Source organism: Embleya sp. NPDC059213, assembly GCF_042754445.1.
GTDB lineage: Bacteria > Actinomycetota > Actinomycetes > Streptomycetales > Streptomycetaceae > Embleya.
Window position 1 is genome coordinate 1 of record NZ_JBHZAV010000065.1, and the last position, 51038, is coordinate 51038.

Annotated in this window: 54 protein-coding genes; 29 read left to right on the plus strand and 25 right to left on the minus strand. The window is 71.9% G+C overall.

The genetic code is table 11. From position 1 onward, the window contains the following. From ACFXMF_RS23650 to paaN, 5 genes are all read right to left on the minus strand, one after another. A partial coding sequence (locus ACFXMF_RS23650; protein ID WP_380020762.1) for an enoyl-CoA hydratase/isomerase family protein occupies positions 1–609 on the minus strand: 609 nt, incomplete at its 3' end. Continuing rightward, positions 600–1472, minus strand: a complete 873-nt coding sequence (locus ACFXMF_RS23655; RefSeq protein WP_360306672.1) for a 3-hydroxyacyl-CoA dehydrogenase family protein — start codon at positions 1470–1472, stop codon at positions 600–602. The genes ACFXMF_RS23655 and ACFXMF_RS23650, both read right to left, overlap by 10 nt. Beyond that, entirely contained in the window at positions 1469–2266 is a 798-nt protein-coding gene (locus ACFXMF_RS23660; RefSeq protein WP_379990013.1) for an enoyl-CoA hydratase/isomerase family protein, read from the minus strand. The genes ACFXMF_RS23655 and ACFXMF_RS23660 overlap by 4 nt, the downstream gene beginning before the upstream one ends. Further along, a complete protein-coding gene (locus ACFXMF_RS23665; RefSeq protein WP_360306666.1) occupies positions 2263–3474 on the minus strand; it encodes a thiolase family protein in 1212 nt (403 codons plus the stop codon). Before ACFXMF_RS23665 ends, ACFXMF_RS23660 begins: the two co-directional genes overlap by 4 nt. Further along, complete coding sequence (gene paaN, locus ACFXMF_RS23670; protein ID WP_360306663.1) at positions 3467–5179, minus strand: phenylacetic acid degradation protein PaaN; 1713 nt, start codon at positions 5177–5179, stop codon at positions 3467–3469. Before paaN ends, ACFXMF_RS23665 begins: the two co-directional genes overlap by 8 nt. A gap of 150 nt (positions 5180–5329) precedes the next feature. Here paaN and ACFXMF_RS23675 point away from each other — a divergent pair, with 150 nt between their 5' ends. Together ACFXMF_RS23675 and ACFXMF_RS23680 are read left to right on the plus strand one after the other, a co-directional pair. Next, on the plus strand, positions 5330–5488 hold the full coding sequence (locus tag ACFXMF_RS23675) for a hypothetical protein (RefSeq protein WP_360306660.1): 159 nt from the start codon (positions 5330–5332) through the stop codon (positions 5486–5488). 4 nt (positions 5489–5492) lie between these two features. Next, the gene (locus ACFXMF_RS23680; protein ID WP_379990015.1) at positions 5493–6116 is read left to right on the plus strand and encodes a TetR/AcrR family transcriptional regulator; all 624 of its coding nucleotides are present in this window, start codon (positions 5493–5495) and stop codon (positions 6114–6116) included. Positions 6117–6144: 28 nt separating this feature from the next. Here the strand turns inward: ACFXMF_RS23680 and ACFXMF_RS23685 are convergent, their stop codons facing one another. Further along, positions 6145–6645, minus strand: a complete 501-nt coding sequence (locus tag ACFXMF_RS23685; RefSeq protein ID WP_360306654.1) for an Lrp/AsnC family transcriptional regulator — start codon at positions 6643–6645, stop codon at positions 6145–6147. A 120-nt stretch (positions 6646–6765) separates the two neighbouring features. Between ACFXMF_RS23685 and pdhA the strand changes: the two genes are divergently transcribed. From pdhA to ACFXMF_RS23700, 3 genes are read left to right on the plus strand one after another with little or no spacing between them, the layout of a single operon-like run. Next, entirely contained in the window at positions 6766–7881 is a 1116-nt protein-coding gene (pdhA, locus tag ACFXMF_RS23690) for a pyruvate dehydrogenase (acetyl-transferring) E1 component subunit alpha (RefSeq protein ID WP_379990017.1), read from the plus strand. 1 nt (position 7882) lies between these two features. Then, positions 7883–8899 (plus strand): alpha-ketoacid dehydrogenase subunit beta, encoded by a 1017-nt coding sequence (locus ACFXMF_RS23695; RefSeq protein WP_360306651.1) that lies wholly within the window; start codon positions 7883–7885, stop codon positions 8897–8899. After that, complete coding sequence (locus tag ACFXMF_RS23700) at positions 8896–10248, plus strand: dihydrolipoamide acetyltransferase family protein (protein ID WP_379990018.1); 1353 nt, start codon at positions 8896–8898, stop codon at positions 10246–10248. Before ACFXMF_RS23695 ends, ACFXMF_RS23700 begins: the two co-directional genes overlap by 4 nt. A 52-nt stretch (positions 10249–10300) precedes the next feature. On the opposite strand, the gene ACFXMF_RS23705 is transcribed toward ACFXMF_RS23700, so the two are convergent. The 3 genes from ACFXMF_RS23705 to ACFXMF_RS23715 all read right to left on the minus strand — a co-directional run bounded on the left by ACFXMF_RS23705 (position 10301) and on the right by ACFXMF_RS23715 (position 14881). Then, complete coding sequence (locus ACFXMF_RS23705; RefSeq protein ID WP_360306645.1) at positions 10301–10888, minus strand: TetR/AcrR family transcriptional regulator; 588 nt, start codon at positions 10886–10888, stop codon at positions 10301–10303. A gap of 154 nt (positions 10889–11042) precedes the next feature. After that, a complete protein-coding gene (locus ACFXMF_RS23710; protein WP_379990019.1) occupies positions 11043–11750 on the minus strand; it encodes a CPBP family intramembrane glutamic endopeptidase in 708 nt (235 codons plus the stop codon). A gap of 392 nt (positions 11751–12142) precedes the next feature. Next, the gene (locus ACFXMF_RS23715) at positions 12143–14881 is read right to left on the minus strand and encodes a hypothetical protein (RefSeq protein ID WP_379990020.1); all 2739 of its coding nucleotides are present in this window, start codon (positions 14879–14881) and stop codon (positions 12143–12145) included. Between the two features lie 277 nt (positions 14882–15158). Here ACFXMF_RS23715 and ACFXMF_RS23720 point away from each other — a divergent pair, with 277 nt between their 5' ends. Continuing rightward, positions 15159–16223: a hypothetical protein gene (locus ACFXMF_RS23720; protein ID WP_360306636.1), complete on the plus strand. Its 1065-nt coding sequence runs from the start codon at positions 15159–15161 to the stop codon at positions 16221–16223. 33 nt (positions 16224–16256) lie between these two features. On the opposite strand, the gene ACFXMF_RS23725 is transcribed toward ACFXMF_RS23720, so the two are convergent. Together ACFXMF_RS23725 and ACFXMF_RS23730 are read right to left on the minus strand one after the other, a co-directional pair. Next, on the minus strand, positions 16257–16913 hold the full coding sequence (locus tag ACFXMF_RS23725) for a maleylpyruvate isomerase N-terminal domain-containing protein (RefSeq protein WP_379990021.1): 657 nt from the start codon (positions 16911–16913) through the stop codon (positions 16257–16259). 71 nt (positions 16914–16984) lie between these two features. Then, positions 16985–17206, minus strand: coding sequence for a hypothetical protein (locus tag ACFXMF_RS23730; RefSeq protein WP_360306630.1), 222 nt, complete (start codon positions 17204–17206; stop codon positions 16985–16987). A 122-nt stretch (positions 17207–17328) separates the two neighbouring features. Here ACFXMF_RS23730 and ACFXMF_RS23735 point away from each other — a divergent pair, with 122 nt between their 5' ends. The 9 genes from ACFXMF_RS23735 (at position 17329) to ACFXMF_RS23775 (ending at position 23723) form a co-directional block, all read left to right on the plus strand. Further along, the gene (locus tag ACFXMF_RS23735; protein ID WP_360306627.1) at positions 17329–18171 is read left to right on the plus strand and encodes a hypothetical protein; all 843 of its coding nucleotides are present in this window, start codon (positions 17329–17331) and stop codon (positions 18169–18171) included. Between the two features lie 95 nt (positions 18172–18266). Beyond that, on the plus strand, positions 18267–18659 hold the full coding sequence (gene gcvH, locus ACFXMF_RS23740) for a glycine cleavage system protein GcvH (protein WP_360306624.1): 393 nt from the start codon (positions 18267–18269) through the stop codon (positions 18657–18659). A gap of 153 nt (positions 18660–18812) precedes the next feature. Continuing rightward, positions 18813–18992, plus strand: coding sequence for a CopG family transcriptional regulator (locus tag ACFXMF_RS23745; RefSeq protein WP_360306621.1), 180 nt, complete (start codon positions 18813–18815; stop codon positions 18990–18992). Position 18993: 1 nt separating this feature from the next. Further along, positions 18994–19338: a VOC family protein gene (locus ACFXMF_RS23750; protein ID WP_360306618.1), complete on the plus strand. Its 345-nt coding sequence runs from the start codon at positions 18994–18996 to the stop codon at positions 19336–19338. Between the two features lie 35 nt (positions 19339–19373). Next, positions 19374–20231 (plus strand): class I SAM-dependent methyltransferase, encoded by an 858-nt coding sequence (locus ACFXMF_RS23755; RefSeq protein WP_379990022.1) that lies wholly within the window; start codon positions 19374–19376, stop codon positions 20229–20231. A 304-nt stretch (positions 20232–20535) separates the two neighbouring features. After that, the gene (locus tag ACFXMF_RS23760; protein WP_379990023.1) at positions 20536–20829 is read left to right on the plus strand and encodes a hypothetical protein; all 294 of its coding nucleotides are present in this window, start codon (positions 20536–20538) and stop codon (positions 20827–20829) included. Continuing rightward, positions 20811–22382 carry a LuxR C-terminal-related transcriptional regulator gene (locus ACFXMF_RS23765; RefSeq protein WP_380020765.1) on the plus strand — a complete coding sequence of 524 codons (1572 nt, stop codon included), beginning with the start codon at positions 20811–20813 and terminating at the stop codon, positions 22380–22382. Before ACFXMF_RS23760 ends, ACFXMF_RS23765 begins: the two co-directional genes overlap by 19 nt. A gap of 116 nt (positions 22383–22498) precedes the next feature. Continuing rightward, on the plus strand, positions 22499–23008 hold the full coding sequence (locus ACFXMF_RS23770) for a hypothetical protein (RefSeq protein ID WP_360306606.1): 510 nt from the start codon (positions 22499–22501) through the stop codon (positions 23006–23008). A gap of 64 nt (positions 23009–23072) precedes the next feature. Then, complete coding sequence (locus ACFXMF_RS23775; RefSeq protein ID WP_379990025.1) at positions 23073–23723, plus strand: DUF7003 family protein; 651 nt, start codon at positions 23073–23075, stop codon at positions 23721–23723. 97 nt (positions 23724–23820) lie between these two features. Here ACFXMF_RS23775 and ACFXMF_RS23780 read toward each other — a convergent pair whose 3' ends face one another. After that, positions 23821–24282: a VOC family protein gene (locus tag ACFXMF_RS23780; RefSeq protein ID WP_360306600.1), complete on the minus strand. Its 462-nt coding sequence runs from the start codon at positions 24280–24282 to the stop codon at positions 23821–23823. A gap of 119 nt (positions 24283–24401) precedes the next feature. Between ACFXMF_RS23780 and ACFXMF_RS23785 the strand changes: the two genes are divergently transcribed. The 3 genes from ACFXMF_RS23785 to ACFXMF_RS23795 are packed head-to-tail and all read left to right on the plus strand — an operon-like array spanning position 24402 to position 26299. Next, entirely contained in the window at positions 24402–25397 is a 996-nt protein-coding gene (locus ACFXMF_RS23785) for a helix-turn-helix transcriptional regulator (protein ID WP_379989148.1), read from the plus strand. 43 nt (positions 25398–25440) lie between these two features. Further along, positions 25441–25878, plus strand: a complete 438-nt coding sequence (locus ACFXMF_RS23790) for a helix-turn-helix transcriptional regulator (RefSeq protein WP_360306594.1) — start codon at positions 25441–25443, stop codon at positions 25876–25878. A 10-nt stretch (positions 25879–25888) separates the two neighbouring features. Then, on the plus strand, positions 25889–26299 hold the full coding sequence (locus ACFXMF_RS23795; protein ID WP_360306591.1) for a VOC family protein: 411 nt from the start codon (positions 25889–25891) through the stop codon (positions 26297–26299). Positions 26300–26423: 124 nt separating this feature from the next. Here ACFXMF_RS23795 and ACFXMF_RS23800 read toward each other — a convergent pair whose 3' ends face one another. Then, on the minus strand, positions 26424–26801 hold the full coding sequence (locus ACFXMF_RS23800) for a helix-turn-helix domain-containing protein (protein ID WP_360306588.1): 378 nt from the start codon (positions 26799–26801) through the stop codon (positions 26424–26426). Between the two features lie 144 nt (positions 26802–26945). On the opposite strand from ACFXMF_RS23800, the gene ACFXMF_RS23805 reads away from it, so the two are divergent. Further along, entirely contained in the window at positions 26946–27353 is a 408-nt protein-coding gene (locus ACFXMF_RS23805; RefSeq protein WP_360306585.1) for a RidA family protein, read from the plus strand. 28 nt (positions 27354–27381) lie between these two features. Here the strand turns inward: ACFXMF_RS23805 and gyrB are convergent, their stop codons facing one another. Then, a complete protein-coding gene (gene gyrB, locus ACFXMF_RS23810) occupies positions 27382–29433 on the minus strand; it encodes a DNA topoisomerase (ATP-hydrolyzing) subunit B (protein ID WP_379989145.1) in 2052 nt (683 codons plus the stop codon). A 629-nt stretch (positions 29434–30062) separates the two neighbouring features. On the opposite strand from gyrB, the gene ACFXMF_RS23815 reads away from it, so the two are divergent. From ACFXMF_RS23815 to ACFXMF_RS23825, 3 genes are all read left to right on the plus strand, one after another. Continuing rightward, entirely contained in the window at positions 30063–31010 is a 948-nt protein-coding gene (locus ACFXMF_RS23815; protein ID WP_379989144.1) for an RNA-binding protein, read from the plus strand. Positions 31011–31350: 340 nt separating this feature from the next. Beyond that, positions 31351–33678, plus strand: a complete 2328-nt coding sequence (gene pucD / locus ACFXMF_RS23820; RefSeq protein WP_379989143.1) for a xanthine dehydrogenase subunit D — start codon at positions 31351–31353, stop codon at positions 33676–33678. Positions 33679–33728: 50 nt separating this feature from the next. After that, positions 33729–34232: a nucleoside deaminase gene (locus ACFXMF_RS23825; protein ID WP_360306573.1), complete on the plus strand. Its 504-nt coding sequence runs from the start codon at positions 33729–33731 to the stop codon at positions 34230–34232. A 91-nt stretch (positions 34233–34323) separates the two neighbouring features. Here the strand turns inward: ACFXMF_RS23825 and ACFXMF_RS23830 are convergent, their stop codons facing one another. The 3 genes from ACFXMF_RS23830 to ACFXMF_RS23840 all read right to left on the minus strand — a co-directional run bounded on the left by ACFXMF_RS23830 (position 34324) and on the right by ACFXMF_RS23840 (position 36446). Next, on the minus strand, positions 34324–34470 hold the full coding sequence (locus tag ACFXMF_RS23830; RefSeq protein WP_360306570.1) for a hypothetical protein: 147 nt from the start codon (positions 34468–34470) through the stop codon (positions 34324–34326). A gap of 187 nt (positions 34471–34657) precedes the next feature. Then, a complete protein-coding gene (locus tag ACFXMF_RS23835; RefSeq protein ID WP_379989142.1) occupies positions 34658–35761 on the minus strand; it encodes a winged helix DNA-binding domain-containing protein in 1104 nt (367 codons plus the stop codon). Positions 35762–35867: 106 nt separating this feature from the next. Next, on the minus strand, positions 35868–36446 hold the full coding sequence (locus tag ACFXMF_RS23840) for a DinB family protein (RefSeq protein WP_379989141.1): 579 nt from the start codon (positions 36444–36446) through the stop codon (positions 35868–35870). A 106-nt stretch (positions 36447–36552) separates the two neighbouring features. Between ACFXMF_RS23840 and ACFXMF_RS23845 the strand changes: the two genes are divergently transcribed. Then, complete coding sequence (locus ACFXMF_RS23845) at positions 36553–37563, plus strand: helix-turn-helix transcriptional regulator (RefSeq protein WP_379989139.1); 1011 nt, start codon at positions 36553–36555, stop codon at positions 37561–37563. 113 nt (positions 37564–37676) lie between these two features. On the opposite strand, the gene ACFXMF_RS23850 is transcribed toward ACFXMF_RS23845, so the two are convergent. Further along, positions 37677–39287, minus strand: a complete 1611-nt coding sequence (locus ACFXMF_RS23850) for an IucA/IucC family protein (RefSeq protein ID WP_379989138.1) — start codon at positions 39285–39287, stop codon at positions 37677–37679. A 38-nt stretch (positions 39288–39325) separates the two neighbouring features. On the opposite strand from ACFXMF_RS23850, the gene ACFXMF_RS23855 reads away from it, so the two are divergent. After that, positions 39326–40813: an IucA/IucC family protein gene (locus ACFXMF_RS23855; RefSeq protein WP_379989137.1), complete on the plus strand. Its 1488-nt coding sequence runs from the start codon at positions 39326–39328 to the stop codon at positions 40811–40813. Here the strand turns inward: ACFXMF_RS23855 and nadE are convergent. Then, complete coding sequence (gene nadE, locus ACFXMF_RS23860) at positions 40810–41649, minus strand: ammonia-dependent NAD(+) synthetase (protein ID WP_360306555.1); 840 nt, start codon at positions 41647–41649, stop codon at positions 40810–40812. The two genes, ACFXMF_RS23855 and nadE, sit on opposite strands and share 4 nt — an antisense overlap. 58 nt (positions 41650–41707) lie before the next feature. Then, complete coding sequence (locus tag ACFXMF_RS23865) at positions 41708–41908, minus strand: hypothetical protein (RefSeq protein ID WP_360306552.1); 201 nt, start codon at positions 41906–41908, stop codon at positions 41708–41710. 327 nt (positions 41909–42235) lie between these two features. On the opposite strand from ACFXMF_RS23865, the gene ACFXMF_RS23870 reads away from it, so the two are divergent. Then, positions 42236–43087: an alpha/beta hydrolase gene (locus ACFXMF_RS23870; RefSeq protein ID WP_379989135.1), complete on the plus strand. Its 852-nt coding sequence runs from the start codon at positions 42236–42238 to the stop codon at positions 43085–43087. 58 nt (positions 43088–43145) lie between these two features. On the opposite strand, the gene ACFXMF_RS23875 is transcribed toward ACFXMF_RS23870, so the two are convergent. Together ACFXMF_RS23875 and ACFXMF_RS23880 are read right to left on the minus strand one after the other, a co-directional pair. Further along, positions 43146–43736 carry an HAD family phosphatase gene (locus ACFXMF_RS23875; RefSeq protein ID WP_360306546.1) on the minus strand — a complete coding sequence of 197 codons (591 nt, stop codon included), beginning with the start codon at positions 43734–43736 and terminating at the stop codon, positions 43146–43148. A 217-nt stretch (positions 43737–43953) separates the two neighbouring features. Then, positions 43954–44517, minus strand: a complete 564-nt coding sequence (locus tag ACFXMF_RS23880; RefSeq protein WP_379989132.1) for a TetR/AcrR family transcriptional regulator — start codon at positions 44515–44517, stop codon at positions 43954–43956. A gap of 122 nt (positions 44518–44639) precedes the next feature. Between ACFXMF_RS23880 and ACFXMF_RS23885 the strand changes: the two genes are divergently transcribed. Then, complete coding sequence (locus tag ACFXMF_RS23885) at positions 44640–45263, plus strand: DUF2867 domain-containing protein (RefSeq protein WP_360306540.1); 624 nt, start codon at positions 44640–44642, stop codon at positions 45261–45263. A 37-nt stretch (positions 45264–45300) separates the two neighbouring features. Here ACFXMF_RS23885 and ACFXMF_RS23890 read toward each other — a convergent pair whose 3' ends face one another. Both ACFXMF_RS23890 and ACFXMF_RS23895 read right to left on the minus strand, forming a co-directional pair. Further along, positions 45301–45597 carry a hypothetical protein gene (locus ACFXMF_RS23890; protein ID WP_379989131.1) on the minus strand — a complete coding sequence of 99 codons (297 nt, stop codon included), beginning with the start codon at positions 45595–45597 and terminating at the stop codon, positions 45301–45303. A 268-nt stretch (positions 45598–45865) separates the two neighbouring features. Beyond that, complete coding sequence (locus ACFXMF_RS23895) at positions 45866–46213, minus strand: DUF1330 domain-containing protein (protein WP_379989129.1); 348 nt, start codon at positions 46211–46213, stop codon at positions 45866–45868. 262 nt (positions 46214–46475) lie between these two features. Between ACFXMF_RS23895 and ACFXMF_RS23900 the strand changes: the two genes are divergently transcribed. Both ACFXMF_RS23900 and ACFXMF_RS23905 read left to right on the plus strand, forming a co-directional pair. After that, complete coding sequence (locus ACFXMF_RS23900) at positions 46476–47099, plus strand: glyoxalase (RefSeq protein WP_360306531.1); 624 nt, start codon at positions 46476–46478, stop codon at positions 47097–47099. Between the two features lie 190 nt (positions 47100–47289). Beyond that, on the plus strand, positions 47290–47931 hold the full coding sequence (locus ACFXMF_RS23905) for a TetR/AcrR family transcriptional regulator (RefSeq protein WP_379989127.1): 642 nt from the start codon (positions 47290–47292) through the stop codon (positions 47929–47931). A gap of 19 nt (positions 47932–47950) precedes the next feature. Here ACFXMF_RS23905 and ACFXMF_RS23910 read toward each other — a convergent pair whose 3' ends face one another. Beyond that, positions 47951–49189 carry an MFS transporter gene (locus tag ACFXMF_RS23910; RefSeq protein ID WP_379989125.1) on the minus strand — a complete coding sequence of 413 codons (1239 nt, stop codon included), beginning with the start codon at positions 49187–49189 and terminating at the stop codon, positions 47951–47953. A 433-nt stretch (positions 49190–49622) separates the two neighbouring features. Between ACFXMF_RS23910 and lanM the strand changes: the two genes are divergently transcribed. Further along, positions 49623–51038, plus strand: a 1416-nt coding sequence (gene lanM, locus ACFXMF_RS23915; protein ID WP_380020768.1) for a type 2 lanthipeptide synthetase LanM, incomplete at its 3' end; no start/stop codon positions are given.

Genomic DNA, 51038 nt, shown 5'->3' on the forward strand with positions numbered 1-51038 from the left:
GTCCGGCACCACCCGGTGCACGAGGCCGCATCGGCGGGCGTCCTCGGCCCCGACACGTTCGTCCAGGAGCATCAGGGCCGCCGCCCGCGAGGGGCCGACGGCGCGGACCAGCGCGCCGCTCACCCCGGTGTCGGCGGCCAGGCCGATCCCGGTGAACGCGGTGGAGAAACGGGCGCTTTCGGCCGCGACCCGCAGGTCGGCGCACAGTGCCAGGCCGAGCCCGGCGCCGACGCAGGCGCCCTCGACCGCGACGACCACCGGTTGGCGCACCGCGTGCAGGGCCTCCACCAGCGGGTTGTACTGCTCGCGCACGATCGCGAAGGCGGACTCGGGCTCGTGCTCCAGGGCGCGGGCGTGCTCCTTGAGGTCCTGGCCCACGCAGAAGTGCCGGCCCTGGGCGGCCAGCAGGACCGCCCGGACCTTCCCGCCGTCCTCGCCCACCCGGCGCACGGCCGCGAGCAGCGCGGCGCGCAGTGGCGCGTCGAGGGCGTTCCCGGCTGCGGGGCGCCGCAGTTCGAGCACGGCGACGTCACCGTCGAGGCGGTATCCGACGCGTTCCCCGTCCCCGGCGGAGCCCGGTCCGGCGGTGTCGGTCGTGGTCACGGCCATACGTAGAACCCCTGTCCGGTCTTGCGCCCCAGCTCGCCGCGGGCGACCTTGTCGCGCAGCAGTCGGGGCGGTGCGAAGCGCGCGCCGAGGGTGGCGTGCAAGTGTTCGGCGATGGCCAGGCGCACGTCCAGGCCGACCAGGTCGGTCAACCGCAGCGGACCCATCGGGTGTCGGTAGCCCAGCCGCATCGCGTCGTCGATGGCCTCGGGGGCGGCGACGCCGTCCTCGACCATCCGGATCGCCTCCAGGCCCAGCGCCAGGCCCAGTCGGCTGCTGGCGAAGCCGGGCGAGTCGTTGACCACGACGTCCTGCTTGCCGAGCGCGCGGGTCCAGTCCAGGGCGCGGGCGAGCACGTCGTCGGCGGTGTCCGGGGCGCGGACGAGTTCGACCAGCGCCGAGGCGGGCACCGGGTTGAAGAAGTGCATGCCCAGGAAGCGGCCGGGCCGGGTCAGCGCGGCGGCGAGGTCGGTAACGGACAACGAACTGGTGTTGGTGGCCAGCACGGTCGTGGCGCCGACGGTGCGTTCGACGGCGGCGAGCAGGCGGGCCTTGAGCGCGGCGTCCTCGGGCACGGCCTCCACGATCAGGTCGGCGTGCGCGGGCAGTTGCTCGATCGTGTCGACCGTGTGCACTCGCGCGAGCACCCGCTCGGCGGGTTCGCCGGCCGTGCCGTGTTCGGCGGCACGGGCCAGGCCGGCGGCGATCCGCTCGCGGGCCGCGGCGGCGGCCCGGGCGTCGCTCTCGGCGATGGTGACCGCGGAGCCGGCCGCCGCGAACGACTGGGCGATGCCGGCGCCCATGCGTCCACCGCCGATGACGCCGACCACCGCGGGCGGGGCCGGTGCGGCGGAAGTGGCGCTCATGTACGGCTCCTTGCGTCCAGGAAGCGGGTCATCCGCTCCTTCTTGTCCCGGCTCTCGAAGAGCACGGCCTGGGCCAGGTCGTCGGCGATCGGGTGGGCGCCGGGGGCGTCGACGACGAGTTTGGTCAGCCGCAGGGCCCCGGCCGAGGAACGGGCCATGCGGTCGAGCAGGGCATGTGCCCGGTCGAGCAGTTCGTCGGCCGGTACCACCTCCATGACCAGTCCCGCGGCCAGCGCCGCCCGCGCGTCGAGACGGTGGCCGGCGAGCAGGATCTGCTTGGCGATCGACTCCCCGACCAATTGCGGCAGACGCCAACAGGCGCCGGCGGCGGCGATGATGCCCAGGCCGGGTTCGGGGTTGCCGAAGACCGCGTCGGGGCCGGCGATGCGCAGGTCGCACGCGTAGGCCAGTTCGGCGCCGCCGCCCAGGGCCCAACCGTCGACGGCGGCGACGGTGGGCATCGGCAACCGGCGCACCCGTTCGAACAGGCGGCTGTTGATGCCCTGGAGGGCCTCGTCCCGGCCCCGGTCGAGCAGTTCGGCGATGTCCGCGCCGGCGGCGAAGACCCCGCCGTGGCCGGTGAGCAGGAGCAGCTTGGGATCGCGCTCCAACCGGTCGCACACCGCGTGCAGTTCGGTGATCATGCGGGCGTCGATGGCGTTGCGCTCGCGGGGGCGGTGCAGGGTGACCACGACGCGGTCCGTGTGCTCCTCGATCCGCAACGAGCTTGTGGCGTCGGCGGGTTCGCCCGCCGGGTCGAGCGCTGGGTCGGGTGTCGGTCGGGCGTTGCTCATACCCGCTCCACGAGCATCGCGACACCCTGGCCGACGCCCACGCACAGCGTGGCCAGACCGCGCCGGGCGTCCTCGCGTTCCAGGCGTCCGAGCAGGGTCAGCACGATACGGGCGCCGGAGCAGCCGAGCGGGTGGCCCAGCGCGATGGCCCCGCCGTCGGCGTTGACGATGTCCTCGTCCAGGCCCAGTCGGCCGATCACGGCCAGGGCCTGGGCGGCGAACGCCTCGTTGAGTTCGACGGCCCCCAGGTCGGCGCTCCGCCAGCCCGCGCGGCCCAGCGCCTTCTCGGTCGCGGGGACCGGCCCCAGGCCCATCAGGTGGGGCTGCACGCCGGCCGACGCGGCGCCGACGACCCGTGCCCGAGGGGTGAGGCCGTACCGCCGCACGGCCGCCTCGCTCGCCAGGACCAGCGCGGCGGCCCCGTCGGACAGCGGCGACGCGGAGCCGGCGGTGACGATGCCGCCCGCCCGGAAGCTCGTACGCAGCTTGCCGAGCTTGTCGAGCGTGGTGGTGGGACGTGGGCCCTCGTCGCGGGTGACCAGGGCGTCGCCGACCGGCACGGGCACGATCTCGCGGTCGAAGCGGCCCTTGTCCTGGGCGGCGACGGCGCGTTGGTGGCTGCGCAGGGCGAACGCGTCGGAGCGGTCCCGGGTGATCCCGTCGAGGGCGGCGACCTCCTCGGCGGTCTCGCCCATCGACAGCGTGGTCCGGCCGGCGTCGGTGGGCAACGCGCGATCGGCCGCGGTGAAGCGGGGGTTGGTGAAGCGCCAGCCCAGCGAGGTGTCGTGGATGGCGCCGGGTTTGGCCCAAGGGGTGCCGGGCTTGTCCATCACCCACGGCGCGCGGGTCATCGACTCGACCCCGCCGGCGACGACCAGGTCGGCCTCGCCGGCCCGGATCGTGTGCGCGGCGGAGGCGATCGCGGTCAGCCCCGAGGCGCACAGCCGGTTGACCGTGTAGCCGGGCACGGTGTGCGGAAGGCCGGCCAGGAGCACGGCCATCCGGGCCACGTCCCGGTTGTCCTCGCCGGCCTGGTTGGCGGCGCCGAGGATCACCTCGTCCACGGCCTCCGCGGGGATCCCGGCCCGGCGTACCGCCTCCCCGACCACGAGGGCGGCCAGATCGTCGGGGCGGACCGCGGCCAGGGCGCCGCCGTAGCGGCCCTGGGGCGTGCGGGCGCCGTCGACGAGGTAGACGGGCTCAGGCACCGACCGACTCCTTCGCGGCGGCGGGTCGGCGGGATTGCAGGGTGGCGAAACGGGCGGTGACGAACGCGGGGTCGGACAGGGTGGCGCTGGCGGCCGGGTTGGCGGCGCTGCCGTGGAAGTCGCTGAACGCGGCGGACTGGTTGACGAACACGCCGCCGGTGAGGTTCTCGGACAGGTGCACGCCCGCGTCCAGGGCGGCTTCGCGGGCCGCGGCGAGTACGAACTCGCTGGTCGAGTGCACGGCGGCGGTCAGCGCGCCGCGGCTGCCCACCGTCTCGCGCAGGATCCGCAGGCCGTGCTCGGTGGAGTCGGTGCCGATCACGAACGACACGGGGCCGAACCATTCGCGGGTGTAGGTGTCCTGGTCGGTGTCCGCGTCGAGCCGGGCCACCAGCGGCGTGCGCACGATCGCCTCGGGGTGATCGGGGTGCGCGACGACGGCGGAGGGGTGCGCGATGTGGTCGAGCGCTTCGGCCTGTTCGAGGGTGTGCCGCACCCCGTCGTTGACGATCGCGCCGAGGGTGTGCACGGCGCGGGCGGGGTCGCCGAGCAGGCGGTCCAGCGCGGCGCCGAGATCGGCGGCGAACTCGTCGGCGGTACGGGTGCCCTGGTCGGTGGCGAAGCCCTCGCGCGGGATGAGCAGGTTCTGCGGGGTGGTGCACATCTGGCCGCTGTACAACGACAACGAGAAGGCGAGGTTGCCCAACAGGCCCCGGTAGTCGTCGGTGGAGTCCAGCACGACGGTGTTCAGGCCGGCCTTCTCCGTGTAGACGGTGGCCTGGCGGGCGTTGGCCTCCAGCCAGTCGCCGAAGGCGGTCGAGCCGGTGAAGTCGACGATACGCACGTCCGGGTGCACGGCGAGGGTGGCCGCGCTGCGGCCCTCGGGCGCCTCGGCGGCGAGCAGCACCACGTCCGGCGGGAAGCCCGCCTCGGCGAGTACCTCGCGGGCGATCCGCACGGTGATCGCCAGCGGCAACACCGCGCCGGCGTGCGGCTTGACCACGACCGGGTTGCCGGTGACCAGGCTGGCGAACAGACCGGGGTAGCCGTTCCAGGTCGGGAAGGTGTTGCAGGCGATCAGCAGCGAGACGCCGCGACCGACCGGGGTGAACGTCTTGTCCAACTCCAGCGGGTCGCCCTTGCGCTGCGGCTTGCTCCAGCGGGCCGCGGCCGGGTGTCGCTTCTGCTCCGCCCAGGCGTAGGCGACCGCTTCCAGGCCCCGGTCCTGGGCGTGCGGGCCGCCGGCCTGGAAGGCCATCACGAACGGCTGCCCAGTGGTGTGGTGCACGGCGTGCGCGATCTCGAAGGTGGCCGCGTTCAGTCGGGCCAGGATCTCGGCGGCGACGCCCGCGCGGGTGTCCGGGTCGGCGGCGCGCCAGGGGCCGGCGGCGGCCTTGGCGGTGGCCACGGCCTGCTCCGGGTCGATGCGGGGATAGGAGATGCCCAGCGATCGGCCGTACGGCGAGACCTCGCCCACGACCACCCGGCCGTCGCCCGGGTGGTCGGGCAGGCCGAAGGGGCGGCCGAGTTGCTCGTTGAAGGCCGCCTCGCCCAGGGCCGGTGCCTGCTCGCCGTAGACCTTGGTGCTCGGCGACTCGGGGTATGGCGTCCAGTGATCGCGCTCCGCGGTGGCCTGCACGGCCTGCTCCAGCAGCGTGCGATGGCGCGCGAAGAAGTCGGGGCGCTCGGAGTTCACGTCGGGCATGCGATCCACCTCTTGACATGCAGCGGTGATGCTGGCTTACCTGGCCTGCCGCACATTACCGAATGTTCGGTCGGTTAACAAGGCGATGCCGGACCGCGGAATCCCGGTCCCCTGCACAACGTGCGAGGGAACGACGGCGAAGAGACCGCGATGACCGACGCGGCGGGGCGCGAGGCCGCGCGCGATCGTCCGTTCGTCCGGGCCGACGTGGGAATCGGCGTCGACGCCGACAGGCCGGAACGCTCGCTCGGCAACTGCGCCCCGCCGGGGATCCACGGCATTCGTGACCTGCGGTTCCTGACACAATGATCGAGTGAGTAGTACACCCGTGCACAGAAACGCCGGCCGTGTGGGCCGCCCCGGCTACGACCGCGATTCACTCCTCCAGGTGGCGGTGGCCGCGTTCAACGAGCGCGGCTACGACGGCACCGGCATGGAGGAGTTGGCCAAGCGGCTGGGGCTGAGCAAGTCCAGCATCTACCACCACGTCTCGAGCAAGGAGGAGCTGCTCGGCCTGGCCCTGGGACGCGCCCTGGACGCCCTGTTCGCGGTCCTGGACGAGCTCCCCGACCCCGACGCGACGGCCACCGCCCGGCTGGAGCACGTGGTGCACCGCAGCGTCGAGGTACTGGCCGCCGAACTGCCGTACGTCACCCTGCTGTTGCGAGTGCGCGGGAACAGCGCCGTCGAGCGGCACGCGTTGGACAAACGGCGCGAATTCGACCACCGCGTCGCCGAACTGGTGACCCGCGCCGCGGCCGAGGGCGGCGTGCGCGCCGACGTCGACCCGCACCTGACCAGCCGGCTGCTGTTCGGCACGGTCAATTCCCTGGTCGAGTGGTACCGCCCCGACGGCGGCCTGACCGTGTCCGCGCTGGCCGACGCCCTGACCGCGGTGCTGTTCGACGGGCTGCGCGCCGCGCCCGCGCGGAACTGACCCCGAAGCCGCCTCCCGGGGCGCGCGCTCACCCCTCCCAGACGACGCCGCGCCCCGGCACCTCCTCGAAGACCAGCCAGGTGCGGGTGGAGCGCACGTTGGGGATGCTCTGGATCTGCTCCAGCACCACCTCGCGCAGCGCGGTGTTGTCCGGCGTGCGCACCAGGGCCAGCACGTCGTAGTCGCCGCCGACCAGGGCCAGGTGCTCGATGTAGGGGATCTCGCGCAGTCGTTCGCCGACCGCGCGCCAGGCGTTCTGCTCGATGGTGATGGTGACGTACGCGGTGGTGCCCAGACCCACCCGTCGCGGGTCCACCCGAGCGGTGAACCCGGAGATCGTGCCGTCCTCGACCATCCGGCCGATCCGGGTGTAGGCGTTGGCGCGCGAGATGTGCACCCGCTCGGCGAGGGCGCGTACGGATATCCGTCCGTCCGCGACCAGTTCGGCGATGATCGCGCGGTCGGTGGCATCGGGCGCAGCGGCCAAACGTCCCGCCTCCGGGCCCTCCGACACTTCATCCTCGGACATATGGCTCCCTGGAGTGTCTGATCTCGACAGTTTATCGCACGATTACGGAAGGTCTTGAACAGATCTTCGCTCGGTTGGACCATTCACCTGTCAAACGTCCAACGAAAGCGAGCATCTTCGATGTCTCCGATATCCGCGACGGCCCTGCGTCGGGCGATGCAGAGATTCCTTCCCTCGCTTACCCCGGTGCGCTTCGTCGCCGAGGACGGTTCCGCCGTGCCGGCGCCCGCCGGGTACACCGCACCGGACGACGCACAACTGCGCGAGGGCTACCGCCGGATGGTGCTCGGGCGGCGGTTCGACACCCAGGCCACCGCGCTCACCAAGCAGGGCCGGCTCGCCGTGTACCCCTCCAGCCGCGGCCAGGACGCGTGCCAGATCGCCGGCGTGCTCGCGCTGCGCGAGGACGACTGGCTCTTCCCGACCTACCGCGACTCGGTGGCCCTGGTCTCCCGGGGTCTGGACCCGGTCGAGGTGTTGACGCTGCTGCGCGGGGACTGGCACTGCGGCTACGACCCGGTGGCCACCCGGGTCGCGCCGCAGTGCACCCCGCTGGCCACCCAGGTCCTGCACGCCACCGGCATGGCCGAGGCGATGCGACGCAAGGGCGAGGACCGGGTGGCGATGGCCTTCGTCGGCGACGGCGGCACCAGCGAGGGCGACTTCCACGAGGCGCTCAACTTCGCGGCGGTCTTCCGCGCGCCGGTGGTGTTCTTCGTACAGAACAACAAGTACGCGATCTCGGTGCCGCTCGCCCGGCAGAGCGCGGCACCCGCGCTGGCCTACAAGGGCGTCGGGTACGGCGTACGGTCCGAACAGGTCGACGGCAACGACCTGGTGGCGGTGCTCGCGGTGTTGTCCGAGGCGGTCGCCCACGCCCGGGCCGGCAACGGCCCGTTCCTGGTCGAGGCGCACACCTACCGCATGGACGCGCACACCAACGCCGACGACGCGACGCGCTACCGCGACGCGGACGAGGTGGAGGCGTGGCGGGCGGCCGACCCGCTGATCCGGCTGGAGGCCCATCTGCGCGGGCGCGGCCTGCTCACGGACGAGGACATCGCGGCCGACCAGGCCGCCGCCGAGGCGTTCGCGGCGGATCTGCGCACCCGGATGAACATCGACGCCGAACTCGACCCGCTCGAATTGTTCGACCACGTCTTCGCCGAACCCACCCCCCAACTGCGCGAGCAACGTGCCCTGCTCGCCGCCGAATCCACCGCCCAGGAGGTCTGAGATGGCGACCCTCACGATGGCCCAGGCGCTCAACACGGCCCTGCGCGACGCGCTGGCGGCGGACGAGCGGGTGCTGATGTTCGGCGAGGACGTCGGCCCGCTCGGCGGCGTCTTCCGCGTCACCGACGGCCTGACCCGCGAGTTCGGCGAGGAGCGCTGCTTCGACACCCCGCTCGCCGAGGCCGGCATCGTCGGACTGGCGGTGGGGATGGCCATGGGCGGCTTCCGGCCCGTGGTGGAGATGCAGTTCGACGCCTTCGCCTACCCCGCCTTCGAACAGATCGCCTCGCACGTCGCGAAGCTGCGCAACCGCACCCGCGGGCGGCTCGGCCTGCCGATGGTGATCCGGATCCCGTACGCGGGCGGCATCGGCGGCGTCGAACACCACTGCGATTCCAGCGAGGCGTACTACGCGCACACCCCCGGGTTGAAGGTGGTGACGCCGGCGACGCCCGAGGACGCCTACTGGCTGCTGCGCGACGCGATCGAGGATCCGGATCCGGTGGTGTTCCTGGAACCCAAGAAGTTGTACTGGGCGAAGGCGGAGGTCGACCTCGCCACGCGTGCGGCCCGGCCGTTCGGTCGCGCGGTCGTACGCCGGGCGGGCTCGGACGCGACGCTGGTGGCGTACGGCCCGTCGGTACCGGTGGCGTTGGAGGCCGCGGCCGCCGCGGCGCTGGAGGGGCGCAGCCTGGAGGTGGTGGACCTGCGCACGCTGGTGCCCTTCGACGACGAGACGGTGGCCGCGTCGGTGCGCCGCACGGGCCGCTGTGTGGTGGTCCAGGAAGCCCAGGGCTTCGCGGGGGTCGGCGCCGAGATCGCGGCCCGGGTCCAGGAGCGCTGTTTCCACTCGCTGGCCGCGCCGGTACTGCGGGTGGCCGGGTTCGACATCCCCTACCCGCCGCCGAAGTTGGAGCACGCGCACCTGCCGGGGGTGGATCGCATCCTGGACACGGTGGACCGGCTCCAGTTCGACGACACGCCCGACGTACGGCACCTGGTCCAGGGGGCGGCGTGAGCATCGACACGCTGCACGCGCAGGTCTTCCTCCTGCCGGACCTGGGCGAGGGTCTGACCGAGGCCGAGATCGTCGAGTGGAAGGTCGCCGTCGGCGACACGGTGGAGGTCGACCACATCGTGGTCGAGGTGGAGACCGCCAAGGCCGCCGTCGAGGTGCCCGTGCCGTACGCGGGCACCGTGCTGAGCCTGCACGCCGAGGCCGGCACCGCGCTCGCGGTGGGCCTGCCGCTGATCACCGTCGGCGCCGCGCCCACCCCGGCGGAGCCCGGTGCCGCCGACCGCTATCGCGAGGAGGAGCAGGCGGGCTCCGGCAACGTCCTGATCGGCTACGGCACCGGCCACGCGCCCGTTTCCCGGCGGCGCCGCCGGGGCTCGACACCGCCGGCCGCCGGCCGGACGCACCCGTCGCCGGCCGCGGTCGAGTCCGGGCCGCGCGCCGCCGACGCGGCAGTGCCGACGGCGGGCCCGGCCTGTGCGCGCCTGGTGATCTCTCCGCTGGTACGCCGGCTGGCCCGCGACCACGGCATCGACGTGGCCGCTCTGGCGCCCGGCCGAGCCGATGGCATCATCCGCCGCGTCGATGTGGAGCAGGCCATCGCCCGGGAGCGGCAGGCGGGTTCTTCGCCCGTCGCGAGCGAGCCGGTCGGCACCCCGGGCGAGCAGCGCATTCCGCTGCGCGGCATCCGTCGCGCGGTCGCGCACAAGCTCGCGCGCAGCCGGGCCGAGATCCCGGACGCGACGACCTGGGTGGACGTGGACGCCACCGCGCTGCTGGAAGCCAAGGACGTGCTCCAGGCCGCGCGACCACAGCAGCGGATCGGCCTGTTGGCGATCCTCACCCGGATCTGCGTCGCGGGCCTGCGGCGCTTCCCGGAGCTGAACTCCACCGTGGACACCGCCCGCGAGGAGATCGTGCGCTTCGCGCACGTGAACGTGGGCTTCGCCGCCCAGACCGACCGCGGCCTGGTGGTGCCCGTGGTGCGCGACGCGCACACCCTGACCACCACGCAACTCGCGGCCGAGCTGGGCCGGTTGACCGCACTGGCCCGCACCGGCGCGCTGCCGCCCGAGGCGCTGACCGGGGGCACGTTCACGCTCAACAACTACGGCGTGTTCGGCGTGGACGGCTCCACCCCGATCATCAACCATCCCGAGGCGGCGCTACTGGGGGTCGGCCGCATCATCGACAAGCCCTGGGTGGTCGACGGCGCACTCACCGTCCGCAAGGTCACCCAGCTCTCGCTGAGCTTCGACCACCGCGTGTGCGACGGCGGCGTGGCGGGCGGCTTCCTGCGCTACGTGGCGGACTGTGTCGAGCGGCCGGCGACGCTGCTGGCCGACCTGTAGGTCGCCGATGCCCCGGCGGCTACGTGGCGCCGGGGCATCGGGGCGACCCGATCTAGTGCAGGCGCAGCCCGGCGAGCAGGAGTTCGACCATGCGGCGGGCGTCGTAGCGCAGGTCCTTGTTCGCGCCGATGCAGAGGTTGCCGACGCCGACCATCAGTTCGAGGGCCTCGATGTCGGGGCGGATCTCGCCTGCCGCCGCGGCGGCGGCGAGCAGTTCGGCGCAGACCGGCATCAGGCGCTCGATGAAGTACGCGTGCAGGGTCGCGAATGCCGCGTTGTCGGATTGCAGCGCCTCGGCGAGACCGTGCTTGGTGACCAGGAAGTCCACGAACAGATCGATCCACCGGACCAGGGCGGTGTGCGCCGACTCGTTGTTCGCCAGCAGTTCGGGGCCCGCCTCGGCGCACGCCTCGACCTGATGCCGGTAGACGGCGACCACGAGGTCGGCCCGGGTCGGGAAGTGGCGATAGATCGTGGCGACGCCCACGCCGGCCCTGGTCGCGATGTCGCGCACGGGTGCGTCGACCCCGGAGGCCACGAAGGCCGCGGCGGCCGCTTCCAGCAGGGTCTGCTCGTTGCGCCGGGCGTCGGCACGCTTCCGGGGGGCCGGCGATCCCGATCCGCTGCCGCTGTCCGCCATCGCGTTGTCGCCTCCGTCGCTCGCTTGCCGATCGGAACACGGTTCCGTATCGTCGTTGACGGAACCATGCTCCGTTTGCCCCATGATGTCAGAGCAGGCGTTCCCCGTGACCGGGCGTCCCTCGCCCCTTCGCGTCCACGACGCCCGGCAACGGTCAGCGCAGGACGAGGGTGCCGATCACGACGAGCAACACGACACTTTGCGTCGAGTGGATCGCGATGCCCATCCAGGCGCTGCGGAATCGTCGGCTCGGGTAGGCGAACAGGGCGCCCGCCAGTACCGCGCCGGGCATCGACCACGGCTGGTGCAGGTGGTACAGGCCGGTGAGCAGCGCGTCGACCATCCGGTCGCGACGGCCGAACGCCCCGCGCATGCGTGGCAACAGCAGGCCGCGGAACAGCAGTTCCTCACCGAGGAAGCTGTTGAAGGTCATCATGACGACCACCAGGGCGAACAGCCCCCACGCACCGCTGAAGTGCTCCTGTCCCTCCGTCGACGCCAGGAAGGCGCCGAGGCTGCGGTCGGACGGCTCGGGCAGGCCGGTCGGGACGAGTTGTACGAGGAAGAACCCGAGCGCGAACACCGCGACCCACCACCACAGTCGACCGCCCCGCCGGCCCCGGTCGTCCGACGGGGCGCGCAACCACAGCGCATCGCGCAGCACGGACCAACGCAGGCTTCGCTGTTCGTGGGCGACCAGGCCCAGCACCAGGACCGCCTGCCAGACCAGGCCACCGGTAAGCGCCGCGATCAGCACGGTCGCGAACCGCCCCTCGGACGCATCGCCCCCGGCCACCACCGGGGTCACCACCCAGGCGAGCAGCGCCATCGGGACGGCCGCCGCCGCCCAGATCGCGAGCACCTTGGCGACGGAGTACTGCGGGAGTTCGGGCCCGCCGATTCGACCGGCGCGGCCACGTGGTGGGCGCGCGCCGTCGAATCGATGGAACTCGCTTCCGGGGTCGGCATGTTCGGGGTGGTACCGCGAGGGATTCTCATGTCCCCGAGCGTGGCCGCCGGCACCCCCGGGCGACCATCGGAGATGTCCCCCACCCGCCCCGGGGATATCGCCCGGGGTTGTCCCCGATCCCGCTCCGCGCGATCCACCGCCGCGGACCGCACTCCCTGCGCCCCCGCGCCGTCCGGACCAGGGTCGACGCGTCCCCGGCGAACCCGGTAGGCGCCACCGATACCCCTCCGGAGGTCGGGTCGCTCCCTCCGAAGAGGTAGGGGAGGCAAGGGGGGCGGCACTCGTCAGTTCGGCGGTTCGGTGATCCGTCGGCGGGTCGCCTCGGCCTGGGCCCGGATGTGGCGTTGCACCTGGGCCGGGATGCGCTTGGCGCCGAAGTGGCCGGCCATCCGGTCCAGCACGATGCCGGCCCGGGTGACGTCGCCCTCCTTGGCGTGCACGGTGGCCAGTCGACGCATCGCCGCGTTGAGGGTGATGTTGTCGAGGCCGTCGTCGCCCCGGGATGCCTCGATGGCGGCGGTCAGTTGGCTGATGCTCGCCTTGAAGTCGGGTCGGCGGACTTCGACGCGCCCGTTGCGCAGGTGTTGGAAGTGGCGCCCGGCGTTGGCTCCGCGGGCCAGGCGGGCGTAGGCGGCGAGCGGGTGTGTGCCGTACTTCTCCACGATCTCCGCCAACGCGTCGTTGCCCTCCCGCAGTTGCGGGGCGTCGGAGCCGAGCAGGGCGAGCAGCGTGCCCTGTTGGTCGCCGAGGAACAGGTCGCCGATCTCCTGTTCGGTGCGGGTGATCGGGTGTCGCACGCGGACGACGCGGGCGGCGGAGACGACCCGGGATCCGTCGGGGGCGTGGTAGAGGGCGGTGATCCGGTAGCGGCCGGGGTCCGGGAAGTACAGGCCGTCGCTGCCGTAGCCGAGGTAGGCCGTGTCGTACAGGGCGGGTTCGGACGCGGTCAGGGTCACCATCGGGGCGCCGGTGCCGTGGCCGGTGCACAGTCGGGCGATCGGCCGGAACAACCTGGTGCGGCCCTGCGGGTCGGTCACGAAGATCGCGAGGTGCTCGCTCTTGGGGGACAGTTCGGGGATGACGGTGACGTCGCCGCGGGTGCCGGTGCGGGAGAGTTTGAGCTCGGCCATCACCGGTTCGCCGTACTCGTACCCGGCCTTGCCGCCGAGTTCCAGACGCAGCCCGGATTCGTCGTCGATCGGCGCCGTCGCGGCCTCGGCGGCAGCGCCCAGGTCGATCGCCGAGTTGACCACGAAGTTGTCGCCGCCCGGGACGACGTGCCGATAGAAGCCGTGCCGCAGGTGGCGCAGTTCGTCGTCGGAGAACCGGAAGGCGAACGCGCCCCAGAACGCCTCCTCGCCGACCTCGCCCGACAAACTCCGGTAGTTCTGCGGGTAGTTCATCCAGGACAGGTCGCCGAAGCCGTTGTTCGGTCCGAGCGGGGCGGGCGGTTTCGCCAGGTCCTTCTGCCAGGCGTGCAGCAGGTTGAACGCGTGGCCGAGTTCGTGCACGTAGGTATGGAACTCGTGGTTGCGGCCGACGAGCCCGAAGTCGACAAGCGCGCGGTGGAAGACGGCCATGCCCTGACGCTGGGCACCGCTCTGGTCGAACATGATGCCGATGACGCCGTTCTTGGTGTGCCGGGTGGTCACGAACGTCCACAACTTCCATTGCGGGACCTCGCGTCGCAGGCTGAAGTTGGCGACCATCGCGGCGTGCAGCTCGGCCTCGGACCAGCGCAGGTCCGCGCCGGAGGTGTCGGCGGGGACATTGGTGGTGCCGGCCGTGCGCAGTGCGATGCCGGCCTCGGCATAGGCGCCGGCGACGGTGGCGACACGGTGCCGGTACCAGGCCGGCGCGGGGCCGGTCGAGGTGTCGTATCGGGTGAACGGGACGGTGCCGGCGATGTTGTCGGTCTCGACGTCCACGCTGCGGAAGGCGGTGGATTCGTACGCGGCCGACCACTGCTCCGTGTCGTCCCGGGCCGGCCCGCCCAGGATCAGGTCGGCGTTGCCCTGCGGTTGACCGGCGGCGCTGCGCGGGATCACCACCCGCAGGTCGGTGCGGGTGCCGGGCTTGGCGAATCCCAGCGAACCGGTCACGTCGATCTGCACCTGTTGCTCGGACATCAGGACCTCGACGCCCGACGCCCGGAAGGAGTCGCGGTAGGTCGTGGTGCCGCCGGTGACGGTGAACAGGTCGCCGCTGACCGCGCCGAGGGCCCGGTCGCCGTCGACGTCGATGCGCAGTTCGACCCGGCCGGTGCCGTTGAGACCCACGTAGCGGCCGCTGACCGGGCGGTAGCAGGTGGTGAACGGGGCCGGAAGCGCGGCGAGTCCGGGCAGCAGGGTGGTCAGGGGGCCGGTGTTCCGCACGCCGCCGGCCCAGTCGAGGAGGCAGCCGGTGTCACCCTTGATCAGCAGTGAGCGGAGGGTGCCGTCCTCGGCCGGAGGCAATACCAGGACGTGGTCAAGGTCGGCACGGAAGTCCGCGGGCAGTTGCGCCCAGCCGGCGCAGCGCTGCGGGTCCGGGCCCTCGGTGATCGGGCGTTCGTGTTCGACGCCGGTCACCGGGTGCAGGGTCAGGACGCGAGGTCCCTTGAAGAAGTGGGTACGCGGCGTTCCGTCGGCCGAGTCGGGCGCGAGCAGGATCGCGTCGATGCCCGAGCGGTAGCCGGCCGGAAGCCCGGTGCCCCAGTTGTCGTACCGCGTCCACGGCACGTCGCGGACGACGCCGCGCTCCCAGTCGTAGACCAGGACGGTGTCGCCGCGCAGGAACATGGTCTGCCGCGACCCGTCCGGGCCGTCGGGCAGTTGCAGCAGGCCGTCGGTGGCGAACCGATACGGCTCGGTCACGCCGTCGAGCCTGCCGCCCCCGGCGCCGGCCAGATCGCCCGCGTAGAGGAGGGCACTCTCGTTGATCACGGCGACCTTGTCGCCGCGCAGGAACAGCGCCTGCCAGGGTGCGGCGGGGTAGCCGATCGCACCCGCGAATCCGGTGATCTTTGGTCGAATGAACGCCATCTGCTCGCTCCGTCCGCCGGGGCTGAAGGTGCCAGCCGGGAGGCATCGGCACGGCCGGCCCACCTGCCTCGAATGTCCGCATGTGTACCGACGATTGCTCCCGAGGCGGAGTCTGGCACGTACGGCACGGGCATCGGGGCGATATCGGGAAACATATGACATTCCCGTCGACGGCACCGGGACGACGGCCGTCGGGTGACGCCCACGCCGTGCATCGATCCGTCGGGAAATATGCCCGGAGCCGCCGATGTCGGTGCGGTCTGGCACCGTTGGGCGCATGGCGCAACCGCTCAAGGACATGATCAACGCGGCCTCCGTCGCCGCCCTGGCCGACGGAGTCGTCGCCGCCCACGGCGGCTTCCCCCGCGACCGCTTCGTCGCCGACGCGCTCGCCGGGCTGGACGGGTTGGAGCTCAAGGCCCGCGTCGGCCACGTGGCTCGGGTCCTGCACACGACCCTCGACCTGCCCTTTCCGCAGGCCGCCGGGGTGTTGCGGGAGGCGACCGGGCATGCCCGCCTGGACATGTGGAGCGGCTGGCCCGCCACCGACTACGTCGCTGTCCAGGGCATCGAGCACCTCGACGAGGCGATGTCCACGCTCGCCGTGATCACCCCGTTCGCCACCGCCGAGTTCGCGGTGCGTCCCTATCTCGACCGCTACCCGGACGCCGCGCTGAAGATCGTCCTGGACTGGGCCGACGACGCCGACGAACACCTGCGCCGCCTCGCGTCCGAGGGCACCCGCCCGCGCCTGCCCTGGGGCGTCCGGGTGCGCGGGCTCATGTCCCCCGGCCCGACACTGCCCATCCTGGAGCGGCTGCGCGACGACCCGAGCGAATACGTGCGTCGTTCGGTCGCCAACCACGTCAACGACATCGCCAAGGACCATCCGGACACGGCGCTGGCGGTGTTGCGCCGTTGGCACGCCGAGGGCGGCGAGCACACCGACCGCGTCGTGCGCCACGCCGCACGCGGTCTCCTGCGGGCGGGGCATCCCGAGGCGCTCGGCCTCGTCGGTGCGACCCACGGGAGCGGCACCGTCGCATCGCTCACGGTCGCGGACACCGTCGCGACCGGCGACCGCATCCCGTTCACCGTCGTCGTCCGCGCCGACGGACCCGGGCCGCTGCTGCTGAAGTACGCGGTCCGCCGGGACGGTTCCCGCCGCGTGTTCCACCTGGCCGAGCGGGTCGCGCAAGCCGCCGGGGACACGTTCACCCTCGCCCGCTCCCACTCGTTCCGCCCGGTGACCACCCGCACCGAACCACCCGGCGCCCGCGAGTTGGAGATCGTCGTCAACGGCGAGGTCCGCGCGACGGCGGCGTTCACCCTGCTCCCCTGACCGCCCCGCACTCGGTCCCGTCGGCCCGGGCGATCAGCCCAGGAAGAGCGGGAGTTCGGCGGCCGATGCGCCCAGTTCGGCCCGCTCCGCAGCGGTTGCGGGCCGCCGTCCGGTGCCGATCAGCAGCGCGTCCCGGTCGGAGAAGGATGCGGGGAACGCGATCCCGGCGATCTTCTCCACCATCGCGCGCGTGCGGGCCAGTCCCTCCGCAGGGGGTTCGGCGGCATCCGGCAGGTGCGCGATCAGGTCGAGGTGGTGCAACGTCCATTCCAGGACATACGCGTCGAGGTAGTCGCCGGCGGTGAGGACCTGGTCCTGTGTACCGACCCGCAGGCCCCGGTCGACCAGGCCGGCGGCTCGGCCGGCGGCGGAACCGACGTCGTCCAGGTGGAACTTGAGCAGCCCCGGCTCCCGGTACGCGGCGGCCAGTCGCACGATCAACGCGTCCAACGGGTCTTCGCCGGTCGGCGGCGTCCGGGACACCGCCCAATAGGTCACCGCGTCGCGGGTCGGTTCCTCGTCGACCGGCGTCACCAGGGTGATGAGGACATCCTGCGCGTCGATGACCAGGTGGCACACCAGGTCCCGGACGAGCCAGCCGGCACAGCCGGACGGCCGGACGAAGTCCTCGTCGCCGAGCTCGGCAACCGCCGCGCGCAACGCCGTCCACGAACGCGAGAAGAGATCCACGCCCGCAAGCTAGCAGCGCCCCGCCCACCCCGGCGACCGAATTCCCGCCCCCGACAACCGAGTCCCGGACCCTACCGGTCCGCTCCCCCGTCGTCGTTCCAGCGGGGATCCTCCCGCCATTGCGCGTCACGCTCGCGCACCGTCTCCAGCGCGCGACCGGCTTCCTCCCGGCTCTCATAGGGCCCGAGCCGATCGGCGGCCCGGCACTCGGGGCCTTCCTCGACCGTCCCGTGCTTCAGGCAGTAGTACCACTCACCGGCTCGACCGGCGGTCCTTCGCTTGAACAAGGCCATGCCACTCCCCTGCCCCATCCCCGACACCACAAATCGCCCACCGACACGACGAAACCACGCACCCGACCCGACAACGGGGGGCGACCTGTTCCCACAGGTCGGGGGGGTTGCATACTCCCTTCGTGCACATCCTGCTCCGGGCGATTCCGCCGCTCTCGACGGTCGCCTGTTTCGCCGTCTCGTTTCTGGTGTTCCGCGGACCGTGGGGGTTCGCGGCGGCGGTCGTCCTGACCTGCCTGGCCCTGCAAGGACTGGCAATCCGGCAACGGGCCCGCTCGGGGCTGCCGTTGCTGCTCGCCAGGGCGGATCGGGCCGCCATGGCGCGGAGCAGGCGCGTGACGCGCGCCGTGCGTCGCGGCGATATCGAGCGGGCGCGGGCGCAGGCACAGGGCTTTCCCGACACCCCCGTGGGACGGGTACTCGAAGTGCAGTCCGTGTCCATGGTGCTCTTCGCCCGAGGTCTCGGTCCGGAGGCCGTCGAGGTGGTCCGGCAGTGGCTGCGGACGCATCCGCACGACGACCTGTTGGGGCGCCGAGTGGCGCATCGCGGCACGGAATATGCCGCGATGTTGCTGGTCCTGGGCAGGGCCGACGCGGCCTCGGTGGTGCCCGAGCTGCGTCCCGCAGTGGCAAGCAGCACGCGGGCGCACCGAAGCAGAGGCTGTGTGGCCGAGTTCGCCTTGAATCTGCACGAGGGACGGGTGGACGACGCGGCAGCCCAGGCTTATCGATGGCGGCGGAGCCCCGCAGTGTGTCGCAGCCGCTGGACGCGGGCCGAGTGCGAGTGCCTGATCGCGATCTGCTCGGCCGCCGCGGGCGACTTCGCCGCCGCCGACGCGGCGTTGGCGGACGCCGAGCGCTGGGCGGCCGGGCACCCGGCGCTCGGACCCGCACGCGCGCGGGTGGCCGCGCGTGCCGCTGCGGCGGTGGCGATCGACGTGCCGACGGACACCACGTTCGGGTGAACATCCCACCGAACTCCGGGTGTTTGTAGCAAGCTCGGCGACGGTTGCCGATCGGTGGAGCGGGAACCTCGGCCACGACCTCGCGGAGGCGCAGCATGAGCCCGGAAGACCTCAAGTACACCAAGGACCACGAGTGGGTGCGTTCACTCGGCGTCGAGCGGGTGGCGATCGGGATCACCGACTTCGCCCAGAAACAACTCGGCGACGTCGTCTTCGTGGAACTGCCGCCGGTGGGCGACCGCCGCGAGGCGGGTGAGCCGTTCGGGTCGGTGGAGTCCGTCAAGGCGGTGACCGAGGTCTACATGCCGCTGACCGGCACGGTCGCCGCCGTCAACACGGAGCTCGACGAGTCCCCGGAGAACGTCAACGTCGATCCCTACGACCAGGGATGGATGATCGAGATCACCCTCGACAAGGGCGCCGACATGTCGAATCTGCTCACCTCCGCGGAGTACGACGACTACATCAAGCAGGAATCGGCCGACTGACGGCCTCGCTTTCCGAGCGGGACGCCGGCACGAGCAGCCCGGCGCCCCGCTCGGCAGGCACGCGCCACTTCGTTGGCGATCGCGGGGATGACGGCGAGGCCCCGGGCTGCTTCCGCTCTGGAATCTAGGTTTTTAGTTTGCTAGCATCGACCCGTGGGCGACGAGGATGTGAAGCAGTTCAACGTGTATCTGCCGATCGGGTTGATCAAGCAGGTCAAGCACCATGCCATCGAGACGGAGCAGTCGTTGTCGGCGCTGGTCGCCACCGCGCTGCGCGCCTACCTCGACGACACCCCGAGCGAACGAGAGCCATCGTCCGAGAAGGAGAGTTGACATGACCACCGAAGGCATCGAGGCCGTGCTCCTGGAGACGCACAACTGGGGGAAGGCGGCCAAGTTCTTCCAGGGACTGGGCTACGAGCTGGAGTTCTCCACGGATCACAACTCCGGCCAACTCCGCAACGGCGACGGCCCGTACGTGTTCATCGCCGAGGTCCCTCGGGACAAGGAGCCCGAGATGCGGCTGGTCCTGAAGGTGGCGGACGCGGATGCGTTCACCCCCGCCGCCGGCACCGAGGTGGTCACGCCCTTCGCGGACACCCACTACGGGACCAGGGAGATGACCGTCCGCGACCCCGACGGGCGCCTGTGGAGCATTCAGGCCCCGGCCGAGCACTGATCGCGAACAGCCGAGCATCGAAGGGGGAGTGCGTGATGGCCGACCAACGAACCGGGGCGCCGGACAGCACGGCGGTACGGACGGCCCTGTGGCGGGCCCTGCACATCAGACTCGACGCGCCGCCGTACGTCCTGGAGGACGAGATCGGCCTGCGACTGGCCGATCCCGGCGAGGACTGGCTCCGGCGCGGGGACATGGACCCGACCCTGACCGAATGGTTCCGGGCGGCGATCGTGGCCCGGGCCCGCTTCATCGAGGACCTGGTGGTCGAACAGGCCGATCGCGGCGTCGGCCAGTACGTGATCCTCGGCGCCGGCCTGGACACCTTCGCCCAGCGCAGGCCGGAAATCGCCTCGCGCCTGCGGGTGTTCGAGGTCGACCGACCCGAACCCCAGGTCTGGAAGCGCCGGCGGCTGGACGAACTCGGCTTCGGCGTCCCGGACTGGCTGCGGCTGGTGCCGGTCGACTTCGAGGCGGGCGGGTCGTGGTGGGATCGACTGACGGCCGCCGGGTTCGACGCCGAACAGCCGGCGGTGGTGGTCTCCACGGGCGTCGCGTTGTACCTGAGCAGGGAGGCGAACGCGGCCACCCTGCGCCGACTGGCGGAGCTTGCCCCGGGATCCACGCTGGCCATGACGTTCCAGCTTCCGCCGCAACTGCTCGACCCGGACAAGCGCGCCGGGTTCGAGGTCGCGGTGCGGGGTGCCCGGGAGTCCGGGACGCCGTTCGTCAGCTTCTTCGCCCCGGAGGAGATGTTGACGCTGGCCCGCGAAGCGGGCTTCCCGCAGGCCCGGCACGTATCGGCCGCCGACCTCAACGACCGCTACTTCACCGACCGCCCGGACGGCCTCCGCACATCGAGCGGCGAGGAACTACTGGTCGCAACCACCTGAGCGAACACCTGGGCACCCCACCGCGCCACGCCACCCGAGCCGCACCCGTCGGCCCGTGGCAGGATGACCGGATGCCCTCGATCCGCAAGGGCCATGCCGCGTAGGCGCCCCGGGGCCGTCCGCGTCCGGCGATCGCGACCCGGCAAAGCAGGCGAACCCCTCCCCCGCGTGCGCGGCGTCTCGGCCCGCACGCGAGCGGCCATTGGCACCATGGAAGAGCGGTGCCTGTGGCTCGGCGCCACGGGCACCGCCCTCGACCGATATCGACGCCACGTCCACGGCCCCGCCCGCCTCGATCGTGGACGTGGAACACCTGTGGCCCGGCGCGATCTCCCTGGCCCGCGACCGGGAGCAACGGGCCCCGAAACCCGGGCCGTTCCCCGTCGCGCAGTGCCCATGCGCCGGCTGCGACCTGCTCGCCGCACGCGACACCCTCGGGGAGGCGATGCGCTGCCTGCCCGTCGGCGCCCGGCGGGAGTTGGAGCGGGTCGTCGCGCCGTTGGACACCCGGCTCCTCCGGCGTACTGCCTACGACCGGCACGGCGAGTCGGTATGCCCCTGGGTCGTGGAAGCCTGGTGGTGGCAGTTGCGCTCGTGAGTGGTGTGCGCCGGCAGCGGAGGGGCGGCCCGTCAGCCATCCTCGGCGGAGTCCGACTTGGGCGCCGTCTCCCGGAGTCGGTCGTAGATCAGCACCAGGGCCCCGGTGTCCGTGCCGCCGGCAGACGTTTCGCACCCCGCGCGACCGTCCGTGCGCAGGCCGGATGGCAGACTCCTCGCCATGGTGATCCACCTCCCGGCCGACCTGTCGTCCTTCGTCGGCCGGGCAACCGAACTGGAGTCGATCCTCCAGGCGCGGCGGCGCTCGGGCGTCGGGCCGACGATCCGGGCACCACGCTGCTCGCGCAACAACTGGTCGCGATCGGCCTGCTCCACACCGACCTCGCCGCCGCGCGTGAACTCGCCCTGCGCACCCATCACGAAGCCGCGGCCGTCGGCGACGACTTCGGCCGGGACGCGTCCGGCGTACTCGTCGGCCTGATCGATCAGCTCGGCGAGAACCACGCCGCCGCCTTCGACCGGCTCGACCGGTCCGCGACCGCCCTGCTCCGCCGCGGCGACCGAGGCATCGCCGGCACGGCGCCGGCCGCCCTCGCCATCGGCCGGGCCCACACCGGAAACCTCGCCGAGGCCGAGGAGACCGCCCTCCGCGCCCGGGACGCCGCCGCCCCACTGCACGACTTCGTCCGGATCGGCACCGCGGCCTGGGGACTGGCCCGCATCATCGCGTTGCGCGGCCGACTCGACGAGGCCGAGGCGATCATGGACGAGCTACAGCGGGTGATCGACGAGGCGTCGACGGCCCCCTACGTCCCCGGCTGGTCCGCGACCCGCGCCCAGGTGGCCCTGTGGCGCGGCGCCGCCGCGGACGCGTTGCGCTGGTGCGCACGGGAGCAACACGCGCTCACCCCCGACCTGTTGCTCACCCACGTGGCCGCCCTGCGCCGAACCGGCGACGCCCCGGCGGCTCGCCGCAGGCTGGAGCAGGCCGAGTCCTCGCCGACCCTGGCCGCGATGCCCCGACTGCGGGCCGTGGCGCCGGCGGAGCGGGCCCACCTGATCGCCGCCGAGGATGCGACCGCGGCCGCCGCCCTGCATCGTGACGCGCTGCGCATCCGGCTCCGGCACGGCCTGGTCCTCGGCTGCATCGACAGCCTGGAGGCGCCGGCGGCGGCCGGCACGCCCGAACGAGCCGCACTGCTCCTGGGCGCGGCGCACCGAGCCCGTGGGGACACCGGCTACCTCGCCGCACGATCGCCGCTGCCGACCGGGCCCGCCGTCGCCGCCGCACTGGCTCGCGGCCGGGCACTGACCCTGGACCAGGCCGCCGAGCGGGCACTTCGGGTCAACCGCCGCGGCACCCGGCCGGTGACGGGCTGGGCCGCTCTCACCCCGGCCGAACGCTCCGTGGCCGAGCCGGCGGTCCGCGGGCTCGGCAACCCGCAGATCGCGGCCGAGTTGTTCATCGGACGCGGCACCGTCAAGACACACCTCGCACACGCCTACGCCAAGCTCGGGGTGGCCAACCGCACCGAGCCGGCCCGCGACCGCGCCACCCGCGCCGCGAATCCGCCCAAGCCGTCCTCCTCGTGAGCCGAGGTCGAGTCGAGGCTTTTCCCTGCGGTGGCGGTGATTCCGTTTTCATAGGATGACCCGAACGGCGACATCCGGGTGAGGGTGTCGGTGAGCACGTGTGCAACGGGGGTCCGGTGGGTCGAAACAGAGGCAACCGCTCGGTGACGGCCGACGGCGTGTTGTGGCAACCCCGGTTGGGCTGGGACATGTCGATCCCCCTCGTCCCGGTGATCGTGGGCGTCGTCCCGGCGTTCGTCGACGTCGGTTGGGTGCGCTACGCGATCATCGCGTCGGTCGTGCTCTTCGTCCTCATGTTCGTCTACTTCCTCCGGCAGAAGATCGTGATCAAACCGCAGGGACCGGCGCTGATGGGACTGTTCGGCACCCGCCGGGTGGCCTGGGTGGACATCGCGGCCATCGAGATCCGCCCGCACTTCGACAACATGTGCTACGTCACGATGCGCTACACGATGCGCAACGGCTCGCGCCGCCGCCACGTCCTCTCCTACCTGGCCTTCGAAGCCGTCCGAGACCTGGTCGACGACCTCCGCACGCACGCCGCGCCGCACGGAATCCCGGTCTCGGTCACCGGCAGCCCGATCGACCGACGCACCGCCGGCGAGCCCGTCGACGCCGACATCTGACCACGCCCGCCGACTCGAACACCGCGGCCCGGCCCGTCCGACCCGGCTTGTACGATCACGCGCCGTGAAGACCGTCTCCTCGATCCTCGGCCAGTTCGATCTCGCCTACGACACCGGCAGGTTCCCCGACCTGGACAACGGCTACCACTATCCGGTGGACGTCCGCATGCACCTGTTCGCGGACTCGCACAGGTGGGCCTGGGTCGTCGAACTGCTCGGCTACAGTCCCCGCGGCCGCAACCTGATCGACGTGGTCCATGTCTTCGGGAACTGCCTCACCCACGGCGACATCGGCCCGACGAACGACTTCCTCCATCGGGTCGACAACATGGACGACGTCGAGGGCGACGGGGACGACGCGGAGCAGTTCCGCGGCGGCGTTCCGATCGTCGTCCGCGGTCGCGCGCTGGTGGTGGATGCGGCGCAAGGGACCCCGCTGGAAGACGTGTTCCGGTCCCTGGTGCCGGAACACCGGGAGCTGCTCCTGGCCGACGACCGCGAGGTACGGGCCGGGATCCCGGCCGACATCCCGCTGGTCCTCCGGCTGGACGAGTGGCATCAGCCGACGGACCTGTCGGACGACCACCGGCCCGGCGGCCACCCCTTCTTCCGCGCGATCGCCGAAGTCCTCGACACCGGGGATGCCGACGGATACCGCCCCACCGAGGCGCCCAACACGCACTGGTCGAACCGACCGGACGCAGGCACCCTCTGACCGCTCCGACCCCCGGCCGGACCCTCGCACCGTGCCCCGGCCGCGCGGGCGGCGGGGGCACGGCCCGGGTGGCAGGGGCCGGGTGGCAGGGGCCGGGTCAGTCCAGGCAGAACTCGTTGCCCTCGGGGTCGGTCATCACGAGGTAACCCGCGCTCATCGGCGGAGCCGGCTCGTCGCGACGCACCCGCGTCGCCCCCATCGCGACGAGCCGGGCGCACTCGACCTCCAGCGCCGCCATCCGCTCCTCGCCCGCCAGGCCGGGAGCCGCGCGCACGTCCAGATGCACGCGGTTCTTGGCGACCTTGTCCTCCGGTACCTGCTGGAAGAACACCCGCGGGCCCTGCCCGTCCGGGTCCTCGATCGCCGACCTCGTGTTCCACTGCTCCTGCGGCACCCCGATCCGCGCCAGGAACTCGTCCCACGCGGACAGCGGGTCGACGCCCTCGGGCACGTCGACCCCGGGCGGCCCCGGGTGGACGTAGCCGAGCACGTCGCGCCAAAAGACCGACAGGGCCCGAGGATCGTGGGCGTCGAAAGTGATCTGCACGTGGCGGCTCATCGTCGTGCTCCGTTCTCCATGGTTTCGCGGTGGGGCTGCGGACCTTGTCGAGTCCGTGCGACCACCCTGGCAGACGATGCGGACGGATTCGGTCCGCGATCTCTGACAGGGTGGCCGGCATGGACACGGCGAACGGCGACGAGCGGGGCACCACGGAACGCGTCCTCACCCTCCTCGGTCTGCTGCAACAACGCCGCGCCTGGACCGGCCCCGAACTCGCCGACCGGCTCGCCGTCACCACGCGCACGGTCCGGCGCGACGTCGAACGACTACGCACACTGGGCTATCCGGTGCACGCCGGCCCCGGCGTCGGCGGCGGCTACCGTCTCGGCCCCGGCACGGACCTGCCGCCGCTGCTCCTCGACGACGAGGAGGCGATCGCCACCGTGGTCTCGCTCGTCGCCGGCGCCGGCGGCGCGATCCCCGGCGCGGGCGACGCCGCGCTGCGGGCCCTGAGCAAGCTCGACCGCGTGTTGCCCACCCGGTTGCGACACGAGGTGCGCGCGCTCTCCGCCTCGGTGGAATCCTTCGGCGGCGCCGACCCGCTCGATCCGCAGGTGCTCATGACCCTGGCCGGCGCCTGTCGCGACGAGGTCGAGGCCGGTTTCGACTATCCGTCCGGGAACGAGGTACACCGGCGACGGGTCGAGCCCTATCGCCTGGTCGCCTCCGATCGGCGCTGGTACCTCCTCGCCTACGACCTCGACCGCGACGACTGGCGCAGCTTCCGCATCGACCGGATGACCGACGTGGCCGCACGCACCTGGAGCTACCGGCCGCGCCCGGCGCCGGACGCGGCCGCGTACGTCCAGGAGGGGGTGACCGGCCGGGTCTACCGACATCGGGCCCGCGTTCTGGTCCACGCGTCGGCCGATGCGGTCCGTGCCCGCGTCTCCGCCTCGTCGGCCGTGGTCATCCCGCGAGGCGACGGCCGCTGCGAGGTCCGCAGCGGCGCCGCCTCCCTCGATGCCATCCTCGTGCACATGCTCCTGCTGGGACACGACTTCGAGGTCCTGGACCCGCCCGAACTCGCGACGCACGCCCACGACCTGGCCCGAAGACTGCTCGCGATCGGACCGCCGACACCCCCGGCGGCGAACCCACGGGAGCCCTGAGCCGCACCCCGGCCGCGTCGGCGGGCAGTGCTAGCGTCGGGACATGACCCCGGAAGAACTCGCCAACCTCGCCCACCTGCGCCGGGCGCGGGATCTGATCGACCGCGAGTACGCCCGGCCGCTGGACGTGCCGACGATGGCCGCCCGCGCGTTGATGTCCCCGGGGCACTTCTCCCGACGCTTCCGGGCGGCCTACGGCGAGACGCCGTACAGCTACCTGATGACCCGCCGGATCGAGCGGGCGATGGCGTTGTTGCGTGGCGGAATGAGCGTGACCGACGCGTGCATGGCGGTCGGCTGTACCTCGCTGGGCTCGTTCAGTTCGCGGTTCACCGAGATCACCGGCGAGACGCCCAGCGCCTACCGCAACCGGGACCACGACGCCCCGGCCGCGATGCCCGCGTGTGTGGCCAAGGTACAGACCCGGCCGACGAGAAATCCGATCAGGATTCGAGAAGCAGGCCCCGACGCCGCCGCCTAACGTGGACGGCATGAACATCGCACTCCAGTACTGCCACATCACCGTCAACGACCCCGACGAGGCACTCCCCTTCTACCGGGACGGCCTCGGCCTGGAGGTCCGCAACGACGTCGCCTCCGACGGGTTCCGCTGGGTCACCCTCGGCAGCCCGACCCAGCCCGGCCTGGAAATCGTGCTCTCCGCGCCGCACGCGGGCCGCTCCCAGTCCGACGGCGACACCCTCCAGGAACTCCTCACCAAGGGCGTCCTGCCGATGACCGTCTTCAGCACCGACGACGTGGACGCGACCTTCGAACGTGTACGGGCGTCCGGCGCCGAAGTGCTGCAGGAGCCGATCGACCAGAACTGGGGCCCCCGCGACTGCGCCTTCCGCGACCCCTCCGGCAACATGGTCCGAATCCAACAGGGCCCCAAGGCGTAACACCCGACCGTTCGACCGAGTCCCCCCGGCGACAACGCCCGGGGGGACGACGACGGGGCACGGATCATCGATGCCCACAGTCGGCTCACCACCGCCCCACCCCGCCACCGCGAGGCGTCCCCCGTCACCCGTCGAAGCTGCGGCGAGATGCCTCGATGTGACCGAGGTAGCGCTGGGTCCAGTCGCACATGCCGTCGACCGTGGCCCGCAGGGCTTGGCCCGATTCGGTGAGCGTGTACTCGACCCGTGGCGGCACCGTGGGATACACCTTGCGCTCGATCAGGCCGTTGCGTTCCATCATGCGCAGGTTCTGGGTGAGCATCTTGTGGCTGATGCCCTCGACCTCGTTGCGCAGCTCCCCGAAACGGAGCGTGCCCTGGTCGAGGGCGCCGATGATCAGGAGCGCCCACTTGTTGGCGACGTCCGAGAAGATCTCCCGCGCCAGCGAGTCCGCGCGTAGCAGGTCCGCGTCGTGGGGCAAGTCCCCGCGCTTGGTCACCATAAGGTTCCTCAGTCACCGAAAAGTGCGTTCTTCCAGGTCAGCGCTCACTCTCCTACAGTTCACCAGTAACCACAAGAGAGCGGTCGCGGGTCCCGGCGTTGCGCGGGCGCGCCCGTGGACCCTCCGTACACGAAGGCAGGCAACATGGCCGTCACCCTGGTGAACCCCGTCGGACTCCCGGCGATCGACGCGTACCGACAGGTGTCGATCGCGACCGGATCCAAGCTGGTCTTCGTCGCCGGACAGGTCGCCTGGGACGCCGACGGGGTGACCGTCGGCGCCGGCGACCTCGCGGCGCAGGTGGAGCAGTGTTACCTCAACATCGCCACCGCCCTGGCCGGGGTCGGCGCCACGTTCGACCACGTGGCGAAGCTGACCGTCCACGTCGTCGACTGGACCCCCGACAAGCTGCCCCTGTTCCTGGCCGGCGTCGGTCGGGCCGCCGCGCGGCTCGGCGTCACCCCGGTACCGCCGGGCACCCTGCTGGGGGTCGCCGCCCTGGACGTCCCCGAGCACCTGGTCGAGATCGAGGCCACGGCGATCCTCGACTGAGCCCCGTCGGGCGCCGGCTCCCGAGGACTCAGATGTCGAGGAAACGTACGTCCCGGGCGTTGCGTTGGATGAACAGGCGCCGTGCGTCCACGTCTTCGCCCATCAGGACGGAGAACAGCCCGTCGGCTCGGGCGGCGTCCTCGAGCGTGACCTGGCCCAGGACGCGGTGCGCGGGGTCCATGGTGGTGACGCGCAGCTCCTCGGCGTTCATCTCGCCGAGGCCCTTGAAGCGTTGGATCGTGTCGTCGCGCAGGCGTTTGCCCTGGCGTGCGCCGAGTGCGACGAGGTTGTCGCGCTCGCGGTCGCTGTAGGCGTACTGGGTGTCGTCCCGGCTCCACTTGATCTTGTAGAGCGGGGGCCGGGAGAGGTGGATGTGCCCGGCTTCGACCAGGGGTCGCATGAAGCGGAACAGGAAGGTGAGCAACAGGGTGTTGATGTGTTGGCCGTCGACATCGGCGTCCGCCATCAAAATGACCTTGTGGTAGCGGAGCTTGCCGAGGTCGAAGTCGGTGTGCACCCCGGTGCCGAAGGCCGAGACGAGCGCCTGGATCTCGGTGTTCTGCAGGATCTTGTCGATGCGCGCCTTCTCGACGTTCAGGATCTTGCCGCGGATGGGCAGGATCGCCTGGTGCCGAGGGTCGCGGCCGGACTTGGCGGAACCGCCGGCGGAATCGCCCTCGACGATGAAGATCTCGCAGGCGGCCGGGTCGGTGGACCGGCAGTCGGCGAGCTTGCCCGGCAACGCGGTGGATTCCAACATGCTCTTGCGACGGGTGAGATCGCGTGCCTTGCGGGCCGCCACCCGCGCGGTCCGGGCGCTGACCGCCTTGCGGACGATGTCCACCGCTTCGAGCGGGTTGCGGTCGAACCAGTCGGACAGGTGCTCGTGCACGACCTTGTGCACGAACGTCCGCGCCTGCGTGTTGCCCAACCTGGTCTTGGTCTGGCCCTCGAACTGCGGCTCGCCCAGCTTCACCGAGACGATCGCCGTCAATCCCTCCCGGATGTCCTCGCCGGAGAGGTTCTCGTCCTTGTCCCGCAGCAGCCTGCGCTCGCGGGCATAGCGGTTGACCACGCCGGTCACCGCGGTACGGAGGCCCTCCTCGTGGGTGCCTCCCCCGTGCGTGTGAATGGCGTTGGCGAAGGAGTACACGCCCTCGCTGAACCGGGTGGTCCATTGCAACGCGACGTCCACGGAGAGGAGTTGCCCCGGATCCTCGGTCCGGAGGGAGATCACCGAGGGATGTACCGGATCGCCCTTGCGCGAGTTGAGGTGCCGCACGAAGTCGACGACGCCGCCCTGGTAGCGGTATTCGACCGACCGGGCCGCACCGTCCTCCCCCGGCTCCCCGCCGGCGTGGTCGTGGTCGGCCGCGCCGGTCGCCGGTCGGGTGCCGGCGCGTTCGTCGGTCAGGGTCAGGGTCAGGCCCTGGTTGAGGAAGGCCATCTGCTGAAGACGGTGGGCCAGGGTCTCGAAGGAGTACTCGACGGTCTCGAAGATGTCCGGATCGGCCCAGAAGGCGACTGACGTGCCGGTGTCGGTCACGGCCTCGTGGCGGGCGGGAGCGGCGCCGGGCACGCCGTTGCGGTAGTCCTGGCTCCATCGATGTCCGTCCGTGCGAATCTCCACGGACAGCCGGGTGGACAGGGCGTTGACGACGGACAGGCCGACCCCGTGCAGGCCGCCGGAGACCGCGTATCCCACGCCGTCGAACTTGGCGCCCGCGTGCAACACGGTCAGCACGAGTTCGACGCCGGACTTCTTCGCCTGGGGGTGCATGCCCACGGGGATGCCGCGCCCGTTGTCCACCACCCGAACGCCGCCGTCGGGCAGGAGCGTCACGTCGATCCGGTCCGCGCAACCGGCCAGAGCCTCGTCGACCGAGTTGTCGACGATCTCCTGCACCAGGTGATGCAGGCCGCGCTCACCGGTCGAACCGATGTACATGCTCGGCCGTTTGCGAACGGCGTCCAGCCCGTCCAGCACGGTGATCGTACCGGCGTCGTAGGGGTCGCCCGCCCCGCCGGTGCGGTCGGCGTGCGACGCGGGGGCGACGGAGAGGATGCCGGGATCGGTCATGGAGCCCTCGTTTCTGGCATTGCAAGCAGCGCTCCCGTCGAGTGACGGGAGCGTTGGTGTGGTCGGGCGGTATCGGCTGCGGGCAGGCATGCCGAACAAGGCCCCTTCGGGGCCGCGATTCTCGATCCGAGAACAAGCGCAATCATACCGATCGAGTGATCTGTATGCCGGCATACAAGCCGGCCAATTGCCGCTACAAGCCTCCAGAATCCCGGATGTCAATCCCCTCCACGCCACCCGGCCATCCAAGCCTTCAGATCGCCACACAGAGCTTCACACCCGAGCCGCCGAAGGCTCCCCGGCCTCGGCGCACAACGGCCCCGCGCAGGCCCCGGAGGTATCCCGGGACGGCCCATCCCCGCCCGGGGGGCACCAGGAGTTCCACCGCCGGTCACAGGCCCGCAGAACCGGGAGGAGGGCATCGACGAACACCGTCCGGGACCGCCGTTCCCCCGCCGGCGAGCCCGATTCGTGCGCGCGGCAAGGCACCCGCTCGAACGCATCGGCAAGGCCGCGAAGGCGACTTGCGGCAGGCACGCGGGCTCGCGGCGCCGAGGGCACGCCCGGCGGCCCCTACCCTCGTGCCCGACGGCCCCGCCGCCCCTCGCCCGACGCCACCTGGAGTCCACGTGTTGCCGTACACCTACCGCGTCACCAAATACGACCCGGCCGACCGCGACGGGTACGGTCGCTACACCGGCATCGAGCACTCCGAGAGCGACCGCGGCCCCGTCGAAGCCGGCTACCTGTCCGCGGTCGCCGCCTTCGCCCGGGACAGCGGAAGCACCGAAGTCTCCATCCGGGAACCGGGCGTCGGCGGCCCGGTCGAGTCCGGCCCGGCCGCGACCGCCGCCGGCCACGGCCTGGCCGGACTCTTCCCACCCGACCTCACCGGCTACCACGACGGCGCCCGAGTGCCCGTGGCCACCGCGCTGGAACTGGTCCGCGCCATGCTGCGCGACAGCGGCGCCTGGTGCCGACTGGAGGACGAGGGACGCTTCTTCGTCCATGTCGGCTACGACCAGTACGTCTACGTCGGCAGCACGGACCCCTGCGAACGCGCGCTCGCCCACACCCGCGAACTGGGGCTGTTCCCCGAAGCCATGGTGGGCTCACCGTACGCACCGAACCTCGACGCTCCCGCGCCACGCGTCGCCGACGCCGGGTTCTGGGCGGAGACCGCAGCGCTCGTCGCCGCGCGCGGTGCGGTGATCCTCGAAGAGGGCTACCTCGCCTCCACCTCCCGATGGCACCGACTCACCACCGCCACCCTCGACCCGATCCGTGCCCGACTCGCCCCGCGCGCACGCCTGCTCGTCTGGCCCGATCTCTCCCCGGACGTCGCCGGCGTCCTCGCCTCCGTCACCGGGGACGACCTGTTCCGGCTCGTCTGGGAAACCGGGACCCGGCACCTCGCCGCCCTCGTCGCCCGCGGCGAAGACCCGGACCTGGCCCGAACCCTCACCGGCGCCCGCGCCGCCATGGCCCTGTCCCTGGACCCGGCCGAATCCGCACCCCTGCTCTCCGCCGTCCTCCCGGACCCCGATGCCACCCTCCGCGCCCGCTGGACCCCGTAGGCGAACCGCGGTGCGGGTGACCCGGTCGACGGTGACCCGGGGCTTGTAGGACTCTACGAAGAGCCGGTCCGGGCCTGCGTGGCCTTTCATTTCTTCCGCCCGTGGCGGGTCACCCCGGATGGACTGTGTACTTCTCACAGCTTCCGACCAACCGCGATCAGCCGGAAACCGCATCGAGGAGCGCTGTTTCGCGCGAGCCGCGGAGCATCGGCAAATCACCTGTCAAACGCACGAATTCGATCCGCTCCGTCCGAACCCACCCGGCGGCCCGGCCCACTCGGCCCGAACCCACCCGGCCCGGGTGCGGGCCGCCGAGTATCCAGACCGTGGGGGCTTCCCGATGACCGAACAGACCTCTCCCGCCCGCACCCCGCAGGACCTCGACGAATTGATCACCGGCGGGATCGGCGACAGCCCGCTGCGGCCGGACGGAACGCTCAAGGTACGCGGGGAGTACGCCTATTCCTCGGACCTGTGGGCGCAGGACATGCTCTGGGGTGCGACGCTGCGCAGCCCACACCCCTATGCGCGGATCCATTCCATCGACATCGGACCCGCACTCGCCCACCCCGGCGTATACGCGGTGTTGACCCACGAGGACGTCCCCGGCGAGAACATCTACGGCCTCAAGGTCGCCGATACGCCGGTCCTCGCTCGGGACATCGTGCGTTACCAGGGCGAGCCGGTCGCCTTGGTGGCCGCCGATCACCCGGAGACGGCCCGGCGCGCGCTGAAGAAGATCGTGGTCGAATACGAGGTGTTCGAGCCGATCACCGACCCGGAGCGCGCCGCGCACGACGACACGCTGCCCAAGCTGCATCCCGGGGGCAACGTGGTGCGCTATCAGCCGATCGTCACCGGCGATCCGAATGCACGGGCCGACGTCGTGGTCTCCGACGTGTACACCATGGGCATGCAGGACCAGGCGTTCCTCGGGCCGGAATCCGGCTTGGCCGTCCCGGGCGAGGACGGCGGGGTCGACCTGTTCCTCGCCACCCAGTGGCTGCACGTGGACCAGCGACAGACCGCGCGAGCACTCGGACTCCCGGTCGAGAAGGTGCGTTTCACCATGTCCGGGGTCGGCGGCGCCTTCGGTGGCCGCGAAGACCTGTCCATGCAGATCCACTGCTGCATGTTGGCGCTGCACACCGCCCGACCGGTGAAGATGGTCTACAACCGAGAGGAATCCTTCTACGGCCACGTGCACCGGCACCCGGCGAAGATGTACTACGAGCACGGCGCGACCAAGGACGGCAGGCTCGTCTACGTCAAGGCCAGGATGTACTTCGACGGTGGCGCGTACGCCTCCAAGACCCCCGTCGTGGTCAGCAACGCCACCTCGTTGGGCATCGGGCCGTACGAGGTACCCAACGTCGACATCAAGGGTTGGGGCCTGTACACCAACAACCCGCCGTGCGGCGCGATGCGTGGCCTGGGCGCGGTGCAGCCCGCGTACGCCTACGAGTCCCAGATGGACAAGCTGGCCGAGGCGTTGCGGATGGATCCGGTGGTACTGCGTCGGCTCAACGCCGTCGGCGAGGGCTCGGCGATGCCCACCGGGCAGGTGCTGGACTACCCGGCGCCGGTCGCCGAACTGCTGGAGCGGGTCAGGAACATCCCGCTGCCGCCCGAGACGCGGACCGAACCGGTGGACATCCGGGAGTTGCCCGGTGGTGCGGCCAACACCACGCACGGCGAAGGCATCGTCCGGGGCGTCGGCTACAGCGTGATCGTCAAGAACATCTCCTACGCGGAAGGCGCCGACGACTACTCCACGGCGCGGGTGCGGTTGCAGGCCATCGGCGGCCATGCCATCGCGATGGTGCACACGGCGGCGGCCGAGGTCGGACAGGGCCTGATCACCGTGCAGCAGCAGATCGCCCGCAGCGAACTCGGCGTGGAGCGGGTGAACATCCATCCGAACGACACCGACGTCGGTGACGCGGGGTCGAGTTCGGCGTCGCGGCAGACCTACATCACCGGCGGCGCCGTCAAGAACGCGTGTGAGGCCGTCCGCGAGGTGCTCTTCGACCGGGTGGCCCGGCGGTTCGGCGAGAACCCCGCGGATCTGTCGCTGGCCGGCGGCAAGATCGTTTCCGAAGTCACCGGTGTCCTGGCCGATCTCGTCGACGTGCTCGGCGAGGACGTGATCGAGGAGACCAGGGAATACCACCACCGGCAGACGTACGCGATGGACCCGGTGACCGGGCAGAGCCGGCGGGTGCACGTGCAACACGCCTTCTCCGCGCACCGCGCGGTGGTGGACGTGGACACCGAATTGGGTCTGGTCAAGGTCGTGCAGTTGGACTGTGCGCAGGACGTCGGCAGGGCGATCAACCCGGACGCCGTCGTCGGGCAGATCCACGGGGGTTCCGCGCAGGGGCTCGGTCTGGCCGTGATGGAGGAGATCCGGGTCGAGAACGGCCGGATCCGCAACCCGTCGTTCACCGACTACCTGATCCCGACCATCGTGGACATGCCGCCGATGACGGTGGACGTAATCGAACGGGCCGACCCGAACTCGCCGTACGGCGTGCGTGGTGTCGGCGAACCGCCCACCATTTCCGCCACCCCGGCGATCGTCAACGCAATCCGCCACGCGACGGGGTTGAACCTGACCCACACCCCGGTGGCACCGGAGCACATCTGCGGCATCGAACCGCGCTGAACTCCCGCGTCCCCACCCACCGCACCACCACCCCCGACAAAGGAGTGACGATGACCGCGCACGCCCAGGAATCAAGCACCCACAACCTCGAACGCGCCTGGATGGACGAGGCGATCAGGCTGGCCACCGACAGCGTGACCAAGGGCGGCGGTCCGTTCGGCGCGCTGCTCGCCAAGGACGGCGAGATCGTCGCGATCGGCAACAATCGGGTCACCGCGACCCTGGATCCGACGGCGCACGCCGAGGTGAGCGCGATGCGCGCCGCCTGCCGGCAACTGGACACCTTCTCGCTCGAAGGCTGCGTCCTGGTCACCTCGTGTGAGCCGTGTCCGATGTGCCTTTCCTCCGCGCTGTGGGCGCGTGTCGACCGGATCGTCTACTCCGCCGACCGGCACGACGCCGCGGTGGCCGGCTTCGACGACCGCAAGTTCTACGACCTCTTCGAGAAGAAGCCCAGGTCGATGTGGCCGACCCGGGTCGAACAACTCGACCTGCCGAACCGTACGGCCCCCTTCGACGCATGGCTCGCCAAACCCGACCGCGTCGACTACTGACCTGCCGTCGACCCGCTGCCGGGACGGGCGGTACCGGCTCCCGGCACCGTCCGCCCCGAAGCGGGGCCGGGGGTCGACCCGCAACCCGACCTCACCAATTGCTCGACGAGTTCCCGGGCCGCGAGGTGTACCGACCGGCCCGCCTGCCCGCCCGGGCCCGCCGCCCGAACGTCGCCCCGATCAACGCGGCGAACAACAGCCCGACCACGATCAATCCGAGAACACCGAGAACGATCATCAGCCCGATCGACACGCCGTGCCCACTCTCTCCCGACCGCCCACCCTTTCGGACCAGGCTACGGGAGCTCGCCGATCACCTACTGCCGCCGACGCGGTTCCGGTGGTTGTCGCCGGTGGTGTTCCGGGGCCGCGGCATGATCGTCCGCCCTGGGCGATTGTTTCTCCGGCGCCGGGCGACGCGGCGTTCACACAGCGGTGATGCGGACTCCGTCGGTGGCGTGGTCGGAGAGGAACGAGGCCAGTTCTCGGCCCTGTTCGGTGAGGGCGGTGTGGTCGGGTCGGGAGAGGGGGGCCAGGGGGGTGACGACCACGGTGTCGGTCTCGACGGTCCAGGTCGCGGCGACTCGGCCGTCCACCAGGACGACGCGGGCGCCGGCCACCGACAGGCCGCGGTGGGCGTCGTCGATGATTCGGCTGCGGTCGTGGTAGCCGAGGATCGCGTTGTCGAACGCCGGCAGGAACCGGACCGGGGCGGGCGTGTCGGGGTCGGGGCGTGGCGCGTCCGGGAGGTCGAGCAGTTCGCGGCCCCGCTCGTCGCGGAAGGCGACCAGCTCCGGGCGGATGGCCGCGACCGCGGCCGGGAGTCCGGCCAGGCCGCTCCAGGCCCGCAGGTCGGCGGTGGCGGCGGGGCCGAACGCGGCCAGGTAGCGCCGTACCAGCGCCTGACCCACGAGGTCGGCACCGTCCGGGTCGAGCGGGTCGATGTCGCGGCCCAGCCAGGCCGCGAGTCGCACGTTGCGTACTCCCGCCCTGGTGCGCCAGAGCCCGCGCGGCGGGAGTTGCACCATCGGCACGAGGGCGGCGATCAGCATCTCCCCCAGTGCGCGCCGGTTTGTCGTCGGCCAATGTTCGGCGAGGGCGCGGGTGAGTTCGGCCATCGTGCGGGGCTCGCCGTCGGCCATGATCGCCCGTCCGGCCGCGGCGAGTTCGGTGAGGTCGAGGCCGTCGAGGTCGGTGCGGTAGGTGCCCAGGACCCGTTGGCGCAACATGGCGTCGTGGCGGGCGCGCCAGGCCAGGGCGTCGGCGGCGGTGACGAGATGCACGGTGCGGCGCATCAGGTGGGTCCGCACCACGTCCCGCCCGATCAGCAGGTCGGAGAGCGTCGCCGGGTCGAAGGCGTGCAGCCGCGACCAGAGTCCGACGAACGGCTCCTGTGGTTCCTGCGCCTGTAGACCGCCGAGATGGGAGACGGCGTCCGACACGGGCAGTTCGGCACGATCGAGGAGCAACTGCCGAGCGAGCGTGGCGCGGTTGAGCGCACGGTTGTCGAGGATGGTTGTCGGACTCATCTGATGGCACCCTCATCGAGCGCATGGCGCTCGCGGATCGAATGGACGGCGGAAACGAGGACCGGGCCCGGGACCGGCCGGCCCGGCGGGCCGGCCGCGTCCCCGCCTACATGGATGTCCGTCCGTCGAGGGTCTCGCGCAGGATGTCGGCGTGGCCCGCGTGTTGGGTGGTTTCGGCGACGATGTGCATCAGCACGCGGCGCGCGCTGTGTGCCGCGCCCGGCTCGTGCCAGGGGGCCTCCGGCAGCGGGTGCGTGGCGGACAGGTCGGGGAGGGTGGCGACGAGCACGTCGGTCCGGGCGGCGACCTGCTCGTAGTCCTCGAGGATCCCGGCGAGCGTTTCGCCGGGCAACATCCGGAAGCCGTTCTCCCGGTCGATCGCCCACTGTGGGATCTCGCGGGCGGTGCCGGCCGCGAAGTCCGCCCAGGTGACCCCCTCGGGCAGGTCGTAGGACATCGCCGTCGGGCCCTCGACCACGAAGCGCGTCCACGTCTCCTCGACGGACGTGACGTGCTTGATCAGCCCGCCCAGGCACAGCGTGCTGACCGTCGGGCAGGCGCGGGCCTGCTCGTCGTCGAGCCCCTGCACCGTGCCGATCAGGTGCTTTCGCGCGGTCGCGAGGGTCGCGAGCAGGTCGGCGCGCTCGGCGTCCGGGGTGGCGGGCTGCGGCGTCGTGTCGGTCATGGTGATCGGTCCTTCCGGTCGTTCCGGGTGATCGCTGATCGGTATGAGACAACGATCCCAACAGAAGCGGCCAGGCAGTGTCCTCTACTCGGGGAACAATGCAGGCATGCCCAAGACCTCGGCCCGTCTGCTCGCGCTGCTCTCCCTGCTCCAGGCACGCCGGGACTGGCCCGGCGCGCTGCTGGCCGAGCGGCTGGACGTGAGCCCACGCACCGTGCGCCGGGACGTGGATCGCCTGCGCGAGCTCGGCTACCCCATCGTGGCCTTCAAGGGACCCGAGGGCGGCTATCGACTCGGCGCCGGCGCCGAACTGCCGCCGTTGTTGTTCGACGACGAGCAGGCCGTCGCCCTCGCCGTCGCCCTGCAGATCGCGGGCACCGCCGGGGTCGGGATCGAGGAGGCCGCGGCACGGGCGCTGGCCACCGTGCGCCAGGTGATGCCGCCGCGATTGCGCCGCCGGATCGACGTCCTGCAGGTCACCGCCGTGCGCCGGCCCACGACGCGATCGGGCTCGCCGGTCGACGGCGGCGTTCTCGTGGCCCTGGGCGACGCCGTACACGCCCGCGAGGTGCTGCGCTTCGACTACGCCCCGGCGCACCCGTCGGCCACCGACGCCGGCGACCCCGCCCAGCCCCCGCCGCGTCGGGTGGAGCCGCACCATCTGGTCACCTGGAGCGGGCGGTGGTACCTGGTGGCCTGGGACCTCGATCGCGCGGACTGGCGCACGTTCCGCGCGGACCGGATCACCCCGCGCGTCCCCACCGGGCCCCGTTTCGCCCGACGCGAGCTGCCCGGCGGGGACGTGGCCACCTTCGTCGCCGGCCGCTTCCAGGGTTCCGACGGCTCCGGCGAGTGGCCGTGCCGCGGCGAGGTGATCCTCGACCTGCCCGCCGCCGCCGTCTCCCGGTACGCCCGCGAGGCAATCGTCGAGGAACTCGGCCCGGACCGCTGCCGGCTCGTGCTGGGCTCGTGGTCCTGGCCCGGCCTGGCCGCCGCCGTCGGCGCCTTCGACGCCGACATCGAGGTCGTCGGACCACCCGAACTCAAGGCCGCCTTCGCCCTCTTGGCCCACCGCTACGCCGCCGCGTCCGAGCGACCCGCCACCCCACCCCCATGACCCCGGTTCGCATCGCCCCGGCCGAGGTGGGGTGCCGTGGTCGTCGACCGGTACCACCCGTCCCCTGCACGTGTTGCGCGCCTACCCGGACGCGCTCGACGCCGTAAACGGCGTCACCGCGTCGGGGCCGGTGTGCCCTCGCACAGGACCGTCGGGTCGCCGTCGGTGAGCGGGCCGACGGGAGCGGGTGTCCGCTGCGGCAGGTGGGCTGCCGTCTGCCCTCGGAGCGGGTTCGGCATCGGTATGAAGTGGGAGTGCGCGCCGTCGGCGTCGCCCCAGCGCAGCGACAGGTTGGCCTTCGCGGGCAGCGTCGGCGTCGTGAGCAGGTCGGCGGCCTCGGGCAGTTCGTACTCGTCCGCGGCACGCTCGAATTCCGCGCGTACGGCCGGCCACAGTGCGTCGGCGGTGTGCGGGAAGCGCTCGGCGAGCGTGCTCGCGATCTCCGTCAGGTGGTTGACCACCAGGCAATAGACCAGACGTTCCCAGCCGACCGCCCGGCCGACGTCGCGGAGCACCTTGACGCCTTCCGCGTCCCGGAAGATCGCCTGCACCGGGAGGCCCTCGCCGTCGACGGCGATCAGGGTGTTCTGGAGGTGGCATTCCAACACCAGGCCGTGCCGGGCGAAGACCTCCAGCACGGGCGGCACCACGTGGCGCAGGTAGGCCGCCCACCATCGGCACGGGTCGGTGACCCGGTCCAGCGGGTTGCCGTCGAAGTCCTCGGTCAGCGCGGCCGCGAGCAACGCCGCGGCCCCGGGCAGCACCCGCCGCCCGAGCCCCTCCCGGACCAGGACCGCGAACGTCTCGAAGAGTCCGCCGACGGTGCGGTAGCCGCTCTCGCGCAACCACGCCGCCGGCCCCGGCAGCGCGTCGAACGCCGCGGCGACCGCGGTGTTGGTACGACACACCTTGACCAGGTCGTGCCGCCACAGCCGGCGAACGTCGTTGGTGATGCGTACGTCCAGACTGAACTTGAGGAACACGTCGTCCACCCCGGCACCGGCGGGCAGATGCACGGTGCGTACCGACGCGGTCGGTCGGGCCGCGACGGCCGTGTGCCCCAGCGCCACGAGTCGTCCGTCGGTGAACGCGCGCAGCACCTCGGGTCGCCGCGCCGCCAGTTCGAGCTGCCACGGGTGGGCGGGCAGCAGTCGGTATCCGGCCGGCGCCACGCCGAGGGTGTCCAGGCGACGCGTATCGCCCTCGCCCACGAGCACGTCCTCGCGCACGCCGAGCAGGGTCAGCGGAAAGCGGGCGTGCGCCTCGGGCGCGTACCGCAACCAGGTGCCGGAGCGCGCGCCCCCGCGGGCCTTGGGTGCGGGATGGTACGGATGCCCCACCAGCAGGGCCTGTTCGGAGCGCAGATATCGATCCGCCGGCGGCTCGGCGCGCACTCGGGCCGCGAGGATCGAGGCCAGCACATCCCGGCTGTCGACCATCTCGGCGAGGAGTCCGGCATTGGCGCGCCCGGTGTTCTCCCGCAGGACCTCTCCCACCAACGCGACCAGGCCGCCGTGGCTCAGGCGTTGCCATGCCCGGCCCACGCGTCGTTCCGGCTGTGCCGGGCGCCGCCCCTCCCGCACCCGCAGCAGCCCGCCGCCGCGCAACCGGTGGATCCGGCGCCCGGCGCCCGGTTCCCCGATCGGTTCGCCGAACTCGCGCAGCAGGCAATTGAGCAGTGGACCCGCCGCGATGTCGTCGATCACGGAGACTGGGATGTTCACGGTCATTCACTGTACGGACCGTAAATGGGGAGCAGGTCTTGTTTCACACGATCGGTGAACGGCTCCTGGCCGACCAGTTGCGCACGGCGTCGCCGGATCGGCTCGGCGCGTACGAGGCGGCGCTGCCCGGCGCCCGGGCCGCAGTGCTGAGCCGGTTGTGGCGCGGCCTGGTGCACGACCGATTGCCCTGGGTCGTGCGCCACGAGCGGGCCGGCGACGCGGTCGTGCTGCACCTGGCCGACGGCCGACGCGCGCACGGCCCGGCGCCCGATCCCTGGGATACCCGGCCCTCGACCACCGTCGTGGTGCTCGCGGGCACCGCGTACCATCACCCGGCTCGGCTGGTCCGCGCGCTACGGGTGCCGCACGGCCCGGAGTTCGCCGTCGAACTCGACAACAGCACGGCCTCCCTCGCCCTTTCCCGCACCACACCGACCCCGCGCGATCCGCCCGGGAGCGACTGGGAGTGGGAACAGCGCGTCGTCGACGGCCACCCCTACCACCCGGGGTGTCGCTCCCGACCCGGCTTCACCGCCGGCGAGCAACTCGCCTATGCCCCCGAGCATCGGCCGGTGGTGCAACTGGGCCTGGCCGCGACCGCCGACGCCCTGGTGGTCGGCGACTGGCCGGCCCACCTGCGCGAGGGGCGCACCGTACTCGTCCCGGTCCACCCTTGGCAGGCCCGGCACGTGCTGCCCGACACCCCCGTTCGGCCGGGCTTTCCGGCGCATCCCCTGATGTCCCTGCGCACCCTCGCCCCGCTCGCCGGCGGCCCGCACGTCAAGACCGCCCTGAGCGCTCGGCTGACCTCCTCGGTGCGCGACATCTCCGAGCACTCGGTGGCGCACTCCGTCGCGGTGTCCGCCTTCCTGGACCGGCTCGCGCGCCGCCTCGACGGTCGCCTGCACATCACCCGCACGCTCGCCGCGGCAAGTGCCGGCACCGCCGACCTCGCGGCGGTGCTGCGCGAGTCGCCCGGCGCCCACGCCGACCACGAGGCGGGCGAACGGGTGTTGCCCGCAGCGGCGTTCGCCGGCTCGCCCGCTGCGGTCCTGGCCTTCGCCCGGCTGGCCGGCTCGGTCTGCCTGGACCTGCTCGACCTGGGCGTGGCCCTGGAGGCCCACGGCCAGAACCTGCTCGTGATCGTGGACCGGGCCGGCGACCCGGTGCGCCTGGTCTACCGCGACATCGCCGACGTGCGGATCAGCCCGGCCCGCCTGCGCCGGCACCGGATCGCCCCACCACCGCTGACCGGGCGACCCGTCACCGACGACGCCGGCGAACTGCGACGCAAGCTCTTCGGGTCGCTGATCACCGGCACCCTCGGCCCCCTGGCGGGCAACGCCCACACGATGCGCGAACTGCTCGCCGCGCTCACCCGAGACCTCGCCCACACCGACGACGTCGAGGCCCTGTCGACCCGGCCACTACCGACGAAGGCCCTCACCGGCATGCGCCTGAACCCGGGCCGCCCGGGCGACGCGTGGACCGAGGTGCCCAATCCCCTCGTCGGCGGGATCGGCTAGCGCCACCAGTCGTCGAGGGGGGTGACCGGGACCGTGCGCTTGTGGCGGGTCGCGCGGTGGATCGATTCCAGCTTCGCGGCCACCTCGGGAGCGACGTCGAGACCTTCGAGGTAGTCGTCGATCTGGCTGTACGTCAGGCCCAGCGCCACCTCGTCGGGCAGTGCGGGTCGGTCGTCCTCCAGATCGGCGGTGGGCACCTTCTCCCACACGCTCGGGGGCGCCCCCAGCTCCTGGAGCAGCGCGGCGCCCTGGCGCTTGGTCAGTCCGGTCAGCGGGGTGATGTCGACGCCGCCGTCGCCGTACTTGGTGAAGAAGCCGGTCACCGCCTCGGCCGCGTGGTCGGTGCCCACGACGAGCAGGCCGGCCTGGCCGGCGATCGCGTACTGGATCACCATGCGTTCGCGGGCCTTGAGGTTGCCGCGCACGAAGTCCCGCAGCCCGGCCGGGTCGCCCGCCTGCTCCGCGAGGCCGAGTGCCACCTCGGCGGCGACGGCGTCCGCGCCCGGCTTGACGTTGACCGTGATCGACCGGTCGGGCGCGATGAACTCCAGCGCGATCTGCGCGTCGTGCTCGTCGGCCTGCACTCCGTACGGCAGCCGCACCGCGACGAATTCGGCCTCGTGTCCCTCGGCCCGCAGTTCCTCGGCGGCGAGTTGGCACAACCTGCCGGCCAGGGTGCTGTCCTGGCCGCCGCTGATCCCTAGCACGTAGCCGTTGGCCGGGGTCGACCTCAGGTAGTGCTTGAGGAAATCGACCCGTTGCCGAATCTCGACCTTGGGCACGATGGTCGCCTTGACGCCGAGCTCGGCAAGAATCTGCTCCCGTGGGTTCACCATCCGGGTACTGTACCGACCGGCCGGAATCGCCCCGCGGGGCGACCCGGCGCCGGCGAGGTCACGGCTGTGCGTTCGACGACGTCACGATGCCGGTCGCCTTCTGCGTGGGCCCGTCCACCATGTGGCCCAGGTTGGCGGGGTCCAGGTTGGTGACCCGGTCCAGGACCGAGGGCCCGGGCCGGTCGGCGTGGGCGGTGGCGGTCGATCCCAGCGTCAACGCGGTGATGGCCAGGGCAGCCGCCGTACAGATTCGGCGCATGGGCATTCCCTCCGAGGGTGCGGAACAAATCTCACGTCGCCAAACGATCGACCGGCCGCCGGGACACGCACTCGGCGGCGCGCCGGATCCTGTCCGCACCGCGTCGGCACCGCAGGCCCATATCGATCATGGTATGACTCTCTCCGAGACCGGCATTTGATCGGCATGCCGCGACCCGAGAGGCTGCCTGATGCTTGTCGAGCACTGCCGATCGGGAAGGAAGTACCGGACCATGCCGACCGTGACCCCGGGCACACACGGGACCGACCACCACGTCACCGCCGGGCCGGCGGCCGCGACGGTGGAGTTCGCGCGGGGTGCCGGCGCATGACGAACGCGGCGGTGGATGCGGAGCTGGACGTCGCGTACGACGCGCGGGCGACGGTGGGACCGGAGCGATTCGCCCGGTTGATGGAGCGCTATCGGGCGGAGTCGGCGGCGGCGGTCGCCGGCCTGCCCGGCACCACGGGGCTGGTCTACGACGACGCGAGCGGGGAGCGGCTGGACGTGTGGGGGCCGGGGTCGGCGACGGCGCCGCGTCCGGTGTTCGTGTTCGTGCACGGCGGCTATTGGCGGGCGTTGTCGCGTGCGGACTCGGCCTTCGGGGCGCGGATGTTGGCCGAGCGCGGGGTGGCGACGGTCGTACCGGACTACACGCTCGCGCCGGCCGCGACCCTGGAGGAGATCACCCGGCAGGTGCGTGCGGCCATCGCGTGGGTGTACCGCGAGGGGCCGCGCCACGGGCTGGATCGTTCGCGGGTGGTCGTGGGCGGCAGTTCGGCGGGGGGCCACCTGGCCGCGATGACGCTGGTCGACGGTTGGCAGGCGGCGGTCGGGTTGCCCGAGGACGTGGTCGCGGCCGGGTTTCCGATCAGCGGATTGTTCGACGTGCGACCGCTGGTGCGCACCCGGGCCAACGCGTGGTTGACCCTGGACGAGGAGCGCGCGGCCGCGCTGAGCCCGCTCGTGCCGGGGGCGCCTCCTCGGGTGCCCGGTGTCACGGTGCTCGCGCAGCACGAGGCGAGCGGTTTCACCGAGCAGTCCCGCGCGTTCGCGGCGCACTGGGGTACGGAGTTGTTGGTCGTCCCGGATCGCAACCATTTCGACGTGGTGCTGGATCTCGCGGATCCGGACACCGCGGTATCACGGGCGCTGCTCGGGCTTTTCGACCGACTGTGACGCCGCCCGGGGCCGGAGCGTCGGCTCCGGGCCCGGCGACCGATGCGAGGTGTGTCGTTCATCCCCGCCGGGGCGGGGGCACGCGCACCGAGGCCATGCCCGCCGCGTCGGCGGCCTGGATCCCCAGGTCGGTGTCCTCGAACACCAGGCAGTCCCGCGGGGCGACGCCCAGGTGCTCGGCGGCCTTGAGGAAACCCTCGGGATCGGGCTTGGCCCTGGTGTAGTCGCCGGCGCACACCAGTACGTCGAACCGGTCCGACAGACCCAACGCGCTCAGCGACGCGGTGACGGAATCGCGGGTGCTGCCGGAGACGACGGCCGTGGGTATGCGTCCGCAGGCGTTGTCGATGTGCGCGAGCACTCCCGGCACGGGGGTCACCTGCGGCAGCAGTTCGCGAAAGAGCGCCTCGCGGCGCTGCGCGACGACCTCGACCGGCATGTCCAGCCCCTGCTCCTGGTTGAGCGAGGCGATGATGCCCGCCACCGTCCGGCCGCCCCAGGCGTAGAACAGGTCCTCGGGGAAGGCGCAGTCCCACTCGTCGAGCGCCTGCTTCCAGGCCCGGTAGTGCAGGGGCATGGAGTCGGCGATGGTGCCGTCGCAGTCGAACAGGTACGCGCGGAACTCGCCCGGCGGCAGCGAAATGATCATCGACCCACCGTATAGCGCGCCGCCCCGGACACCCGCGCGCGGGCCCGGGGCGGCGACGAGGCCGGGGTCACCACGGCGGCGGGTGGGTGTACCCGTCCGCCGGGCTCGTCGGGGACGGGCAACCGGCCGACGGCACGGTCACGTTCACGCTCCGGACTCGGTCGCCCCGTCGCCGGCCGCGGGCCGCCGTCCCGCCCCGCGGTGAGCCGCCGGCGCCCTACGCGTCGCGCGGGCAGTCCATGACCAGGGCCGCGGCGCGGGCGAGCACGTCGGTGCGGCTGCGGCCCTGGTGGTCGGCGGCGAGGGAGTGGTGTCCGATCGCCACGCAGAAGGCGATCAGGCTGCGCGCCTCGACCTCGTCGGGGTCGGGGCAGAAGGTGCCGAACATCTCGCGGAGCAGGTCCATCCGCCGGTTGTCCACGCGGCGCAGGCGCTCGGCGACCGCCTCGTCGCGCCGGGCCCAGTCGCGGACCGCGAGGTCGATCGGGAGCAGTCGGTCGTCGGAGAAGGTGAGCTTGCCGGCGCGCCGGGCCTTGGTCCTGGGGTCACCGCCCTCGCGCTCGACCTGTTCGATCACCTCGTCGGTGCACTCCCGTTGCCAGGTGTCGAGCATCGCCTCCAGAAGCGCGTCGCGATCGGCGAAGTAGCCGTAGAACCCGCCCTTGGTGACGCCGAGGCGCTTCGCCAGCACCTCGATCCTGACCGCGTCCGGGCCGCCGTCGGCCAGGGCCCGCAGGCCCTCCTCGACCCACCTCTCACGTGGTGTGCGCGCAACGCCCACGGTGTCCCACCTCGCTTCCGGTCCGATATACGCCACCGCATATTCGTTCTTGCCCTGATCTATACGCAAGCGTATAACAGGTGGGGACACGCCATCCCGACCCAGCAGGAAAGGCGGCGGCGATGAGGCTTGCCCGCTCGGCGCACACCGAACAGCCCTGGCGAATCCACGAGTTCACCAGCGACTTCCGGATCGAGGACGTGTGGTCCTACCGCACCGCCGGCGCCGGGCCGAACGACTTCCCGGTGATGCTCGCCGCGCTGCGCGGCGACGGCGGATTCGGCAAGCAGAGCGCTCCGGTCCGGTTCCTGTTCGCGCTGCGCTGGAAGCTCGGCGCACTGTTCGGCTGGGACAAGCCGAAGGCGAGCCTGGGGTCGCGGGTTCCGCCCCTGCACGACCGCCTGCCGGCCGACCTCGCCGAGACCGTGGACACCGCCGCGCCGCGCGGGATGCCGTTCACCCCGATGTACGAACTGGCCGACGAGGCCGCCCAGGAACTGGCGAACCAGACCTGCCACACGGTGATGCACCTGGGGTGGGCGCCGGTGTCCGGCGACAGCGGCGAGTACGAACTGCGCATGGCGGTCCTGGTCAAGCCCAACGGCCGATTCGGCCGGCTGTACATGGCCGGCATCGCCCCGTTCCGTCACCTGATCGTCTACCCGGCGCTGACCCGCCAGTGGGAAAACGCCTGGCGCGACCGCACCGTCGCCCGCCCCGAGACCACCGACCCCCACCCGAAATAGCCGGCCGCACAAACTCGCGCGGTGCGGGTCCTCGGCCTCAGGGCCCGACATCCGTGCTTCCGCGGTCCGGGCCCGGCCCGGTCGTGGCGATCATGTCCCGCAACAGATCGAGGACTTCGGCGTGCACGTCGTCCGGGTCCCGGTCCGCGAGTCCGGCGGCCGGGAACACGTAGGGGGCGAACACGCTCCAGGCCGGCACGGCGAGCACCGAGGTCGCCGCGACGACCCGCGGGTCGTACCGGTCCCGGGCCGGGTCCGATGCCGGCCCCGCCTCCCACTCCCGCCCGACCAGTTCCGCGAGCATGCGAATGGCCGGCGACTCGTCGGCGAACACCGAGGAAGTCGAGGTTGTAGTCGGCGGGCACGCCGAACAGGTGCTCGATGCCGAGTTCGGCCAGGCGGGCGACGAGCCGTGCGGCGATGGTGGTCATCGGCCGGCCGCCGCGGGAACGGCCGCGCCGGGCACGGCGATCGGTGGGAGAGCACGAATCACGGGGGCCGCCAGGGTGGGGCGGGCGGCACATCGACCGCAGTTTAGCCAATGGCTAACCGGTCGGGAAGTCAAGGGCCTGCCCGCCGGACCACCCGACCGACCGTGATGGCTACTCCGCCGACAGTGCCTCGCGCATGCCCCTGGCCGTGGCGCCCGGGTCGTAGTCCTCGGGGACGCCCTCGACCAGAATGATGTCGCCCTTGATGTGCCGTGAGCGCAGCGGCGCGATCTCCCGGTACGCGGGTGAGTCCCACCAGGTCCGCGCCTCGGCGATCCCGGGGAAGCCGATCATCACGACGCTTCCGGACCAGCGGCCCTCCATGACCTCGTGCGGCGTGACGTGCACGAGAAAGCGGCCACCGTACGGCGCGAAGGTGGCGGGCAGTCGCTCGATGTAGTCGGCGATCTCCGGGTGCGGGGCGGCGTCTTGCAGGTGGGCGATGGCGTAGGCGGTCATGCTGCGCTCCTCGGTTTCGTTCCACTCGGTGGTCGTTCTCTCCGGTGACCCCAAAACTAGGGAGCCGGGAACGACGGCGAATCGGTCACGCATAGGTACTTGCCACGTGTGCTCGCGGCCGTGGCCGGAGCTCCCGTCGACCCGACGGTCGAATCGATCGGTCGAATCGATCGGTCGAATCGATCGGTCGAATCGATCGGTCCATCCGATCGATCAGGATTCGAGAAGCTCGGGTCGGGGGGTCGCGCCTAGCGTGGTGGGCATGGCAATCACCTCGGTAACCCTCGACGTGGCCGACCCTTCGGCCGCCCACCGCTTCTACACCACCGCGTTCGGTCTGCACACGCAGCTCCGTCTGCGGGCCTCGGACGCGCCCTCGACCGGCTTCCGCGGGTTCGTCATGGCGCTCACCGTGGCCCAGCCGGCCGACGTCGACGCCCTGATCGACGCGGCTCTCGACGCCGGCGCCACCTCGCTCAAGCCCGCCGCGAAGTCGCTCTGGGGGTACGGCGGGGTCGTCCAGGCACCGGACGGGACGATCTGGAAGGTCGCCACCTCGGCGAAGAAGAACAGCGGCCCCGCCACCCGCGACATCGACGAGATCGTGCTCCTGCTGGGCGTCGCGGACGTGATCGCGAGCAAGCGGTTCTACGTGGACCAGGGCCTGGTCGTGGCGAAGAGCTTCAGCCGCGTCTACGTCGAGTTCGCCGCCGGGTCGAGCCAGATCAAGCCGGCCCTGTACCGGCGCCGCGCGCTGGCCAAGGACGTCGGCGTCCCCGCCGACGGCACCGGATCACGCCGCCTCACCATCGCCGGCACCACCGAACCCTTCACCGACCCGGACGGCTACGCGTGGGAGGCCGCCGTCCCGGTGCCCACTGCCTGAACCGGCAGCCGCCGACCGGTTCGGCCCAGGCCCGGCCGGCGCGGATGCCATGGCCGGCCGCAGCTCCCGAACACGGTCGCGGGTGGGCGGTTTTCGGCCGCTCCGTGCGTATCGGCCGGTCCGGCGGTGGGCCGGGGCGGCGCGTCGGAGACAATGGCCGAACGGTCGGGTGACATGAGGGGGTGGGGCGGTGCCGCGGTCAACCTCGGCCAACGAGGAAATGCGTGAGCGCTCGCGCCGGCGCATCCTCGACGCCGCGCTCGTGGTCTTCGCCGAGCGCGGCTACACCGGCGCGACCATCTCCCAGATCGCCGCCCGCGCCGAGGTCGCCCGGGGCCTGGTCACCTACTACTTCGCGACCAAGGACGAATTGCTGGAAGCGTTGTTGTCCGAGGCGTTGCAGACCATGTACGGGGCGACCGCGCCGCCGCCGGGCGAGCGGACCGCCGACGAACGCCTGGCCGGTCTGATCGACCGCACGCTGCAGGGCGCCGCGGCCGGCGTCGACGTGCAACGGCTCCTGTTGTCACTGATGTTGCAGCCGGCCACCCGGGCCACGTACGCCAAGGCCGAGCAGGCGAACATGGCCGCGTTGGAGCAGGCGGAGGATCGTATCCGGGCGATCTTCGCCGAACGCGGCGCGGCCGACCCCGGCGCCGAGGAGGCCACGCTGCGCAGCGTCCTGGAGGGCGTGATCTTCAAGCTGGCCGTCTACCCCGAGACGTACCCGCTGGCCGCGGTCCGCGCCCGGCTGTTCCGGATGTACGACCTCCCGATCACCGACCCGACCCCACTCCGCCCGGCGGAGCGGCTGCGCACCTCGGGCCTTTAGCGCCGGCTGCCGGCACCCCTCAGCCGATCGGGTTCACCGCCTCTTCCCTGGCCTTGGGCGGCACGCTCTCGCGGCGCGGGAGCAGCAGTGGGGTGGCCAGGAGGAGCAGGCCGGCGGCGGCGATCGCGGTGCGTGGGCCGGTGACGGCGGCCAGCAGGCCCCAGCCGGCGGTCAGGGCCGCGATGCCGATGCTGGTGCTGACCGACCAGGCGGCCAGGGTGCGGGCGACCCGGTCGGGGGCGGTGTGTTCGAGCCGGTGGGTGGCCAGTACCGGGTTGAACAGGCCGCAGCAGGTCACCAGGCCGAGTTGCACGACGATGACCAGGACGATCCCGGGCAGGCCGGGCCGGACGAAGGCCAGGCCCAGCGGCCAGCACGCGCGCAGCGCGCCGGCGGTGCGAAGCACCCGGTGCCGTCCGTACCGGGCCACGAGTGGCTGCGCGAGGCGGGCACCGAGCAGGCCGCCGATGCAGGGGGCGGCGAACACGAGCCCGTACTGCCAGGGTGCGAAGCCGAGATCGCGCAGCATGAGCACGGCGAGCAGCGGTTGGGAGGCCATGATCAGGCCGTTGACCACGATCGTGTTGAGGTACAGCGGGCGCAGCGCGGGTCGGGTCAGGATGTGCCGCCACCCCTCGGGGAGGTCACGCGCACGCAACCGCGGTGCGGCGGTGCGTGGTTCCGTCCCGCCGATGGAGCGGATGCCCAGCGCCGAGAGCAGGTAGCTGACCGCGTCGGCGATCACGGTCGTCACCGGGCCGAACACGCCGATCGCGGCGCCGCCGAGCGGTGGTCCGACGATGGTCGCGGTCCATGTCGTGGACTCGAAGCGGCTGTTCGCCACGAGCAGGTCCGCCGGCTGCACCAGCGTCTTCAGATACGCGCCGGCGGCGGCCTTGAAGGCGATGTCGGCGGCGGCGACGACGACGGACACCACGAGCAGTTGGGCGAAGCCGAGCCGGCCGAGCGCGAACGCGGCGGGCACGCTCATCAACGCCGCGAACCGGATCAGGTCCATCGCCACCATGACCTGCCGCTTGCGCCGGAACTCCACCCACGGGCCGAGCGGCACCGCCACCAGCGCCCCCACCGCCCGCCCGGCCGCGGCCAGCGCCGCCACCTGCCCCGGCCCGGAGTCCAGCACGAGGACCGCGATCAGGGGAAACGCGCCGAATCCGAGCGAGGTGCCGTACGCGCTGACGGCATACGCGGCCCACAACCGCCCGAACCTCGGCCCCAGCGCCCGCCGACCCGCCATACCCCACGCACCCCTCGCCGCCCCGACCCGCGACCGCGGACCATCGGCATCCAAGCGAGTGGCGGGCGACGAGAGCAAACAACCTGCCGGCGGGCGGACACAACCATCGGTTGTACGCGACGCCGGCCGGGGGGCGAATCCGGACACCGCGCCGCGATCCGGCGGACATCCCGACCCGGTCGCATCGGGCGACGTGGGGCACAAGTCGCCTCGGCCGCCCCGGCTCGTCGCCCCTGCGGGTGCCGCCGAGCGTCGCGCACAGGCTCAGGGCTCGGGACTCAGCACGCGGGGCTCAGGACCCAGGGCTCACCTTCGGGTGATCTTCGGTCACCGTCGGTGCAGTTTTTTGTTGACTGTACAGCCATCCAATTGAAAACATGAGCCCGCGCATCGGGCTGGTGCGTCTGTGACCGTTGGCGCCTGGGGGGCCCTCATGCCGGATGTCACCGTCTCGTCCCACGCACCGCACGGGTTGCCCGTGTTGGGCGCTCCGGCGTGGGCGCGGGCGTTGAATCTGGTCGAGCGCGCGGCGCTGGGCGGCGAGGCCGCCGGGAACGCCGAGGAGCGGGCGCTCCGCCGACTGGCACGCTGGCGCGGCGCCGACCCGGGATGGTTGACGGAGCGGTTGGCGCTGCTCGGTGACGGGTGGGACGAGGCCGGGTTGTTCGCGCTGTTGGCCGAGCCCACCGAGCAACTGGCCGACCGGGCCGGGCGGGTGCCCCAATGGTGGCAGGCCCTGGAACGGGTGCTGGACCGGGACGAACCGGCGTGGGACCCCGCGCAGGGTTGGCGCGGCGGGGTCGTGTCGATCGTGCGCCCCTTCGTGGCCGACGCACTTGACCGGCTGCGCGCCGAGTTGCCCCCGCAGAGCGCGGACGCGTTGTGCGGCGACATCGGCGAGGCGCTGAGCAGGTCGCTCGTGGTGGCCGCGTTGCGCACGCTGGTCCTGGAACTCAACGTGATGCGGGTCGGCGGCCGCCTCTCCGGGGACACCTCGGGGGAACGCTTCGGGTCGTTCGTCGAGAAACTCGCCACCCGGGCCGGACGCGAGGCGTTGTTCTTCGAATACCCGGTCCTGGCACGGCTGTCGGCCCGGCGTACCGATCAGACGGTCACCGCCGTGACGGAGGTGTTCCGGCGTCTGCGGGCCGACCGCGAGGCGATCGGGTCCGCCCTGTTCGGCGGGCGGGACATCGGAGACCCCGTCTCGATCGTGCTCGGTGGTGGGGACACCCACGGGGGTGGCCGGGCGGTGGCCGTGTTGCGGTTTCGGGGTGGGGAGCGGCTGGTCTACAAGCCGCGGCCGATGGGGGTGCACGTCCGCTTCCGCGAGGTGTTGGCGTGGTTCGACGAGCGGATCGGCGGGATGGGACTGCGGGTTCCCGCCGCGCTGGATCGTCTCGCGTACGGGTGGATCGAGTTCGTCGAGCCCGCCGAGTGCCGCTCGGCTGCCGAAGTCGGGGACTACTACCGGCGGTTGGGTGCCCTGCTGGCCCTGCTGCACGCGGTCGAGGGCGCCGATTTCCACTACGAGAACCTGATTGCGCACGGTGCGCAACCGGTGCTCCTGGATCTGGAGGGGCTGCTGCATCCGCACCGGCTGCTCGGCGTGGACGACCGGGATCCGGCGGCCGAGGTGCTGATGTCGTCGGTGTTGCGGGTGGGGCTGCTGCCCATCGTGCTGTCGGGCGAGCTCGGCGAGTTGGACATGGGCGGGGTCGGTGGGGATCGCGGCGCCGCGCTGCCGTTCGCGGCGCCCGAGTGGGAGGATCTGGGCACGGACTCGAAGCGCCTGGTGCGGACCCGATCCGACTTCGAAGGCGCGGACAACAGGCCGACGCGGGCAGGC

What these genes read in the sequence shown, in the direction of transcription:
- ACFXMF_RS23655 (WP_360306672.1), bottom strand. Translation starts at nt 1,472, where the DNA reads ATGAGCGCCACTTCCGCCGCACCGGCCCCGCCCGCGGTGGTCGGCGTC.
- ACFXMF_RS23660 (WP_379990013.1), bottom strand. Translation starts at nt 2,266, where the DNA reads ATGAGCAACGCCCGACCGACACCCGACCCAGCGCTCGACCCGGCGGGC.
- paaN (WP_360306663.1), bottom strand. Translation starts at nt 5,179, where the DNA reads ATGCCCGACGTGAACTCCGAGCGCCCCGACTTCTTCGCGCGCCATCGC.
- ACFXMF_RS23675 (WP_360306660.1), top strand. Translation starts at nt 5,330, where the DNA reads ATGACCGACGCGGCGGGGCGCGAGGCCGCGCGCGATCGTCCGTTCGTC.
- ACFXMF_RS23685 (WP_360306654.1), bottom strand. Translation starts at nt 6,645, where the DNA reads ATGTCCGAGGATGAAGTGTCGGAGGGCCCGGAGGCGGGACGTTTGGCC.
- pdhA (WP_379990017.1), top strand. Translation starts at nt 6,766, where the DNA reads ATGTCTCCGATATCCGCGACGGCCCTGCGTCGGGCGATGCAGAGATTC.
- ACFXMF_RS23695 (WP_360306651.1), top strand. Translation starts at nt 7,883, where the DNA reads ATGGCGACCCTCACGATGGCCCAGGCGCTCAACACGGCCCTGCGCGAC.
- ACFXMF_RS23705 (WP_360306645.1), bottom strand. Translation starts at nt 10,888, where the DNA reads ATGGCGGACAGCGGCAGCGGATCGGGATCGCCGGCCCCCCGGAAGCGT.
- ACFXMF_RS23715 (WP_379990020.1), bottom strand. Translation starts at nt 14,881, where the DNA reads ATGGCGTTCATTCGACCAAAGATCACCGGATTCGCGGGTGCGATCGGC.
- ACFXMF_RS23720 (WP_360306636.1), top strand. Translation starts at nt 15,159, where the DNA reads ATGGCGCAACCGCTCAAGGACATGATCAACGCGGCCTCCGTCGCCGCC.
- ACFXMF_RS23730 (WP_360306630.1), bottom strand. Translation starts at nt 17,206, where the DNA reads ATGGCCTTGTTCAAGCGAAGGACCGCCGGTCGAGCCGGTGAGTGGTAC.
- gcvH (WP_360306624.1), top strand. Translation starts at nt 18,267, where the DNA reads ATGAGCCCGGAAGACCTCAAGTACACCAAGGACCACGAGTGGGTGCGT.
- ACFXMF_RS23750 (WP_360306618.1), top strand. Translation starts at nt 18,994, where the DNA reads ATGACCACCGAAGGCATCGAGGCCGTGCTCCTGGAGACGCACAACTGG.
- ACFXMF_RS23755 (WP_379990022.1), top strand. Translation starts at nt 19,374, where the DNA reads ATGGCCGACCAACGAACCGGGGCGCCGGACAGCACGGCGGTACGGACG.
- ACFXMF_RS23780 (WP_360306600.1), bottom strand. Translation starts at nt 24,282, where the DNA reads ATGAGCCGCCACGTGCAGATCACTTTCGACGCCCACGATCCTCGGGCC.
- ACFXMF_RS23785 (WP_379989148.1), top strand. Translation starts at nt 24,402, where the DNA reads ATGGACACGGCGAACGGCGACGAGCGGGGCACCACGGAACGCGTCCTC.
- ACFXMF_RS23790 (WP_360306594.1), top strand. Translation starts at nt 25,441, where the DNA reads ATGACCCCGGAAGAACTCGCCAACCTCGCCCACCTGCGCCGGGCGCGG.
- ACFXMF_RS23795 (WP_360306591.1), top strand. Translation starts at nt 25,889, where the DNA reads ATGAACATCGCACTCCAGTACTGCCACATCACCGTCAACGACCCCGAC.
- ACFXMF_RS23800 (WP_360306588.1), bottom strand. Translation starts at nt 26,801, where the DNA reads ATGGTGACCAAGCGCGGGGACTTGCCCCACGACGCGGACCTGCTACGC.
- ACFXMF_RS23805 (WP_360306585.1), top strand. Translation starts at nt 26,946, where the DNA reads ATGGCCGTCACCCTGGTGAACCCCGTCGGACTCCCGGCGATCGACGCG.
- gyrB (WP_379989145.1), bottom strand. Translation starts at nt 29,433, where the DNA reads ATGACCGATCCCGGCATCCTCTCCGTCGCCCCCGCGTCGCACGCCGAC.
- pucD (WP_379989143.1), top strand. Translation starts at nt 31,351, where the DNA reads ATGACCGAACAGACCTCTCCCGCCCGCACCCCGCAGGACCTCGACGAA.
- ACFXMF_RS23825 (WP_360306573.1), top strand. Translation starts at nt 33,729, where the DNA reads ATGACCGCGCACGCCCAGGAATCAAGCACCCACAACCTCGAACGCGCC.
- ACFXMF_RS23830 (WP_360306570.1), bottom strand. Translation starts at nt 34,470, where the DNA reads ATGATCGTTCTCGGTGTTCTCGGATTGATCGTGGTCGGGCTGTTGTTC.
- ACFXMF_RS23835 (WP_379989142.1), bottom strand. Translation starts at nt 35,761, where the DNA reads ATGAGTCCGACAACCATCCTCGACAACCGTGCGCTCAACCGCGCCACG.
- ACFXMF_RS23840 (WP_379989141.1), bottom strand. Translation starts at nt 36,446, where the DNA reads ATGACCGACACGACGCCGCAGCCCGCCACCCCGGACGCCGAGCGCGCC.
- ACFXMF_RS23845 (WP_379989139.1), top strand. Translation starts at nt 36,553, where the DNA reads ATGCCCAAGACCTCGGCCCGTCTGCTCGCGCTGCTCTCCCTGCTCCAG.
- nadE (WP_360306555.1), bottom strand. Translation starts at nt 41,649, where the DNA reads ATGGTGAACCCACGGGAGCAGATTCTTGCCGAGCTCGGCGTCAAGGCG.
- ACFXMF_RS23865 (WP_360306552.1), bottom strand. Translation starts at nt 41,908, where the DNA reads ATGCGCCGAATCTGTACGGCGGCTGCCCTGGCCATCACCGCGTTGACG.
- ACFXMF_RS23870 (WP_379989135.1), top strand. Translation starts at nt 42,236, where the DNA reads ATGACGAACGCGGCGGTGGATGCGGAGCTGGACGTCGCGTACGACGCG.
- ACFXMF_RS23875 (WP_360306546.1), bottom strand. Translation starts at nt 43,736, where the DNA reads ATGATCATTTCGCTGCCGCCGGGCGAGTTCCGCGCGTACCTGTTCGAC.
- ACFXMF_RS23885 (WP_360306540.1), top strand. Translation starts at nt 44,640, where the DNA reads ATGAGGCTTGCCCGCTCGGCGCACACCGAACAGCCCTGGCGAATCCAC.
- ACFXMF_RS23895 (WP_379989129.1), bottom strand. Translation starts at nt 46,213, where the DNA reads ATGACCGCCTACGCCATCGCCCACCTGCAAGACGCCGCCCCGCACCCG.
- ACFXMF_RS23900 (WP_360306531.1), top strand. Translation starts at nt 46,476, where the DNA reads ATGGCAATCACCTCGGTAACCCTCGACGTGGCCGACCCTTCGGCCGCC.
- ACFXMF_RS23910 (WP_379989125.1), bottom strand. Translation starts at nt 49,189, where the DNA reads ATGGCGGGTCGGCGGGCGCTGGGGCCGAGGTTCGGGCGGTTGTGGGCC.